Here is a 56835-nt window from a genome sequence, read left to right on the forward strand (position 1 = left end):
GGCCCGAGCCGGGCCCGCGCGTCACCGGGTCAGCCGTGGACCCAGCCGACCGTGCGCTCGCCACCCCGACGCTCCTTGCGGACCTGGAGGTGGTCCCAGGTCTCCACGTGCCCCACACCGGCCGTCGCCCGAACGCGCTCCAGGGCCTCCACCAGCTGGAAGCGGTCCGGCGCCGTGAGTGTCCCGATCACGTCGTAGCGACCGAACCCGCTGGCCAGAAACGAGATCCGCCCCATGTTGGCCATGGCCGTGCCCAACGCGTCGGCGTCCCCCCGACACCGCAGCCCGAAACCGAGCTGCTCGTTGGCGCCCACGGCCGACGGCTCCACCAGGGCGGTCACGTGGACCACCCCGGAGTTGAGCAGGCGCACCACCCGTGACCGGGCCGCCGCCTGCGACAACCCCACCTGCCGGGCCAGGTCGGCGTACGAGGCCCGACCGTCCTTGAGCAGTCTGCGAACCAGACGCCAGTCCAGCGCGTCCAACTCGATGTCGCGCAGTTCACGCACACTGCTGTGGGCGTCCTTGTACACGGCGTTGGCGCGGAAGACCTCCGCGCCCTCCACTCCCGGCAGTGAGCGCAGGTCGGCGAGCTCCTTGGTCAGGGCGGCGTCGTCGGCCACCCTGACCTGCGCGACGGCCGGGAACCTCCCGGCCGCCTGCGCCGCGAAGGTCACCGCCTCGCGTTCCCCCAGCGCCTCCAGCATCGGACCGACCGGTCCGCCGACGCTGAACGACACGTGACCGAGGACCTCCATGCCCACGACGCCGGCGTGCAACACCCCGACGATCCTGATCGCCCCTGACTGGACCAGCTGGCGCACTCTGGCGCGCACCGCCGTCCTGGACAGGCCCACCCCGTCCGCCAGGGCCTGGAACGTCGCTCTGCCGTCCCCCTGCAACGCCCGCATGAGCGCGGCGTCAACCGCATCGAGCACGATGGTTGCCTTTCGTTCCCATGACGCCGCCCTTACCCCCGGACGGCGCCCCCTCCTCCGGGCAGATCATCGCAGCTGCGGAGCCGCTTCACTACTGATCGCCAAAGAAATCGGTTGATTCACCACTTTGACCGGCCTGGGGGCGCCGACCAATGCCCCAACAGGCGCCTCTCGACCACATAACAGACTTGTATAGAACACCCCTTATGAGGTGGCCGCTGCGCACACAACACCGACAAAGCGCCACACTGATCACACAGGCCCGCGTGACGCCCACGACGGCGGTCGCGGCGCACCGCGAGGGGCCGCCCGGCGGCCCCTCCCCCGCACGCTCCCGGGAAGGGCACGACGACGGGAAGTGACGGCCACGGGCGGCGTGGCGCGAACAAACAGGAGTAGAGGACGGGGCGGCCCCGGTCGCCCCGCGGCTTGAGAGGACACCCTGGTGGCAGCGGAGGACGAGCGGCCGGACAAGGCGCCCGTGCGCCCGAGTACGGGAGGGGCGCTGCTGTGGACCGCCGCGTCGCTGCCCCTGCCCGGTGTGGCGCACCTGCGCATGAGGCGTCGGCTCGCCGGGGCCGTGATCCTCGGCTCCTACCTGTTGGGGGTCGCGGCCCTGGTGTTCTGTGCGTACTGGGTCGGCACCCACGAGTCGGGGGCCATGACCGTGCTGGCCGGGATGGCCGTGCAGGACCGTTGGCTGCTGGGCGTCATGGCCGCCGTGTTCGCGGTGGCGATGCTCTGGCTGACCGTGATCGTGCACTCGTGGACCATCACCCGGCCCGAGGGGGCGCGGTTCGGCACGCGCCTGCTCGGCGGCGCGGTCGTGCTGGTGCTGTGTCTGACCGTCGCCGTCCCGGCGGCCTGGGCACTGCACGGCGGGTACACGGCCTACGAGACGCTGGGGGAGGTCTTCGACGCCCCCGAGCGCGACGACCTCCCGCCGCACGACGCCGCGGACCCCTGGTACGGCGCGGAGCGGGTGAACGTTCTGCTCATCGGAGCGGACTCGGCCGACAACCGCTACGGGGTGCGCACCGACACCATGATGGTGGCGAGCCTGGACACCGCCACCGGCGACGCGGTCCTGGTGGGGCTGCCCCGCAACCTGGAGAACGTGCGCTTTCCCGAGGGGAGCTCCCTCGCCGAGCGCTACCCGGAACCGTACGGTTTCGACCTGCTGCTGAACGACGTGTACCAGACCGTCGCCGAGGAGCCCGACGAGCTGGCGCTCAACCCGATCGCCGCCGACCCCGCCGCCGACACACTCAAGAAGGTCATCGGGCACAACCTCGGCCTGGACGTCGAGTACTACGCCATGGTCGACATGATGGGTTTCCGCGACCTGATCGACGCCGTGGGCGGGGTTCGCGTGCGCATCGAGGAACCCATTCCGTACGGGGTGCACGGCGGGGTGCTGGAGCCCGGCGTGCGCCGTCTGGACGGCCACGAGGCGCTCTGGTACGGCCGTTCCCGGATCGGCTCGGACGACTACGGCCGGATGGGGCGCCAGGGCTGCCTGGTCAAGTACGTCGCCGAACAGGTCGACCCGGCCACGGTCCTGACCAGCTACCGCCGCCTGGCCGGAGCCACCAAGCGCACGCTCACCACCGACATCCCGCAGTCGAAGGTGCCCGCCTTCATCGAGCTGGCCGACGAGCTCACCGACCACGGTGACATGAGCGCGCTCCAGCTGTCGCCGCCGCAGGTGAGCACCGGCAACCCCGACTGGGACGAGATCAAGGTGCTGGTCGCCGAGGCCGTCGGGGCCGTCGACGACGAGGACGGCGTGCCGTCCGAGGACCCCTCCGCCTCCCCGGACGGGGACGCCCCCGAGGGCGTCGAGGACCCGACCCCCGAGGAGTGGGAGGAGTGGGAGGAGTGGGAGGAGGACGAGCGCACCGAGTGGCAGCGCTACACCGGTCTGGACGAGCCCGCGCCCGCCGACCCGGGCCGCCAGGTCGGCTCGGAGGCCACCGACCTGGGCGCCATCTGTCCCTGATCCCCGCCCCGGGGCCGGTCCTCCGGAACCCGGGTGGTGCGCGGCCGCTCCGACGTCGTCGGGGCGGCCGCTGTCGCGGGCTCGCGCGTGCCCCTGGGGGGTGACGGCAAACCCCGGCGACGCACGGTGACCGGTGTCGGACACTTGACCACGCACCGTTGTCAGCCCCGGGCCCGCGTGTGAACCTGGCGCGGTGACCACAGCTCAACTCTGGACCCTCGTCGCCCTGGGCGCCTTCCACGGGCTGCACCCGGGCATGGGGTGGCTGCTCGCCGTCGGCAGGGGTCTACAGGAGGGCGGGCGCCGTCAGGTGCTCACGGCCCTGCCCGCGATCGCGGCGGGGCACGCGGGGAGCGTCGCGGTGGCCGCGGTGGCGATCACCGTCACCGGTTCGGCGACCGCCTCGGTGCTCTTCCCCGTCATCGGAGGTGGCGTGATCGTGCTGGTGGGGTTGGTGGTCCTGCTGTCGCGCCACCGGTTCCACTGGCGCGACGTGCGCCTGTCGCTGTGGCAGCTGGCCGCCTGGTCCTTCCTGATGTCCTCGGCGCACGGCGCGGGGCTGATGCTCATGCCGGTGCTCGCCGGGCAGTTGCACCACACGCACGTGGAGGACGGCGGCCACGGGGCGCACGACACCGGTGGGGCGGTGGCTCCGGCGGCGGCTCCGGCCGGCGTCCCGGAAGCGGCGGCGTCCGCCGAGGGGGCGTGGAACCTGTGGGACGCCACCCTGCTCGGCCTGGCCGCCACCGGCGTGCACTCCCTGGCCATGCTCGCGGCGGCGGGCGTCGCGGCTCTGCTGGCCTACGACTTCCTCGGCGTGCACGCGCTGCGCTGGAAGGGCGTGACCATGGACCGGGTGTGGGCGCTGACCCTGCTGTTGGGCGGCGCGATGGTCCTGTGGTCGGTGTGGTGACGACGGACACCGCTGCCGCCTCCTGGGGTTGATCCCGGTCACTTCCGGGAATGAGAGCCACCCCCACCGCGTCCCATATACGCAGGAATACGTAGGTATGCCGGGCAGAACACGCACGCCTGGGGAGTCGCGGCGGCACGACCGCACCGCCCCCGGCCTGGAGGGGCGGAGTCCATGACCCACAGAGTTCCCGGGGCCGATCGGGTCCCCCGACGATGGCACGGGCTGATCCTGTCCGTGGCGATCCTGACCGTGCTGCTCGTGATCGCCATGGTGGGCGCGCGCTGGGTGACCCAGCACCACCAGCTCCTCCCCTCCACCTCGCCGTGGGGGCCGGAGTGCTCCGTCTGGACCGGGGACGAGAGGGTCGACCTGGACCGCGACCAGGCCAGGCGTGCGACCACGGCGGCCGCGGTGATCGCCCAGGGGGACGCCGCGCCCATCGAACGGCCCGACGTCGAGGACGTTCCGGACGCGGTGATGGACGCCCTGGTCAACGGCCCCGAGGACGACGCCGGGCCCGCGCTGAGCTGCCGCTACTCGGGCGAGGACGTCGAGTTCGAGGAGGAGCTGGGCTCCGGGCTGACCCCGCGCGCCAAGGCCCTCAAGAAGGGGATCGAGAACGACTTCGCCGACACCGAGATCGGCGGCTACGTCGCGGGCGGGTACGACACCGGGCACGGTGAGAAGTCGGCCCACTACGAGGGGCGCGCGCTCGACGTCTTCTACCGCCCGGTCAACGAGGACAACCGCCGCGAGGGGTGGCTGCTCGCGCACTGGCTGATCGCCCACGCCCCCGACTACCAGATCGACGTGATCATCTTCGACGACAAGATCTGGAGCACCCGGTACCCGACGATGGGATGGCGGCACTACGAGGCCGACCCCGACAACGAGATCCTGCGCCATCTCGACCACGTGCACGTGGACGTGTTGCGCGGCCCGGAGCCCGGCGACGGCTGAGCAGCGGGCCCGCGGGGGCGCCCCCGCGGTGCCACCCGTGCCGCCGCGCGGCACCGCCCGGGGGGACGCTCAGTCGTCCAGCCGGAACCCGACCTTGAGCCCCACCTGGAAGTGGGCGACCCCGCCGTCCTCGATCTGGCCCCGCACCTGGGTGACCTCGAACCAGTCGAGGCCGCGCAGCGTGGCCGAGGCCCGCTGGATGCCGTTGCGAATCGCCTGGTCGACACCCTCCGGCGAGGTGCCGACGATCTCCGTGACGCGGTAGGTGTGCCCGCTCATGGTCTCCCCCTGTGGGTCGGTGGTCGGGGCCGCGCGAACCCGGCCCCGTTCCCTGCCTCCCCTCAATCCCCCTTCGCCACACTGGCCTCCGGATTTCCTCCAGCGACCTTTCCCGAGAACGGATCAGAGTACTTTGCCGAAGGTTTCTGAGGACTTTGGTCCCGGTTGGGGTGCGTTTGGCCCGGGAGGAAGAGGTTCCGGCCAGGGAAAGGAGTCACCGAAGTGCCAGGGAAGGCGAGGAGAAGTACCAGACAGGCCCTGACCAGGGGCCGAGGACCCACCCTGGCGGGACTGTCCCGAGACAACGTCGTAACTCACTCTTGACGTACCCCGGGGGGCGTCGGTGTACATTGGGTCTAGCGCTTCGGTCCCCCGTCGAAGCGCGGGACGATGTTTCGAGCCCCCGTCGAAACATCGCGTGCGACGCCGGGTGGTTTGCCCCCGTAACCACCCGGCGTCGCCTTTTGTCCGCACCCGGTCGGCGTGAATACCCGTCCGTGGCCGGGGCTTGACCACCGAATCCGCTTTGTCGCCTGGGGACCAGCATTGGGTAATACCGCACCGGACACGCACTGCTCACGCAAGGGCTGCCGAGCCCGGGCCGACTGGGCCCTCGTGTGGAACAACCCCAAGCTGCACACCGCCGACCGCCGCAAGGTGTGGGCGGCCTGCGACGAGCACCGCGCCTACCTCGCCCACTTCCTGGGGCTGCGCGGGTTCCTTCGCGAGACGGTACCGATGGCCGCGTTCCTGGAGGGTGAGGCCGCCGACCAGGAAGGCGGAGGCGGCCCCGACTCCCACAGCTGACCCCTCACCGCACGGTGGCGGCCCAAGCCCCCAGCCGTACCTCCTCGTGGCGGCAGCGCTCCGCGACAGCCAACAGCTCGGGCCAGGGCCGGGCCCAGGCGCTGCCGTTCAGCGCGTTCCGGACCAGGGCCAGCCCGAGCAGTCCCGCCATCTGACCCACCCGACCGCCGTCGGCCTCGGCCTCGTCCAGGAGACGCCGCGCCACCTGGGCCACGGTCTCCCATCCGACTCCCGAACGTCCGTTACGACCGCACAGCGGCCGGACCATGGAGTCCCACCGGTCATCGTGGTACCCGGGGCGTCTGGCGAGCAGCCGCGCCAGCCGAAGCAGGTGGGTCACCAGCGGCTCCGCCTCGTCAGTGTCCTCGGCGGCCCTGACAGCAAGCCGCAGATCCACCTCGAGCAGGGGGAGCGCGATGTCGAGGAGTTCGGGGCGCGCGGTGAGCAGGTCCACGGCGCGGTCGACCTGGTCGCGCATCTCCGGGTCCCCCACCGGAGCGCGGAGGCGGGCCGACTGGAGAAGGCCCGTCACCCTGCACGCCCTGCGGTGCGCGTCCCTGACGCGCTCGAGGGCACGCGTCCCCGCGACCGGAAGCGGGTGCTCGGGACCGGGCACCTGGTCCACGAGGAGTTGGAGGACCCCGGCGAGGCGCCCTTGCCCCCTGCCTCGGGCGAGGGCCTGCCAGAGCGTGGCCAGCACGCGCTCACCCGGCTGATCCAGGTCGCAGACAGCCGCCATGACGTCGTCCAACGTTTCCGACCCCCATGCGGTCCACCACCCCCACCAGCCGCTCATCCGCCAGTGCGTTCGGCGGGGCTGCGGCAGGGCCGCGAGGGTGTCGGCCGCCGCACGCCGGACCTCCGGGGCCAGCTGTTCGGGGTTCACCCCCAGCAGGGCCACCTGAATCTCCTCCTCGGTGAAGTCCGGAACTCGTTCGGCCAGCCCGTCGAGGGCCCCCGGCGCGTCCGCGAGGCAGAGCAGGGCCGCCGCCACGGCCGCGAGCACGCCGCGGTGTTCGTCCGTTCGGCGCAGCACACGGACCAGGGCCGCCACCGCTCCCGGCGGACGGTGCCGGACCAGCAGCCGGGCGGCGGTCCGGCGGACGGTCACCTTCCCAGATCCCTCCAACACGCGGGACAGGAGCGGGCCGAGGACGGAGGGCCGGGCCCGCTCGGCGCAGCGGGACAGAGCCGGTCCGGCCGTCCTTGAGCGGGGCCCGCCCGCCTGTGCGGCGATCAGTTCGAGCGCGAGCTCGGGCTGGTCGCAACGGCCGAGCGCGGACAGGGCCGCATCCCGGAGCACGACCTCTCCGTCGTTCAGGAAGGGTGCCAGGTGCCGGTGTGCCCCGGGGAGGCCGCTGAGCGCTCGCAGGGCCGACTCGCGGTCGGCCGCGGCCAGGGCGGGTTCCGCCACGACGGCGAGCAGGTGTGCGAGGAGCCGGTCACGAGCGGCGGTCGGCCAGTCAAGGAACAGCGCGCGGTCGACGCGGGGCACCCACACCGCGGCGCCGTGGGCGCCCCCGCCCGGGACGGCCGCGGCGGACTCAAGGGCGCTCAGCGCCACCGAGGCCGGGTGCCGGCGGGTCAGCAGCTCCCACACACGGGGCAGGCACGCGGCGGCCGGGTCCTCCTCGAACAGGCTGAGCGCTCTGCGGTCGCGGTCGGGACCGGTGAGGTAAAGGGCGGCGGCGCGGATGGAGGTGGCGGAGCCGGGGTCGGGGTCGGGGTCGGCCAACACGGCGGCCCGCAGGTGGCCGTCGAGCACGGTACCGCGGCGTCCCCTGTGGCCGAGTTCGGCGGCCAGCGCGACGGCGGGCCCGTGGTCGCCCCGGCGGCGCGCTCGGGAGAGGTATCCGCTCAGCTGTTCGAGGAGGAGGTCCTCCGCTCCGGGCGGCAGGACCTGGTACAGGCGGGGTTCGGGTCCGTGGCGGTGGGGGCCGTGTTCCTGGGGGACCCACCAGGGCCTCCGACGCCTCCGGAACGCCCACCAGGGCGCGTTGTGCCGGGGCCGGTCGGGCTCGCCCAGCCCGTCGGCGCCGAACCGCTCGACCAGCCGCCGGTAGACCCTGGTCCCCCAGAGCACCGCCGGTTCGCCGACCCGGGTGTCCGGGTGGCGCAGGACGAGCGAAGCCAGGTGCCGGAGGACGTCGCGGGTGCCGGCCGAGGTGTCGCGGGCCCGCACCGTGTCCTCCACCAGGCGGTGCAGGGACGGCAGGCAGGGCACCAGCAGGCGGGGGTCGACCTCGCACAGGGCGAGCAGGAGGGCACGGCGGACGGAGTCGCGGTCCGCGCCGTGACGCTCCACCCGCTCCGCCAGGACCCGGGCCAGGAGTACCGGGTCGCCGGTACGCGCCGTGGCCTCGACGAGGCGGGCCAAGCCCCGGGCCCTGCGGTCGGGGTCGCCGCAGGAGGCGGCCTCCTCCAGCTGTTCGGCCGCCTCGGCGTAGGGCAGGTGCGCGATGGCGTCGAGGTCCTGGTCGGGGATGTGGGAACGGCTGTTGACGCGTTGGAAGACCGCCAGTTCGGTCAGGGCCTCGCGCGCCAGATCGGCCGCCCGGTCGCGGGGCAGCAGGCCCAGGAACGGCAGCAGTCCCTCGGGGGATCGGGGGCCGTTCCACTGTGCGATGGTCCGGTCCACAAGGGTGGCTGCCTCCTTCCTGGGCAGGGACCGGAGCACGCACCGGGCGGTGGCCGGGCGGGTGCGCATCGCCCGTATCAGCTCGCGGTCGGCCCGGCGGCCCCTGGAGACCTCAGGGTGGGGTGAGCGCCGATGGGCCGCGGCATCGCAGACCCGGACGGCGTGCGGGTAGCGGCGCATCTGGTCGGGACCGACGATCTCCGCCACCCGAGCGGGTCGCACCGGGTCCAGGGCCGTGAGGGCGCGTTGCCAGCGGTGCTGGACGAACAGGTCGGCGTCCGCGGCGCCGAAACGGTCAGCGATGTGGTCGGCGAGCGTGTCCGGGTGACGGCGGGCCAGTCGACGCCACGAGCGCACCGCGTGAACGAGCTCCGGTAGTCGGTGCCGCACCGTGTCGCGGGAGCAGGCGGGTAGCAGGGCGGCCGCCTCGGCGTCGCCGTGCACGGCCCGGACCTGCTCCAACAGGGTGTCGGCGAGTTCCGCGCGCCGCCCCTGGAAGAGGCTTCGGTACAGGGCGCGACGCAGACCGCCGGGGGCGTCGTCGAGGGCGGCCGATATCACCGGGTCCGGGAGGGGGAGCGTGCGGACGGCGCGCAGTGCGGCCCCGCGCAGCTCCATGTCGGGCCCGTTCAGGTATCCGGCGACGGCCTCGAGGTCCTTGGCGACGATCGCGGTGTGCAGGGCGTCGCGGTGGTGGCCGAGCGCGGACAGTTCGCGCTGAAGCGGTTCCGATCGTGGCGTGGAGGAGCGGAGTCGGGCGTACAGGGCCAGCTCGCGGGTGCGCGCGTGGTGACCCAGGCCCTCAAGGGAAGCGAGGAGTTCGGCGGCCGACCCGTTCGTCGGCGCGGTGGGGCTCAACGGCGCGGGCGGATTCCGCCCTTTCTGATCGTCATGGCGGCCATGATGGCTCAAGGCGGGCGCCGGGGCAAGTCCCGCAGGTCACGTGGCCCCGACCCACTCCGCCCCCTACTGCCGGGTCGATCAGCTGGGTCCCGGATGCCCCGGCGTCCGAGCGGCCCGGGCGCGTTCGAGCTCCTCGGGGGTGTCCACGTCGAACCCCTCCGGAGCGCCGGTGAGCGGTACCCGGACGGGGTCGAGGGGGCCGAGCAGGCCGTACAGCGACCGTCCGGCGTAGTCGGCCAGGGCCGCGCGCAGGGCGCGGGTGTCCCAGACCCCGGTGAGCCACTGCTCGCGGCCCCCGGTGTCCACGAACACCGCGCCGAGCGCCCCCTCAGCGCCCGAGGCCAACGCGTCACACAGGGCGCCAAGATGATGCGCGGCCAGGTAGGGGAGGTCGGCGGCGAGCAGCGCCACCCGCGGAGCCCGCACTGCGGGCAGCCCCGCCCGCAGGGCCGGGACCGGCCCGGCGCCCGGCGGGTCCTCACGGACGTAGCGGGCCCGCGGGCGCTCGCGCGGGGGGCCGACCACGGTCACGCGGGCGTGCGGCGCGTGGTCGCGTACGGCGCCGACCACGTGTTCGAGCAGGGTGCGCGCGCCGACGGTGAGGCCCGGTTTGTCGGCGCCGCCCATACGGGTCGCCGCTCCCCCGGCCAGCACCACGGCGTCGAGGTTGTCGGTCACCCTCCCAGCATGCCGCACGCGGCGGCCGCCGGGAGGGCGCGGCTCACCCCTTGACGCACACCACCTGCCGCAGGTGGGCGACGACCTCGACCAGGTCCGTCTGGGCCTCGATCACCGACTCCAGGTCCTTGTAGGCGGCGGGGATCTCGTCCACGACGCCGAGGTCCTTGCGGCACTCCACTCCCCTGGTCTGCTCGACCAGGTCGTCCCGGGTGAACGTCTTGCGGGCCTTGTTGCGGCTCATGCGGCGTCCGGCCCCGTGCGAGGCGGAGTTGAAGGAGGCCGGGTTGCCCAGGCCCTTCACGATGTAGGTACCGGTCGCCATGCTTCCGGGAATCACCCCGAAAGCACCCGCACTCGCACGGATCGCCCCCTTGCGGGTGACGAGCACGTCCACGCCGTCGTAGGTCTCCTCCGCCACGTAGTTGTGGTGGCAGGAGATGCGCTGCTCGAACGTGGTTCCGGGCACGCGTTCGGCCAGGACCTGGCAGGCCAGCGCCATCATGACGTCGCGGTTGCGGCGGGCGTAGTCCTGCGCCCAGAACAGGTCGCGCCGGTAGGCGTCCATCTCCGGGGTCCCGGACAGGAACACGGCGAGGTCGCGGTCGGGCAGGTCCTGGTTGTGCGGCAGCTCCCGGGCCCGCCCGATGTGGTGGTCGGCCAGTTCCTTGCCGATGTTGCGCGACCCCGAGTGCAGGACCATCCAGACGGTGCCCGCGTCGTCCAGGCACACCTCCAGGAAGTGGTTGCCGCCGCCCAGGGTGCCCATCTGGCGGCGGGCGCGCTCGTTGCGGGGGTGAACGGCAGGGGCCAGGTCGTCGAACCCGTTCCAGAAGCCGTCCCAGTCGGAACCGTTCAGGCCGGGCACCCGCGCGGGGTCGACGGGCTCGTCGTGGGAGTGGAACCCCACCGGGATCGCCGCCTCCAGGGCCGAACGCAGGGCTCCGAGGTCGTCGGGCAGCCGCTCCGCGGTGAGCCCGGTGCGCACGGCGGTCATGCCGCATCCGATGTCGACTCCCACGGCGGCGGGGCTGACGGCGTCGCGCATCGCGATCACCGAACCCACGGTGGCGCCCTTGCCGTAGTGGACATCGGGCATGACGGCCAGCCCGTGGGTCCAGGGCATGCGGGTGACGTTGCGCAGCTGGTCCATGGCGGCGGGCTCGACCTGCGCGGGGTCGGCCCACATGCGGATCGGCACCCGCTCGCCGGGGACTTCGGTGTAGGGCATGGGACACCTCCCGTTTCTCTCGTTCTCGCCCGGGGCACCGCGTGTGTCGTCGGTGCCCCGGATCATCAAGCCAGAGAGCGAAAGGGGACGGCAACCCCATTTCCGCGGAGACGTCCCCGGTGCCGCCGCCGTCCGTGGCGGCGGGCCGGGTCAGCCGCCGATGGCCGACATCGGGCGGGCTGGCTGGAGGAAACTCGGGTCGTTGATGCCGTGGCCGGGGAGCTTGGACCGAACGGCCGCCCTCCAGCGTTCGGCGATCTCGTCGTCGGTGGCACCTTCGCGCAGGGGCGTGCGCAGGTCGGACTCCTCGCGGGCGAAGAGGCAGTTGCGGATCTGACCGTCGGCGGTGAGCCGGACCCGGTCGCAGGCCCCGCAGAAGGGGCGGGTGACCGATCCGATCACGCCGACCGTGGCGGGGTCCCCGTTGGGGAAGGTCCGGCCGCGCAGGTGGAAGAGCTCGGCCGGAGCGCTGCCCCGGGTGTCGGAGTCGGCCGGGGCGAGGTCGAACTCGGTCTCCAGCAGGGCCAGGATCTCGTCGGCGGTGATCATGGTGTCCCGACGCCAGCCGTGCTGGGCGTCCAGCGGCATCTGTTCGATGAACCGCAGTTCGTACCCGTGCTCCACGCAGAAGCGAAGGAGGTCGGCGGCCTCGTGGTCGTTGACGTCGCGCATGAGCACGGCGTTGACCTTCACCGGCGTCAGACCGGCGTCGGCGGCGGCGGCCAGCCCGTCCAGGACGTCGGGCAGGCGGCGGCGCCGGGCCAGCTTCTCGAAGACGACGGGGTCGAGGGTGTCGAGGGAGACGTTGACCCGGTCCAGCCCCGCCTCGGCCAGGGCCGGTGCGGTGCGCGCGAGCCCGATACCGTTGGTGGTCAGGGCGGTGAGCGGCCGAGGGGTGAGGGCGGTGGTACCCGCCACGATGGACGCCAGCCCGCGCCGGAGCAGGGGCTCGCCCCCGGTGAAGCGGACCTCCTCGATACCGAGGCGGGTGGTGCCGACGCGGATCAGGCGCAGGAGTTCGTCGTCGGTGAGCAGCTCCGGTTTGGGGAGCCACTCCAGCCCTTCCGGCGGCATGCAGTAGGTACACCTGAGGTTGCACCGATCGGTGAGCGACACACGCAGGTCCGTCGCCACGCGGCCATAGGAGTCGGCCAGCACGAGCGTCATCCTCCTCTCTCCAGTCCGGGTTGCCTGTCGGGGAAGCAGGGGGCACACCCACGAGTGGGATACCCCCACACAAGCGTAGAAGATCCAGTTTCGCGGCGAGTCGCCTCAATCACACCATTTGGCATATTTCGTCGACTCGCACGAGAGCGGGCCGCCGCCCCTGGCCCATACCCCAAACACGCGCGGTGTCCCGGCGCCGACCACGCGCCCCGACACCGGGACGCCGATGATCTAGGGTGACCACTCCGGCGGCGACCACCCGATCGTCGCAGACGACCACGGCAACGAGGAGACAGGACACGGTGATCAGCACACGTGAGTGGGGGCTGGCCGGAGGACCCGACGGTTCGGAGAGGCTCGCGGCACGCGCCTGGGCCCCCACCGAAGGCGAACCGACCTGGCTGGCCGTGCTCGTCCACGGCTACGGCGAGCACCTGGGCCGCTACGAGCAGGTCGCCCGGGACCTGTGCGCGGCCGGAGCGGCGGTCTACGGCGCCGACCACCGGGGCCACGGCGGCTCCTCCGGCGAACGCGTCCTCATCGAGGACTTCTCGGGGGTCGTCGAGGACGTGCACCGGGTCGTCACCCAGGCCCGCACCGCCTACCGCAGCCTCCCCCTGGTGATGGTCGGCCACTCCATGGGCGGGCTGATCGCCACCCGCCACGCGCAGGTCCACCCCGGCGCCGTCCAGGCCCTGGCGCTGTCCGGTCCGGTCCTCGGGCGCTGGAGCGCCCTGGAGGAGCTCGCCGCCGCGGAGGTGATCCCGGATGCCCCCATCGACCCCGCCACCCTCTCGCGCGACCCCGGGGTCGGGGCGGCGTACGCGGCCGACGAGCTCGTCTGGCACGGCCCCTTCAAGCGCACCACCGTGAACGCCCTGACCACCGAACTGGAGCGGGGCAACGCCGCGGGGAGCCTCGGCTCCCTCCCCCTGCTCTGGGTGCACGGCCACGAGGACCGACTGGTGCCGCCGACCGACTCCAAGGTGGGGATCGAGGCGGTCGCGGGTGAGGACGTCACCGTACGAATCTTCCCCGGCGCGCGGCACGAGGTGTTCAACGAGACCAACCGCGACGAGGTGATCGCCGAAGTGGTCCGCTTCGCCCGGCGCTTCGCCGTCTGACGGCGCCCCCACCGGTCGGCCCCCGCCCGCGCGGCCCGGCCGACCGGCGGCGCCGGACACCGCGGCCGCGCCGGTCGGGTCAGACGTACAGCCGACCGCGCGGCTGCGAGGGGTGGGCCAGGGTCTCGGCGTAGGCCGCGGCCAGGCGTTCCACGGCGTCGGCCAACACGTCCGGCGGACGGGTGTAGGCCAGGCGGAGGTAGCGCTCCAACGTGCCGTCCACACCGAACACCGGCCCCGCCGCCGGGTGCACCCCGTGCCGGACGGCGGCCTCCGAGAGCGCCGTCGCCACCGGCTGCGGCATGGCGGCCCACAGCACCAGGCCGCCGCCGGGCACGCTGGGCCGCCACTCCGGCAGGCGCTCGCGCAGGCTGGCCAGGAGGGCGTCGCGGTTGCGGCGCAGTTGTCGGCTGCGTTCGGCCCGGATACGCAGCACGTCGGACATCAGGTGGGTCGCGGTGAGCTGGTCGTGCACCGACCCGGCCAGGTCGAAGCGCTGTCGGATCGCCATGACGCGGCTGACCATCGGCGGGGTCGCACGCACCCAGCCCACCCGCAGTCCTCCCCAGAACAGCTTCGCCACCGAACCCACCGTCAGCACGCGCCCGTCGGTGTCGTGCGCCGCCACCGGGGCGGGCAGGTCGCCGGAGTCGATGGCCAGTTCGGCCCCGGACTCGTCGATGATCAGATGGCTCCCGGCCCTGCGGGCCTCACGGACCAGGACCCGGCGTTCGTCGTCGTCCATGAGCGCGCCGGTCGGGTTGTGGAAGTCCGGGATCATGTAGGCCACCGAGGGCCTGCGCTGACGGAAGGCGTCCACCAGGTAGTCCATGTCCCACCCTTGCGGGGTCACCCCCGTGGTGCGGACGCGGGCGCCGTTGCGGCGGGCCGCGTCCAGCCCGTGCGGATAGGTGGGCGACTCCAATAGCACCTCGTCCCCCTCGTTGACCAGCAGGTCCATGGCCAGGGTGACGCCCTGCTGGGCGCCGCTGGTGACGAAGATCTGCTCGGGGGTGGTGGGCAGGCCCCGCTCCACGTACCGGCGGGCGATGGCGTGCCGCAGCTCCGGAAGCCCGTAGGGGTAGTAGCCGATCCCTCCCACGTGCGCGGCCAGCTGTTCGGAGGCGTGGAAGGCGGCCTCGCGCAGGCCGTCGACCGCCGGGGGCGCGGCCACCCCGAGGTCGATCTGTTCGGCTGCGGGGACGAACGGCGCGGGGCCCCGGGTTCCCGAGTCCGGCAGGACCGTCCAGCTCCCCGCGCCCTGCCTGCTGTCGAGGAAGCTGTTCTCCCGCAGCCAGGCGTAGGCCGCGGTGACGGTGTTACGGCTCACCCCCAGGGCCGCCGCCAGGTCGCGTTCGGCGGGCAACCGCGTGTGGGTGGGCACCCTGCCGTCCAGGACCAGCCCGCTCACGGCACGGGCGATCGCGAGGTAGTAGGGGCGTTCGACGGGGGCCTCGCCGATCAGCCGGGCGAGAAGCCGACCGTTGATCCTCCGGGTACCGCCGCCGGTACCGGGGTGGTCGGTGCGCTGCCTCGCCATGGGGTTCACCTCACCAGGGGAGAAATCGGGCCAGTTGCTGGGATTGGCTCTTCAATCCGCACCCCGCCTGGGCCACGATACCGATGTGGCCCCAACTCTGGATGGTCATCCAATCACCCCACGGATACGTCCCGGCGTGGCGCCGGTGCGCGCGAAAGAGGAGACCGGCCTTGCCCGAACGTCCCCGGAACCCCGTGTCCGCCCTGGCCGGACGTGTGCTGATCACCCCGGTCCTCCCGCGTCCCCGGCCGCGCCGCCTCACTCAGCTCTACCTCGGCCTGTACCTGTACGGCCTGAGCGGCGCCCTGCTCCTGCGCTCCGACCTCGGCGCGATGCCCTGGGACGTGCTGCACCAGGGACTGGCCCACCAGACCGGGCTGTCGATCGGTACCTGGAGTGTCATCGTCGGCGCCCTGCTCATGCTGCTGTGGATACCGCTCCGGCAGCGGGCCGGGCTCGGGACGCTGAGCAACGTGGTCGTGGTCGGCGTCTCCGTGGACGTGTCCCTGTGGCTGCTGCCCGCCACCGACGCGCTGCCGCTACGCGTCCTGATGCTCGCGGCCGGGGTCCTGGTCTGCGCCGTGGCCACCGGCCTGTACATCGGCGTGGGCCTGGGTCCGGGACCCCGTGACGGGCTGATGACCGGCCTGGCCGCGCGCGGGCTTTCGATCCGGTTCGCCCGCACCCTGATCGAGGTGACGGTGGCGGTGTCCGGGCTCCTCCTCGGCGGGACGGTCGGTGTGGGGACCCTGGTGTTCATGGTGACGATCGGACCGCTCGCGCAGGTGTTCCTGCCCCTGCTGCGTATGCCCGAGGAGACACCGGAAAGCCCCACTCTGTCGGGCCGATAGTCGTCCCGGCAGCGCGGGGTGGGGCCCGTGGGACGACCCCCACCCCGGACGAAGGTGAACAATCCCTGACATACCCAACGGATCTCCGAGAGCGCCCGTCCCAGCCGCTAGCCAGGGGCACCAGGGAGCGGGGAGGATGGGTACCGCGGTGACCGTAGGGGGACGGGTCCTTTCCACAACCTCCCTTTTCGCCCGCCCGAGCCTGGGCACATACCGGGGTACGAGACGGCGGGCGGTCCGGGGGGAAGCCATGACCCGAACGACGCCCCGACCCGTGACCGGGTCGGGCGGCAGGTCCCCGACGGAGTGCGCGCACGGGTGGGCGTACGAACGGGCGCGCGGAGGTCGTGTGTGCGGCGCACCACGCCGCCACGGCGCGACCCGCGCCACCGCACAGACGAAGACGACGTGTTGGGGGTGAGCCGCGTGCCCGGCTGGATTGAGGACTACGCAATGATCGGCGACATGCAGACCGCCGCGCTGGTCGGTCGGGACGGGTCCATCGACTGGGCGTGTCTTCCCGACTTCGACTCCTCGGCCTGCTTCTCCGCGATCCTGGGCGACGAACAGAACGGGCACTGGACACTGCGCCCCGCCGACGGGGCGCGGCGGGCCGACCGGCGCCACTACCGGGGCGAGACCCTGATCCTCGAACAGGAGTGGGACACCGATACCGGATCGGTCCGGGTCATCGACTTCATGCCGCCCCGGGGCGGGGCCCCGCACATCGTGCGGATCGTCGAGGGCCTGAGCGGCACCGTGCGCATGAGCACCACCATGCGCATCCGGTTCGACTACGGGCACGTGGTGCCGTGGATGCACCGCGCGGGCACCGAACTGGTCGCCATCGCCGGACCCGACGCGATCTGGCTGAGCGCCCCCGTCGCCCTCAAGGGGCACAACTTCACCCACGACACCACCTTCGACGTCACCGCCGGGCAGCGGGTGCCGTTCGTCATGACCTGGCACCCCTCCCAGGTGGAGGAGTCCGACCACCTGGACGCCGAGAAGGCGCTCTCGCGCACCGAACGGTTCTGGGAGAAGTGGGTGGACCAGTGCACCTACGACGGCCCCTACCGTGAGGCGGTGGTGCGCTCGCTCATCACCCTGAAGGGGCTCACCTACCGCCCCACCGGCGGGATCGTGGCCGCGCCGACCACCTCCCTGCCCGAGGAGATCGGCGGCGTCCGTAACTGGGACTACCGGTACTGCTGGCTGCGCGACGCCACCATCACCCTGGAGGCGCTGATCCGCTCCGGCTACACCGACGAGGCCATGGCCTGGCGCGAGTGGCTGGCACGCGCCGTCGCCGGGGAGCCCCAGCTGATGCAGATCATGTACGGCATCCGAGGGGAGCGCCGCCTCACCGAGTGGGAGGCCGAGTGGCTGCCCGGGTACGAGGACTCCGCCCCGGTCAGGATCGGCAACGCGGCCGTGGGCCAGTACCAGCTGGACGTGTACGGCGAGGTCATGGACGTCCTACACCTGGCCCGCCGCTCGGGCATCCAGGGCGGCGAACACCTGTGGGGGCTCCAGAGGTCGCTGGTCAACTACCTGGAGTGGTGCTGGGACGAACCCGACGAGGGCCTGTGGGAGGTGCGCGGCCCCCGGCAGCACTTCGTGCACTCCAAGGTCATGGCCTGGGTGGCGGCCGACCGCGCGGTGCGCAGCATCGAGGAATTCGGCACCGAGGGACCCGTGGAACGGTGGCGGGCGCTGCGCGACACCATCCACGCCGAGGTGTGCGAGTACGGCTACGACCCCCAGCGCAACACCTTCACCCAGTACTACGGCAGCAAGGAGCTGGACGCGGCCCTGCTGCTCATCCCCGAGGTCGGGTTCCTCCCCTACGACGACGCGCGCGTGGTCGGCACCATCGAGGCGGTCCGTGAGGACCTCATGGTGGACGGGTTCGTGCTGCGCTACCGCACCGACCTGGAGAACTCCGCCGACCAGCTCCCGGGTGACGAGGGCGCGTTCCTGGCGTGCAGCTTCTGGATGGCCAACGCGCTGCTGTCCATCGGCCGCCAGCAGGAGGCCAAGGAGCTGTTCGAACGGTTGTTGTCCCTGCGCAACGACGTCGGTCTGCTCGCGGAGGAGTGGGACCCGGGCGACGGCCGCCAGGTGGGCAACTTCCCCCAGGCCTTCAGCCACGTGCCGTTGGTGACCACGGCGCTCAACCTCGCCGACCGCCAGGGCGGCTGGCGCGCCGAGTAGCCCCACGCCCCCGCAGCCGTACGAACGCCCCCCTACTCCGGTACGGGGGCGTTCTCCGTCTCAGTCAACCCCCTGTCCGGATGCGGCCACTCCCAGTGGTACCTCGCACCGCACATCCCTGGTAGAAAACGACGTATCGTATACCTGCCTCCATTCACCACCAGCAGCCCGTGGACCACTACCCATCCCCTTCGTAGTACCATTCTCCCTCTCTTCCGACGCCCGCACACTACGCGAGAGCCAAAAAATCTATGGGAACTGGAAGTCTTCTCGGAGTTCTACGCGGCGCCATGGTCGCAGTCACGCTAACGCTCAGCTACGTCGCAAGTCGCTTCGGATACAAATCCCAGCAAACCAAAGAGGAACAGCTAGACCTAAAAGGCGAGTCGATTGATGGGGACATTGCACGAATGGAAAACGAACTAGGAGACCAGGTGGTCATCTACGACCAAGCCGCCAAACGAATGAGGACAAAACAGGCGGCGATCTCGGATCAAATTCAAGACTTCACACAGGCAGTATCCGATCTCAAAGATCTTACCGATCAATTCGACAAGGAGCCGGACCCGACCAGCGGACTAGGATCGAATTACCTAGAAAAATCAGGAGAGAAGAAAGCTGAATTGAAAGCAAAATCCGCAAAGAAGGGGACAAACAGATCCCCCTCTCCCCCGCAAGAGACAAGCAAAACGCAGGCATCACAGAAAGCTACCACCAGGCGAAAGAGTCAGACGCCAAAGAAACCCAGGACACCAAACCCAAGGATTCCCAAACAGGAACGCAGAGGAAAAGACAACAGCAATCCCGAAATGGAGCGGTAATCTCCACAATGGCAATCAACATATTCTTGCTGACTCTAGCGGCATCGGCGTTCATCCTTATCGCCCACGTGATCCACATAGCCAGGGCGCATCGGGCAAACATCACCGCCCCAGACTCAGACCACATCAATCAACTAGAGCAGGATATCTCAGAATTGCGCATCTCACGACGAATGACACTTGCGGCGGAGGGGGCGCTACGGGCTAGGGTACAGTCTCTAAAGGAATCCACCGAACAGATCGGAACTGCTGGATTCGAGCCATCCATAAATTATGCGAAAAACACATTCCTGCATTCCAGAACAAACTCAGAAGAGGCTGCAGACGCACTCGCGCGAAAAACACCAACCAACTAGCCTTCACTCCAATTTGAACACCGACGCCAGCTGAAGGAGGTCACCGTGGGAACAGTCGCATTGCTTGGCATCGCGGGTTCAGCCGTAGTCGCCACTTTGGTTGTGGCCTTTCCGGGCCGATTCGCTTTTCTCATGAATCGCCTGAAGACTTCCAATGACAAGAAATCAACAGAGAACGTTCAGAAATCTGAACACCGAAAACAAGAGAAGCTGATCAATGAGTGCCTGAACCATCTTAACAAGATTAGTGAGTACCGAAAGGAGTTCGGAGACGAAGCCCTCAAAACATCCATAGAAAACTTGAAGGAAATCAACAAAAACTTGTACAACCTTGATTCCTACAAAAGAAGGATCAACTACCGCCTCAAGGTCAGGGCAGAGCAGTTCCAGCCCTCCGTTGACGTCGGACTGCTCAGGAACACCGGAAACGGCACCTACAAAATTTTGGCCCTGCCTGGACTGAAGGCCTCGGAAAGAGAATCGGTCGAGCAGTTCATCGAGCGCAATAACTCCGTTTGTAAACATCTAGTTTTCAAGAAAAAAGAGACAGAGGGAAAAATCCCGGGAATCAAGGCCGTGAAAAAGGATCTAGAAAATACCGTAAAAGGTGGAGTCGAGCAACTTCTCGAATCCCATAAAGATATTGACGAAGGCCTGCGTGAAAGTCTTGCAGAGATCGTAGACTACCTGAAACGGAGTTCAGTAGATCTTACAGGCGAGGAGAGAGACCCCCCCCAACCTGAACTCACCAGCCCTCCTTCCCAGGAACCGACGCCCTTGGCAGAAGATATCTCCGGAAACACCACCCGAAAGAAAACATGGATTCTCACAGGGCGTAAGGACTCACCGACGCCCGAACCCGAACCGCGAATTCTCGAGAAGCAGCACTCAATCACGCGGGAAAGAATCCTCCAGGATCTTCTTGAACTCGCGCAAGAAGAACACGACAAGCTTTCCCCCAATACGACCACCATCGAGCATGGGAAGTGAAGATGGACACTCAAGCCATAGTGCTATTTCTCTTCATCGCTCTTGCTGTTCCAGCATACATTGCCCTCGGGCGGGCATCTCGCGTTTCTCGGTCGAGACTTCTTCATGTCAGCGACAAAATGGTCACCATCGGGCTTACGCGAGAACGGAAGGGACTTGAGTTGGATATCGCTCAAAGTTCTCTCCAGTCGCAACTATTCGCCATTCGAAACTGTGAGCAGCTCATTTTCGGCACGGTGCCGGACCAAGACCACCCGGAAGACCTCAGGGCAGTCGTCAACAACCAGAAGGCGAATCAACACCTCGAAAGCCTTATGGAGTATTCCAAAAGCGTAGAACTGAACACAAAGAAGCAGCTAGAACAGATAGAAACGAATTTTGAGGAGAAGCGCACCCGAATCCAATCGATGAATCAGCGATTCCGTTCAATGGATCGGTTCTTCACCGTCTCCACGACGCTCCTCAGATTCCTCCTGGTTGCCACAGCCCTTTACGCTGTGTTCGATCTGGCATTCGTTTAGCTCGTGTGATCGTTTCAGAAGGCCTGGACTGACGACGCTGGAAGCGGTCAGTCGGCGACGAGGGTGGGGTCGGCCCACACCGGCCGGACCTCGTCGTCCGAGCTGTCCACCTCCAGGCGCAGGCGCAGGGCGTCGGAGACGTCGACCTCGATCTCCATCGTCTCGCCCAGCCGCAGCGTCTCCTTGACCTCCGGCTCGCCGTCCACGAGCACGCTCAGGGTCACCGTGCCGCTGGAGCTCGAACGGTCGTCGACACCGATGGTCGCGGTGAAGAGGGTCCAGTCGCGACTCAGGTTGTACTCGGACCACCCCCGACACCTGGCGCAGGTGGTGGAGAGCAGGGCCCGCGAGTACACCTCCCCGTTCATCTCGGCCCGGCCCGCCGACGGCTCCCACCGGCCGTGCGAGACCTCCACCGGTTCCATCTGGGTGATCAGGACGGACGTCGGCTCGGGTTCTGAGGAAGCCTCCTCGCTCGGGGTCGGGGACGACGTGCCCGCCCCGACCGCCTCGGTGGGGTCGGGCTGTTCGGAGGGCGCGGGGGAAGCCTCGGTGGAGGTGTCGGCGAGCTGGGTGCCGTCCGGCTCCGCGTCACCAGTGAGGGAGGGCAGGACCCGGTCCATCACCACGTAGGTGCCCCCGGCCCCGACGACCATGAACAGGACCGCGAAGAGCGCCAACCCGACCAGCAGCGGTGTGCGTGACTTCCGTCGGGGCCTCTCGCTGGTACGCGCGGCGGGCGGCGGGGGCGGAGCGGCGGACGGCCCGGTCGCCTGGGGCCCGCCGTACCCCGGGGAGCCGTGGTGGGGCGTGGGCCGCGACACGGGATGACTCGTCGGACCGGTGTGGGGGAAACCGCCGGGGCCGCCGGGCCGGGCACCGCCGGTGGCGTCGCGCGGCTGGGGCGGCACCGGGGGGCCGCTGGGCTGGGACGGGGGCGGCACCGGGGGCAGCCGGGGACCGGGGACGTTCCCGCCCGTGTGCGCCGGGGCCACCGTGCCGGGTGGCGGATCGTCCCGCCGCTCCCCGGACCGGGCGGAGGGGACGCCCCGCATGCCGCCGACCGGACGTCGCGGTTCCGGCGCGGCCCGGTCCCCGTCGTCCTCGCTCCTGGCCGGAGGGATGTCGGGGCCGGATGCGCCGACCGGCGGCGGACCGGTGAAGCGGGCGCCCGACGGGGGGTCGGCTCCCTCCACTCCGGAGTCGTGCTCGGCGGGCACCTCGGGGGCTGTCCCGGGTGCGGGGCTCACCAGGCTGGCGGCACCGAGCGCGTCACCGGGGTCGCCAGGGTCACCGGGGTCGCCGAAACCGGCGGGGTCGGAGGTCGGAGCGGTCCACGGCACCGAGGAGGTCGCCAGGGAACGCAGGGCGCGGACCCAGTCGGAGGCCCCGGGGCGTTCGGCGGGGTCGACCGAGAACATGCGCATGACCAGCGCGCGCCGTGACTCCTCAGCCTCGACCACGAGCGGAAGCTCCGCGAGCCTGGCCCGCAGCTGCTCCGGGGCGGGCGGCGGGTCCTGGCCGGTGAGGGCGAAGTAGGCGATCGCCCCGAAGGCGTAGCGGTCGGTGGCGGGTGAGAACTCGCCGTCGAAGATCTCCGGGGCCGCGTACCCGGGGGTGAACCAGGGGCGCGCGGTCATGTGGCGTGCGGCGATCCGGCTCAGGCCGAAGTCCACCAGGGTGGCCTGGCCCTCCGAACTGACCATGATGTTGCCGGGTGAGAGGTCGCCGTGCACCACCACGCGTTTGGAGGGGGTCGCCCGACCGGAGTGGAGCACGTCCAGTACCTGGGCGATCTGTTCCAGACAGCGCATGACCTCGCGTCGGCCGCGCGGCCCCTCCACGACGTTCTCGGCCCGCCAGTCACGCAGGTCGAGTCCGTCGACGTAGTTCATCACCAGGTAGAGGGCACGCTCGTCGGCGGGGCACTCCCCCTCGACCGTCCCCGCCGCGGGGTGCTCGGGGGCGCCCTCGAAGTGCTCCCGCACGCCCACGACGCCGAGCCGGTTGATGAAGCGCAGCAGTTCGGCCTGTTCGCTCCAGCGGGCGCTGAGTTCGGCGAACTGCTCCTCGTTGGAGGTGACGTCGGAGTTGAGGACCTTCACCACGACGGGTTCGGTCTGCCCCGCCAGGCTGACCTGCGCCAGGTAGAGCGTTGCCTCGCCGCCGCGCCCCACGACACGGACCAGACGGTATTTGTCCGGTTGGGAGTCCGGACCTACGTAGAGATTCAGGCTCACGGCTCTGACACTCTTTCCACACGGGGGATCAGGGGGGATCGGGTTTCCGGGTGCCGTCGGCACAGCAACACAGTAGCTTCAACGGCTGTACCCTGACGCCCCGTACGGCCACGGGACCGCCGCGACGTCCGGTGGCGGCGCCGAGCACGGTCCGAAGGTGGGGTACGGGTGGCGGAGGACAGGGTTCTGAGCGGGCGGTACCGGCTCGTCTCGCTCCTGGGCAGTGGGGGGATGGGGGAGGTCTGGCGGGCCCGTGACGAGGTGCTGGACCGCCCGGTCGCCGTGAAGCTGATCCGGCCGGGCCGGGCCGACCCGGCCGGAACCGAGGCCCGGTTCCGGCGTGAGGCCCGGCTGACGGCGCGCCTGGCCGGTCACCCCCACATCGTCATCCTGTACGACTTCGGCCACGACTCCGATGACGCGCACGGGACGGACTCGATGTTCGCGGTGATGGAGCTGGTACGCGGCCGGTCCCTGAGCGCGCTGTCGAAGGAGAGGGGGCCGCTGCCGCTGGGCCACGCGGTCGCCCTGGTGTCGCAGGCGGCGGCGGGGCTGGGAGCGGCGCACGCGGCCGGAATCGTGCACCGCGACGTGAAGCCGGGGAACCTGATGGTGGTCGAGCGGGGCACCGGCGACGGCACCCTGAAGGTCCTGGACTTCGGGATCGCCGCGTTCACCGACGCCGACCGCAACGACCGCATCACCCGGACCGGGCAGGTGGTGGGCACTCCGCTGTACATGTCGCCGGAACAGGTGCGCGGTGACCGCGTGGACCGGCGGAGCGACCTGTACTCGTTGGGCGCCATCCTGTTCCTGCTGTTGACCGGGCGCCCGCCGTTCCGGCACCCCAACCCGCTGACGGTGCTGCGCATGCACCTGACCGACCCCGCCCCCACAGTCCGCGCCCTGCGGCCCGAGGTCCCGGACGAGCTGGCCCGGCTGGTCGCGGTGATGCTGGCCAAGAGCGCCGACGACCGGCCCGCGCACGCCGAGGACGTGCGGGAACGGCTGGCACCCTTTCTGCCCCCGCTGCGCCCGGCCCCGGCCCCGGGCCCGTCCGTCTCCCCCACCCTCCCGTACACCGAGGAGGCGCTTCCGCCGGGAACCGCCCCGCGGGAGGAGACCGACCCGGACCGGCTGCGCGCGAGGGCGGCGGCGGCCCGGGAGCGCGCGGCGGCCGGTGAGTTCGACCGGGCCGCACGGGAGCTCCGCGACCTGCTGCCCGCGTTGCACGCCGTGTTCGGCCCCGACCACCCCGACACCCTGCGGGCCCGCCGCCGCGAGGCGTACACGACGGGCAAGGGCGGGGACCACGAGCGGGCGGTGCGCGGTTTCGAGGCTCTGCTGCCCGACCTTCTCCGGCTGTACGGGCCGTGCCACCCGGAGAGCCTGGCCGCCCGCTACTACCTGGCGACGAACGCGGGCCGCGCCGGGAACCACGCGCTGGCCGCCCGGACCCACGCCGCCCTGGTTCCGGACCTGGCGGCGGCGCACGGGGCGGACGCGGAGAGGGTGCACACCACACGGCTGTACCTCGCCTTCGAACTGGGTGAGTCGGGCGACCCGTCCGGCGCCGTGCGGGAACTGGGCGAGCTGGTCCCCGACCTGGTCCGAGCACGTGGGGAAGGCGATCCGCTGACCCTGCGCGCCCTGCACTACCGGGCGGCCTACCTGGGGGCGGCCGGGCGTCCCGCGGAGGCCGTGCGCGGGTACGAGGACCTGGTAGCGCTGCACGCGCGCCTGCACGGGGAGGGCTCCGAACACACCCGCCTCGCCCGCGCCCGACTCGAGCGGTGGCGCGAGCGCGCCCGTCGCTGACCGCACCGGCGGAGCGGTCCCGAGTGCCGCGCGCTGGCCGGAAGCGGTCACGTGGGGTATCCACTCTGGCACTCGGAGGGCGAGGGCGGAACACTGTCCTCAGAACAGGTCCCCAGAACCATCACCGTCACCGGAGAGGGCCCCGTGCTCCAGGACTTCGCGGTCTACGCCATGGCGGCCTCCGTGGTCGTCATCTTGCTGAGCAACGCCGTGCACGGCTTTCTCCAGGGCCACGGTGAGAGGACTGAGGAGGACCAGAAGACGGCCCGACTGGATGTGATGGACGGCCCGGAAATCGGCGTCCGAAACTCCCTGACGCAGCTGTCCGCGACCTACGAGGAGATCGCGTTGGCGGCCTCGAGGCGGTCCGAACACGTCAGGAGCGCGATCGACTCCGTTGAGAGTGAGGTCGAGGTGTTGCGCAAGATGGACGACGCCTTCCCTGAGTCGAGTGCGGCGGAACGGGAGATCCTCGAGACGACCGCCAGGGCGCTGCGAGGTTCCCGGGAGCCGGGCGAGGGCCGGACGGAGGGTGAGCCGTGACCGCGTTCCTGGTCGTCACGGCCGTCCTGTTCGTCGGCGCCGCGGTCTTCAACGTGGTCGGCAGTGTCAGGCTGCACCTGTTGAAGCGGGAGAACGAGAAGCGTCAGCTGCGCCTCACCTCGCTGGAGAAGAGGAGCGCGCTGCACACCCTTCGCCGAGAGTCCCGGAGTCTGCTGTGGGACATCGAGCGCCGCCGTCAAACCATCGCCAAGAACGGACGCCGCGACGCGCGACGCGACGACCAGTCCGTGCGGTGGCTCTCTCACAGGCTCGGATCGGCCAGGCGGGACTTCGAGTACCGGCTCGCGACACTGAACGTGCGTTTCGAGCCCCTCCAGGTCGCCGGAAACGTGAGCAGGAGGGACGATGGAACCTACGAGGTCGTCTCACTGCCCGGACTCACCCAGGAGCAGGAGCACCGCGTCAGGTCGGTGATCGAGCGGGCCAACCGCTACGTCACGACGGCCCGGGAGTTGCTGCTCAACGCCGAGCGCAGGGGCCGTGAGCTGGAGCGGGCGCTGACCGAGGCCGAACACGCCGTGGGCGGTACCGGGGCGGAGGCACTCGAACGGGCCGGGGCTCCGGAGGACCGGTACCGGGACGTCCTGCGGGAGGTCGTGCGGGTCCACTCCGCGCCGCCACCGGCCACGCCGGGGCCCTCCTCGAACATGGAGGACCGGTGGGAGTCCTCCAGGAACGACCTCGTCGACCAAGCCGGGCAGACCCTCGACCACGGGTTCTCCGATTCCCCTGGAGTGCGGCAGTGACAGCTCCCGTCAGTTCGACGCTCCTCCTGGCCGCCCTGATGGTCGCGATGGTGCTGATCGTCGTCTCCGTGGTGCACGCGTTGAGGGTCGACGCCGCGGGCGTCGAATCACCCGAACTGGAGGACCTGGATTCGCTGGAGGGGGTCCTGGAGTCCCACCAGAAGCGCAGGGACGAGATCGCTCGGGCGGACACGGCACTGCGGCTCAGGATCACGTCGCTGAGCCGTGTGTCGTCACGACAGGAGTCCCCGGAGCGGACGGTCGCGGACGAGTACGCCGCGAGGGAACTCCTCGCCTCCAGGGCCCGCTCCGAGGAGACGCTCCCCTTCGGTTTTCGAGAGCTCTGACCCGAGGAAAGGCCTCCATGTCTCCCGAGAGCGCGGCCGCCGCTGTCTTGATCGTCGTCTCCCTTCCGGTGCTGGTGGCCCTGAAGGCCGTGCACCTCGTCTGCCAGCGGCGGGCGATCCACGCCACCGACCGCCTGGTGGTGACGACCCTGCTGCTGAAACGCAGTGAGGGCGAACTGGAGATCAGCCGCGCCTCGCTCCGGGAACGGCTGGCCGCCGTCCGCGACCACGAGCGGCACGTCCACGGTGCCATGCCCGCCGCCGACCACCCGGAACGGCTCGAGACCGTCGTCGGTCCGGCGGAGGCCCGTCGGCACCTGCGTGACCTCCGGGAGCGCGTTGACGATGCGGAGCGGCGGGCCGGGGAACAGCGGGTGGAGCTGAAACGGCATCTGGAGGCGAGGCGGGAGCGCCTCCACCGAGCCAACCGGCGGCTGCGGGCGGTCAGCCGAAGTGTGGCCGTGTCCGCCGCCCTCGTCCGGGCCCTTCTCGGCGTCGCCGTGCTCTACGCCCTCGCGGAACTCCTCCTCGACCTGTACGCGTGACCCCGGTACCGGGAGGTCTCCAACCGGTGTCGCTTCGGGGCGAAACCTCCGGAGCGGCCGTGGTTGTCCGCGGCTGGCGCTAGTGTTCTGGCCATGTCGAACAAGGACCTGAACGAGATCATGGACAGCGGCTGGGCGAAGGCGCTGGAGCCGGTCGCCCCCCAGATCGCCGCTATGGGTGACTTCCTCCGCCAGGAGGTCGCCGAGGGTCGCACCTACCTGCCCGCCGGGGACCACGTCCTGCGCGCCTTCCAGCAGCCCTTCGACGACGTGCGTGTGCTCATCGTGGGCCAGGACCCCTACCCCACCCCGGGCAACGCCGTCGGGCTGAGCTTCTCCGTCGCCCCGGAGGTGCGCCTGCCCGCCAGCCTGCGCAACATCTACAAGGAGATGGGCGAGGACCTGGGCACCCCCATGCCCTCCAACGGCGACCTCACCCCGTGGACCGAGCAGGGCGTCCTGCTGCTTAACAGGGTCCTGACCGTGGCTCCGGGCAACGCCGGTTCGCACCGGGGCAAGGGCTGGGAGGCCGTCACCGAGCAGGCCATCCGGGCCCTGGCCGAGCGCGGCAAGCCGCTCGTGGCCATTCTCTGGGGGCGTGACGCCCGCAACCTGCGGCCGATGATGCCGGGGGTCCCGTGCGTGGAGTCCGCGCACCCGAGCCCGCTCTCGGCCCGCAACGGGTTCTTCGGCTCCCGGCCGTTCAGCAGGACCAACCAGATGCTCACCGAACAGGGCGCCGAACCGGTGAACTGGCAGCTGCCGTAGGGCGTCCCACCCGTGGTGGGCCGCTCCCCCCTGGGCGCCCGCCCAACGAACAACCCCATACCCGCGACACCCCTTCTGACGTGCGGACTCGACGCCTCCCCCCGGTGTCGGGTCCGATCGCGTTCCCGCCCACAGGCACCCCCGGACGTGGAAGAGGCACACGATGGCCCGACGGCTCACCTACAGTGACGCGCTCACGATCCTCGGCGACGGCGACTCGGAGGTCCTCGACCTCGCGGAGAAGGTGGCCGACGGCGGCCTGGGACTGGTGGGCGTCCCCGACCTGTTCGGCCTGCGCGGCGCCCTGGTGGGCAGGGGCCGTCGGTTGTTGGAGGGGCTGGGCGGCCGAATGCGGGGGCGGAGCCGCCAGTCGCGGACCGAGAGGATACAGGCCGCGTACCAGGTCCTGGTGGTCACCTCGGCCTTCGAGGCGGCGGACGAGGCCTTCACCCGGATCGGGATGCCCTTCGGGCTGGACGACCTGGAGATCACCTCGCAGGAGCAGTTCGCCGTGCTGGGCGACGGTCTGGACGCGTTCCCGGGGTTGGGCACGGCGTTCCCGATCGCGTCCTCCCCCGAGGACCACGGCGCGTTCGTCCGCGACTTCGCGGCGGTCGACATCGCGCACTTCGTCTGTGGCCTGGCGGTGGCCGAACGCTACGGGATCACCACGCAGACCCATCCGCTGATGCGCAGGTTCACGGAGGCCATGGCCTTCCTGGCCCCCCGCCACCTCGACCAGAACGTCCGGCGGCTCGCGGCCGAGGTCCCCGAGTTCGGGATGTGGCTACACCTGGACGAGCACGCGCGGACCCGCCGCGAGATCGGCACCGGCCTCTCCGATCTGCGCGAACAGTTGGCCCGGATCGGTTCCGGGCGTCCGGTCACCCGCCGCAGGCGCGAGCTGACCGCGTCCTACCAGACCGTGCTGGACCGGCCGGTGCTGCGCTCGAACGACGTGCCGTCCGGTCTGTCGCTCCCCTCGCTGCGTACCGCCTACATCCCGCCGCGAGCACGGATCGCCCTGGCGCAGGAGTACGGCAACCCCAACCCGGCCAGCGACGCGTGGTGGGAGGACGTCCCCGTCCGGGACGACCTCCAAAGCGCCGTCGCCTCCCTGATCACCCACCCGCGGGCCGGGGCGTTCCCCACTGTGGTCCTCGGACACCCCGGGGCGGGCAAGTCCAAGTTCACCGAGATGCTCGCCGCCCAGCTGCCGCCGGAGGACTTCCTGCCCGTCCGGGTGGAGTTGCGATCGGTCAGCGCCAACGCGCCCCTGCACGTGCAGATCGAGGAGGGGCTGCGGGCCGAACTGCACACCCCGGTGTCCTGGCGGGAGATGGCCGACGACGCCGACGGCGCGCTGCCGGTGATCGTCCTGGACGGTTTCGACGAACTCCTCCAGGCGACCGGGGTCGACCGCTCCGACTACCTGGAACGGGTCCAGGAGTTCCAACAGAGGCAGGAGGCCCTGGGTCAGCCGGTGGCGGTGATCGTCACCAGCCGCACCCTGGTGGCCGACCGGGCGCGGTTTCCCGTGGGGACGACCGTCATCCGCCTGGAGCCCTTCGACGACGCCCGGATCGAACGGATGCTCGGGGTCTGGAACGACGCCAACGCCGACGCGCTCGCCTCGTCCGACCTGGAACCCCTGCCGCTGGAAACGGTGCTCCGCTACCGGGACCTGGCCGAACAGCCGCTGCTCCTGATCATGCTGCTGGTCTACGACGCCCACGACAACGCCCTGATGCACGCCTCGGAGGAACTCTCCCACGGGGAGCTGTACGAGCGGCTGCTCACCATGTTCGCCCGGCGAGAGGTCGACAAGCACCGGCCCCACCTGGGCGGGCGCGATCTCGAACGGGCGGTCGAGGACGAGCTGCGCAGGCTGGAGGTGACCGCGATGGCGATGTTCGCCCGGAGCCGCCAGAGCGTGCGCGCCGACGAACTGGACGAGGACCTGGCCGCCCTCATGCCGGAGTCGGCCCACCGCCCCGACCACCCCGATCTGCACGGCCGGATCGCCCCCGCCCACCAGGTTCTGGGCCGGTTCTTCTTCGTCCACGAGGCTCGGTCGAGGACCACGGACGGCACCAGCAGCGCCTTCGAGTTCCTGCACGCCACGTTCGGCGAGTACCTAGTGGCCCGCATGGTCGTCGCGGCCCTGGAGGAGCTGGTGGAGGACCGGTCCCGGGCGTCCCGGCGCCGGAGCCGTGTCGCGCACCTGGACGACGGCGAGCTGTACGCGCTGGCCTCCTTCGCCGCCTTCGCGGGCCGGGACCGGGTCGTGGGCTTCCTGGACGAACTCCTCACCCGGCGGATGGACGGGGAGCCGGGGCTGCGCGAGGAGGTCCAGGAACTGCTGGTGGAGCTGTTCCGGGAGGCTCCCTTCCCAGCGCCGAACCGATCGTTCGCGGGATACGAGCCGGCGCGGCTGCCCACCACCGGACGCGAGGCCCGGTACACGGCCAACCTGGTGACCGTGCTCGTGCTGGCGAGCGAGGAGCCGATCCCCCTGGAGCGCCTCTACCCCGACAACACCGACACCTGGCACTCCTGGCGGCACACGGTGTCGCTGTGGCGGGCGCTGCCCCCCTCCCAGTGGTTCGGCATCGTCGACCTCGTGCGCATGCGTCACCTCGGATACTGGGATCTGCGGCGGCCCCACAGCGTGCTCAGCCGTGACCACGGCGAACCGGTCAACCTCGGCGAGTGCGTGGGATTCGAACTGCGCGCCGACTCCCCCGGGAACCCCGCGACCTTCAACCCGTACGAGGTGGAGGTGCCGTACCGGACGGTGAGTTCCCGGCTGCTGCGGTCCACGGCGATCCGGGCCAACGGAACGGCCTCACGGCTCGCGCTGCTCCTGACCCCCTACATGCGCCACGTCTCCCACGACATCGGCACCTGGTTGGCGGACGAGGACGGGAAGGCCTGGGTGGAGACCCACGAGGTGTTGCGGCTGCGCCTGGAACCCCTCGACCAGCTCACCGAACACCAGTTGACGGAGCGGCTCCGGAGCTATGAGCGGCTCCTGGCCGGTCCCGTGCTCGGCGGGGTCGAACTCGTGACGCTCCGTCAGGCGATGGAGGACCTCGCGCTGTGGCCGTCGCACCTGGACCGGAGGACGATCCTGGAGAAGCAGGTGATGGACTTCCTCAACAGGTGTCGGGACATCGACGACCGGCTCCGAGCCTCGACCGGGTCCGTGGTCCTGCTGCTGGATCAGCTGCGCCCTCACATCGATCACTGGGACGCGGGCCTGCTCCTGCGTTGGAGGAGTCGTGTCCTTGGTTCACCGGCGGAGCGTCCGGCGGCCGACGCCGAGGACGAACGCCCGGCCCGCGTTCGCAGGGTCAGACGGTCCACCCCGCCCTTCGGCTCGGCCGGGCCGCCGCCGGACGGCCGCTCCTAGGGTGTGTTTTTTGGGTGCTTTCGCCTTCTGGCGGCGGAGCCGCCAGCTCCGCGAGCGGCCGCCAGGCCATCTCTCGCAAGACGATGAGCGAAGGTCAGCCCGGGTTTGGCTGTCCGAGCTCCATCGGCGCAGCGAGAGGCAGCCTGGCCACGCGAGCGCGGAATGATCTGAAAAACACGCCCTAGTCCGCCAGGGCCCGTTCGACCAGGGCCGGGAGTACGTCGCCGATGGGGTCGTGCAGGACCGCGCTGGCGTAGTCGTCGTAGGGCGTGGGCTCGGCGTTGACGATCACCAGCGAGGCCCGCGCCATCATGGCGACGTCGCACAGCCCGGCCACCGGGTGCACCGTGAGGGAGGTGCCCACGGCCACGAACACGTCGCACTCGCGGGCGGCCCGCGCGGCGCGTTCGAGGACCTCGGGGTCCAGGCGCTGGCCGAACGAGATGGTGTCGGTCTTCTGGATGCCCCCGCACACGACGCAGTGGGGGTCGGACTCCTCGTCCAGTCGGTCGAGCACCTCGGGGCTGGGGCTGAGCAGCCCGCAGGACATACAGGTCACCCGGAGCATGGTGCCGTGGACCTCGACGACCTCGTCCGCGGGGACCCCGGCCCGCTGGTGGAGACCGTCGATGTTCTGGGTGACGAGGGCGTGCAGGCGCCCGGAGGCGGCGAGGTCGGCCAGGGCCCTGTGGGCGGCGTTGGGCTCGGCGCGCCAGACCGGGTGGGCGCGGCGGGCCAGCCAGGTGCGGCGGCGCACGTCGACGTCGCCCATGTAGCTGTCGATGTCCGACATCGCCTCGGCGTCCGGGTCGGTGGTCCACAGCCCGTGCGGGCCGCGGAAGTCCGGGATACCGGAGTCCGTGGACACTCCGGCGCCGGTCAGGACGGTGATGCGTCGCGCGCGGGCGAGCAGCTCCGCCGCCCGTTCGTACCCCTCGGGGTCGTGGAACGGCGTGGTGTCGTCGGTCATCGAGGCCATACCCCATTCTTACAGCGTCTTTGCGGGGCTTTCCCCGGTCTTGGCGTAGCACGGCGCTTTCCGGACCGTTCCTGCCCTTAACCTCGGGGAACGTGTGGGGCGGGTGCCTCCAGGTACCGACCGATGCACACGAGGAGGGCAAAGGGTGCAAAAATACGACACAATCATGAAGCAGCCCTCCTACATCCTCGTGGTCAACGGGACCAAGGTCGAGCGCCCCGTGTTCGTGCTCGGAGCACCCCACTCCGGGGTCCCGGTGATCGCCCACGCCCTGGCCCGAGCCCCCGGCTTCCATCTCGGCGCCGGTTCCCCGGGCGTGCTCAACGCGGTCTACGCCGTGGCCAGACGCCCCTCCCTGGCCCAGGAGAAGGTGTCGGGCACCGCGACCCTGTTGCGCGAGGCCTACGCGGAGAGCTGGCAGCTCACTCCCCTGACCTGCCCCCGCTGCCCGGGGCCGGGCGCGGGGGTTCCCGCCAACGCCTCGGCCGAGCCCTGCGCGCACAGCGCCTCCGCGCTCCGCTACGGCGACGCCAGCCCCGATCTGCTGTACTCCGCGAACGCCCTGCACGCCGCCTTCCCCGACGCGCGCTTCGTGCAGATCATCCGGGACGGGCGGGACGTGGTCGCGGACATGATGGAGGACGAGCGGTCGCTGGCCTGGCTCAAACCCAGCTTCATGAAGCTGGACCACGAGTTCCCCAACCACTTCTTCGGTCTGGAGGAGGAGTCGGACCTGGGCGCGTTCACGGACGGTTCGGTGGCGACCAAGTGCGCGATGCGCTGGCGGGGCGCGGTGCGCATGTCCGCTCGGTTGCGCAAGGAGATCGGCCCCGACCAGCTGATGACCCTGCGCTACGAGGACGTGCACGGTCGGGAGGTGGAGACCGCCGAGCGGCTGCTCGGGTTCACCGGCGCCCGGGTCTCGGCCAGCGAACTGCTGGCCGACCGTTCCTGGGGCGTGGGCTCGTGGCGAGAGCGGTTGTCCCGCGACGACCACGGCGACGTGCACGGGGTGGCCCGCAACGAGCTCTCCCGCCTGGGCTACCTGTAGGGGGACGGGTTCACTCGGGCACCCCGTGGGCGGTGAGCAGGGCGTTCCCGGCCGCCCGGGCGGTCAGGGCGGCGTCGGCGGTCCCGGTGACGTTGCGCGCCACGACGGCTCCCTCGTGCAGCATGGCGAGGACCTCCCCCAGCTCCTCGGGCGCGGTGGCGCCGGCCTCACGGGCGAGCCCGGCGTAGAGGTCGCGCAGCCACCGCTTCTGTTCCTCGGCGACGGTGCGGCCGGGATGTCCGGGCTCCGACAGTTCCGCGTAGGCGTTGACCATGGCGCATCCGCGCTCGTTCTCCTCGCGCATCCACGCGTCCAGGGCCTCGAAGGTCGCGGCGACGCGTGCGCGCGGTGTGGCCCGCGGGTCGATCCGGGCGGCGAGGAAGTCGCGCCATCGGGCGTCGCGGGCCCTCAGGTAGGCGACGACCAGCCGCTGTTTGGAGCCGAACCGGTCGTAGATGGTCTTCTTGGTGACTCCGGCGCGTTCGGCGACCAGTTCCATGCCGACGGTGTTGATGCCCCGCGTGTAGAAGAGCTCGGAGGCGGTGTCCAGGACGCGGCGGGCGGCCGGGGTGAGCTGGGGTGACGTGGTGACGCTGGCCATGTTCGGATTTCCTTCCCCGTGACTACATTGTGAGTATACCGACCGGTGTGTTTACCTCTGCCCCATGGACGTCTCGACCCCGCACCAGAGCACCCGACCGGACCCGGCGAACCGCTCCCGCGCCGGCGCCGCGCTCCCCCTCCTGCTGGCCGCCGGGCTGGTGGTCATGTGGAGCTCGGGGTTCGTCGGCGCCGAGCTGGGAACCCGGCAGGCCCCGGCGACCACCCTGCTGGCCTGGCGCTTCCTGGTGGTGGGCGCGCTGCTGGTGGGGTGGTGCCTGTGGCGGGGGGCGCGCATGGCACCGCGCGACCTGGCCCTGCACGCGCTCCTGGGTCTGCTGGCCCAGGCCGGGTACCTGTACGGGGTGGTCGCCGCCGCCGAGGCGGGGGTGCCCGCGGGAACGAGTGCGCTGGTGGCCGCCCTCCAGCCGATGGTGGCCGCGGCGCTCGCGGTGCCGCTCCTCGGCGAGCGCGTCCGGGGGCGCCAGGTGCTCGGCCTGGTGGTGGGCCTGGCCGGAGTGGGCCTGGTGGTCGGCGCGGACCTGATCAGGGCCGGGGCCGCCCCGTGGTGGGCCTACGCGCTCCCGTTCGGAGCGATGCTGTCCCTGGTGGCCGCGACCCTGGTGGAACGGCGCTCGCGCCCGGGCGGGAGCCTGGTGGAGGCGCTGGCCGTGCAGTGCGCGGTGAGCGCGGTACTGTTCACCGGCCTCGCTGCCTCGACGGGGACACTGGCACCGCCGGCCACGCCGGGTTTTTGGGCCGCGGTGGCGTGGGTGGTCGTGCTGTCCACCCTCGGCGGGTACGGGCTGTACTGGGTCAACCTGGCCCGGACCAGTGTCGCCCGGGTGTCGGCGCTGCTCTACCTGACCCCGCCGACCACCCTGGTGTGGACCTGGCTGATGTTCGGCGACCCGGTGGGCCCGGGAGCGCTGGCCGGGATGGCCGTGTGCGTGGCCGCGGTGCTCCTGGTGCGCTCACCGGGACGGTGAGGGGGCGCTCCGGGCGGGGGACGGACACCGCCCGCCCGGGGCCCACGGGTCAGATCCGCGACTCCTCGGACCCCTCCTCGGGCTCCTCCGTGGCCGGATCGTCCACGAACGGGTCGTCGACCTCCTCCACGAGCTCGCGGGGTTCCCCCTCCGCGAGCTCCGCGTCGTCGCTGGCCTCCGGGATCACCGCCACGCACTCCAGCTCGACCTGGGCACGGTTCTCCAGCAGTTCCGTGACGCCGAGGACGGCCATCGGCGGGTAGTAGCGGCCCATGTGGCGGCGGTAGATCGAGCCGAGGGCCTTCAGGTTGACCCGGTAGACGCCCACCGACGTGGTGTAGACGCGCATGCTCACCACGTGCGCGGGCCGGGCCCCCGCCGCGCGCAGTGCCTCCACCACGTTGGCCAGGGCGTGGTCGAACTGCTGCACCAGCGATGCGCCGGTGAGCACTCCGTCGGAGCGCAGCGCGGTCTGGCCGCCCACGTAGACCGTGCGCCCCGGGTTCACCACCAGGGCGTGTGAGTAGCCCACGGGGTCGGGGAGGGAGAGCGGGTTGATGATCTCGTGCGGTGTCCGGTCCATCGGCGGACCCTCCGTCTCGCTCGGCGCGCACCCGGGACTCCCCCGGTGAGAGCGTCGTCCGACATGCGGCTACCATGGCCGCATGATCTCTTCCGTGCTGTCCGTGCTGGCCCTGACCGCCGTGGTCGGGCTGTTCCTCGCCATCTTCGTCGGCGGCGGCGTGTACGTCGCCCGCGTGCGCCGTGACGGCATCGACGCCACCCTCGCGGGGGCCCGCAGGCTCCGCGAGCTCCGCTAGGCGCCGCGCCGAACACGGCCCGACCGCGCCGTCGGCCGGGTCGGTGTCCGCCTCAGTCCGCGTCGAAGGTGTCCGGGTCGGGCCCGAAACGGTGGTCCTCGTTGAGGCCGTCGAGGCGTTCCATGTCCTCCTCCGACAGTTCGAAGTCGAAGACGTCGAAGTTGGAGCGGATGCGCTCCGGGGTCACCGACTTCGGGATGACCACGTTGCCCAGCTGCACGTGCCACCGCAGCAGGACCTGCGCCGGGGTGCGTCCGAGTTCCTCGGCGATCTCGGTGACGAGCGGGTGGCGCAGGAGCTCCCCCTGACCGAGCGGGCTCCAGGCCTCCGTGGCGATGTTGTGGTCGGCGTCGAAGCCGCGCAGCTCCCCCTGGGAGAGGAGCGGGTGCAGCTCGATCTGGTTGACCATGGGCGTGATCCCGCCCTCCTTCATAACCCTCTCCAGGTGCGGGCGCTGGAAGTTGCACACGCCGATGGCGCGGGCGCGCCCCTCCGCGTACAGGCGCTCCAGCGCCTTCCAGGTGGGCACGTAGAGGTCGCGTTCGGGCAGCGGCCAGTGGATGAGGTAGAGGTCCACCACCTCCACGCCGAGCTGGTCCGCGCTGGTGTCGAAGGCGCGCAGGGCCGCGTCGTAGCCCTGGTCGGAGTTGGCGAGCTTGGTGGTGACGAACACGTCCTCCCTCGGCAGTCCCGAGCGCCGCAGTGCCTCGCCCACCCCCCGCTCGTTGCCGTAGGCGGCGGCGGTGTCGATACTGCGGTAGCCCGCCGCGAGGGCGTGCGAGACCGCCTCGATCACGGCGTCGTCGGGCACCTGCCACACACCGAATCCCAGCTGCGGCATCCGTAGCCCGTTGTTCAGCGTGATGCCGGGAACCGTCATCGTCCTCATCCCCCGTTTCCCCGTCCGGTCAGGCCGTTCCCCCGACCCGACCGGTGTGAGCGGCGCACCCGGCACGCCGTCGCTCGGTGTTGGACACGCGTTCTCACCCGGGCTCGTGTGCGCATACTGCCATGTCAGCGCGGACCGACCTCTGAGGCTGCGCCGCGCATGTGCACGGTTTTTACCCGGATGGCCGGTCTCGGCCGCAGACGCGCGCGGGCGATAGGCTGCCCGCTCCGCCCCTCGGGCGGGGCTCCGCGCGCGGCGGTGCCGGGGGCGCCACGGCGCCGGTACGGACGGGGGAGGGCATGGGGCGCGACGAGCGCGCGCGGGTCAGCGTCGCACTGGAACGCGACCGGGCGGATCTGGTGGAGCGGATCGTCACCGAGGTGTACACCGAGGTGCCCGCCTACCGGGCGCTCCACGGCTCCCAACTCGCGGAGGTGCGGGCGATCACCGGATGGCTGGTCCGGCGTTCGCTGGAGCTGTGGGTGCGCGGGGAGCTCCGGCTGCCCCCGGAGGACGTGGAACGGCTGCGGGGGATCGGCCGGGCCCGGGCCGCCGACGGCCGTTCGATCGGGGCCGTGGTGCGCGCGCACCGGGTCGGGTCGGCCGCCGCGGTGCGGCTCCTGCGCGAACGGGCGGGCCACACCCTCGACGCCGCGGACGTGTTCGCCCTCAGCGAACTCTGGCTGACTTCCCTCGACCAGATCTCCGAGAGCCTGGAAACGGGCCACGCCGAGGCCGCCCAGCGCCTGGACGCGGACCGCGAACGGGCACGTCGGGCACTCCTGGACGACCTGCTGATCGGCCGCCAGGCTTCGCGGGGGGCCGTCCGCGACCGGGCGCGGACCCTGGGTCTGAGCCCGCCCGACCCGGCGGTGCTGGTGGTCGCCGAACCCGTGTCCGTCGCGGACGCCACCGTGGCGGTGGGTCTGGAGCTGCTGGCGCAGGCCTCGCCGGACGCCTCGGACCCCCTGGTGACCACGCGTTCGGGCCGGGTGGTGGTCCTGACCGCTCCCGAGGAGGCCGGGACGGTCACCGCCTCCCTGGTGGGCCGGGGATGGCGGGCCTGCGTCCTGGAGCCGCGCGGGCTCGCGGACCTGTCCGGCGCGTACCGCCTGGCGGACGGGGCCGTGGAGACCGCGCCCCCGCACGCCTTCGAGCCGGACGGTCTGCTGCTCGAGGCCGACGCCCACGTGCTGGCGCTGATCAACGGCGGCACCGTCACCCCCGCCACCGTACGCCGCGCGGTGCTGGGCCCCCTGCTGACCCACGAACACCGGCACCTGCTGGAGACGCTGCGCGCCTACTTCCACACGGGAGCGGCCACCACGGCGGCGGAGTCGCTGCACGTCCACGCCCAGACACTGCGCTACCGGCTGCGACGGGTCCGGGAACTGACCGGCCACGACCCGCACCGCCCCTGGCCCCGCTTCGTCCTGGAGACCGCCTGCGCCGTGGCCGACCGGACGGGTACTGAACGGGGCCCGGACGGGTAGGAAACGGGCGTGACACCCCCCGTTGAGAGGCCCGCCATGTCCCCCACACCTCCCGCCACGCACGGACCCGGGCTCGAGGCGGACCCGCACCCGGCCTACCGGTGGCTGCGCGAACACTCCCCCGTCCACCGCGTCGACCTGCCCGGCGGGGCGCGGGCCTGGCTGGTGACGCGGTACGGCGACGCGCGGGACGTGCTGGCCGACCCGAACATGCTCAAGGACCCGGCGCGCGCCGACCCCGTCTGGTACCGGGCGGGATTGGGGCTGCCCTTCGACCACCGGCCCAGTCTCGTGCGCAGCATGGTCAACGCGGACGGGCCCGACCACGCCCGGCTCCGCGGTGTGACCGCCGGGGCGTTCACCCCGCGCCGGGTCCGGGAATTGCAGGAGGGCGCGGAACGGATCACCGGCGAACTCCTCGACGCGGTGGAGAAGGAGCCCGCCCCGGACCTGGTGCGGGACCTGGCCTACCCGTTGCCCATCGCGATCATCTGCGACATCCTCGGGGTCCCCCGGGCGGACCGGCCGGAGTTCCACCGGCAGGCGGCCGTGATCGACTCCTCCTCCCCGGACGAGCTCGACGCGATCGGCGCCGCCACGGACTGGTTCGACGCCTATCTGGGAGAGCTGGTGGACGCGCGGCTGCGCTCGCCCTCAGACGACCTCCTGGGCGACCTGGTGGAGGCGCACCGCTCGGGCGGGCTCACCCGCGACGAGGTCACCTCGACGGCGTTCCTGCTGCTCGTGGCCGGGCACGAGACCACGGTCGCGCTGATCGGCACCATGTTCCTGCTCCTGCTGCGCCACCCGGAGGAGATGGCGCGCCTGCGGGAGGACCCCGAGCTGGTCGGACCCGCGATCGAGGAGTCCCTGCGGCTGGAGAGTCCGTTGCAGAACGCGACCTGGCGGTTCCCCGCCGTACCGACGACCGTGGGCGGGGTCCGGCTGGAGGCGGGCGAACCGGTCCTGGTGTCCCTCCTGTCCGCCGGACGCGACCCGGAGCGCTACGAGGACCCGGACTCCTTCGACCCCGGGCGCGGGGCCTCCCACCTGTCCTTCGGGCACGGCGCGCACTTCTGTCTGGGGGCGCGGCTGGCCCGGGTGCAGGCGCGGGTGGCCGTGACCGCCGTCCTGCGGCGGTTCCCCGGGCTGCGGCTCGCCGTGCGCGAGGACGAGCTGCGGTGGTGGCCCAGCATGATCATGCACGGGCTGTTCGCCCTCCCCGTCGCGTTCGACCGCACGGCCGCCTGAATCCTTGCCCCCGCATGGCGTGCGTTTTCTCTTCCGACAACGGTCGGTGACCAAGACTGGCTGGCGGGGCTCCCTGCCCCGAGCAGCACACCGACCCTGAGGGGGAGCGCAGTGACCACCGCCGATCAGAGTTCGAGCCAAACGCCCAAGCCGCGCAGCAGCCAGCCGTGGCTGCACCAGAGGGGCGAGGAGATCCAGAAGTTCGGGACGGTCCGGCAGCTCCCGGTCGGCCTGTCCTACGACACGCGCATGTACTCGTGCCAGCGGCTCAACCAGGTGCTGTGCGACCTGCGCATCCTGCACGACATGTACAAGAAGCACCACTGGCTGATGCGGGGTCACACCTTCTACCAGCTGCACCTGCTGATGGACAAGCACGCCGACGAGCAGACGGAGCTCATCGACACCGTCGCCGAGCGCGTGCAGACCCTGGGCGGGGTGGCGGTGGGCGACCCGAGACACGTCGCGGAGCTGACCCACATCCCCCGGCCGCCGAACGGTGTCGAGGAGGTCCCGGCGATGCTGTCCCGCCTCTTGGAGGCGCACGAGGCCATCCTGGAGGACGCCCACGACGCGGCCGCGCGCGTGCAGGAGATGGGGGACGACGGCACCAACGACGTCCTGGTCTCGGACGTGATCCGCACCAACGAACTCGAGGCCTGGTTCGTGGCCGAGCACCTCGTGGACACGCAGCTCGTCCACGCCTGACCGGGGGCGACCCGCGACGGAGGGGTCGGTACGAAATCGGTACGACCCGGGAGGAGTCGAACCGGAGTGAGGGGTAGGTACCGGGGTCGATCCGTGCCCCCGGCCTTTCCGGGGGCACCGGTGCCCGATACCGCCCCCGGAGGTACCCCGAGTGTCCGCTCCCATCGTCCTGCCCCAGGTCATCCGTGTGGGTGCGGGGGCCTCGGCCGAACTGGCCGGGACCCTGGACTCCCTCGGACTGTCCCGACCTCTCCTGGTCACCGACCCCTTCATAGCCCGACAGCCGTTCTTCCGGCAGCTCGTGGTCGGGCTGGAGGGGGCCGGCCTGTCCCCCGGCGTCTTCGCCGAGACCGTCCCCGACCCCACGACCACCGTGGTCGACGAGGGAGTGCGGGCCCTGAGGGAGGGCGGCTTCGACTCCCTGGTCGGGGTGGGCGGCGGCAGCCCCATCGACACCGCCAAGGCCGTGGCCCTGCTGGGCGCGCACGGCGGCCGGATGCGCGACTACCGGGCCCCCGCGGTGACGGACTCGCCCGCGCTGCCGGTGGTGGCGGTGCCCACCACCGCCGGTAGCGGTTCGGAGTGCACGCGCTACAGCATCATCACGGACGCGGAGTCCGGGGAGAAGATGCTGTGCGCGGGGCTGGCGATGCTTCCCAGAGCCGCCCTGGTGGACTTCGAGCTCACCCTGGACATGCCCCGGCGGCTGACCGCCGACACCGGGATCGACGCCCTCACCCACGCGATCGAGGCGTACGTGAGCGTCCGGGCCAACCCGGTCTCCGACGGCTTCGCGCGGGAGGCGATGCGGACGATCTTCACCCACCTGAGGGCGGTGTACGCCGACCCGCGCGACCGGTCGGCCCGCGAGGCGGTGATGGTGGGCGCCACCCAGGCGGGGATGGCCTTCTCCAACTCCAGCGTGGCCCTGGTGCACGGGATGAGCCGTCCGGTGGGAGCGCACTTCGGGGTGGCGCACGGGCTGTCCAACGCGATGCTGCTGCCCGCCGTCACGGAGTTCTCACTGCCCTCCGCGCCCGCCCGGTACGCCGACTGCGCCCGCGCCATGGGGCTGGCCGCCCCGGACAGCACCGACGGCGAGGCCACCGGCGCCCTCGTGTGGGAACTGAGACTTCTCAACCAGGAGCTGGAGGTACCGACCCCGCACGAGTACGGGATCGGGGCCGAGCGCTGGTGGGAGCTGGCGCCGCTGATGGCCGAGCAGGCGCTGGCCTCCGGTTCGCCCGGCAACAACCCGAGGGTGCCCGACGTCGAGGAGGTGGTCGAGCTGTACCACGCCGTGTACGCGTGACGGAAGCACCCCGAAATTCCTACTTCAACGGTAGGGTTTCGTCGTGATCCTGCTCCTCGCCGCCCTGGCCGGCCTGTGCGTGGCCGCCATGACCACGCCGGTCGGTGTCTCCGGTGCCGTTCTGCTCCTGCCCGTGCAGATCGGCGTACTCGGCCTGCACGGCCCGGCGGTCAGCGCCACCAACCTGCTCTACAACGTGGTGTCCACCCCGTTCGGGCTCGGCCGACTGGCCCGCTCCGCGCACGGTGCGGGGATCGGCCCCCTCGTCGCGGCCGGGGCAGCGGTGCCCTGCGCGGTCGCGGGGGCGGCCGTGCGCGTGACGTGGCTGGCCGACCCGGCGCTGTTCCGGGGTCTGCTCGCGGTGCTCATGCTCGGTATGGGCGCCCGCCTGCTCGTGACACGGGCCCGCCCGAGGCCCGGGCCCGGCACCGGCTCACCCGGGCACCGACACGGCGGCGGCCTCCCCCTGGCCGCGGCCGCCGGGACCTGTGCCCTGCTCGGCGCGGCCGTGGGGATCGGCGGTGGCTCCCTGCTCGCCCCGCTCCTGATCGTCGCGGGCGGGTGGGCCGCCTCCCGCGCGGCCGTGGCCGGGCTGACCACCACCCTGGTCACGTCCGTGGTGGGGCTGTGCGCCTACGCCGTCTTCGACCGGATCGGGTTCGGCGCCGCCCCCGCGGCTCCCGACTGGGGTGTGGGAGTCGCGATGGGGGCGGGCGGCGCCCTGGGCGCCCTCGTGGGCGCCGCACTGGGCCGCCGCCTCGGGGAGCGGCGGCTGCGGCTCCTGCTGGGTGTGCTGGTCACCGCCGCGGGAGCCGCCACCCTGGCCGGGCTGGCTACTGGGTGATGCCCCACCGGCGGCGCAGCGAACGGTCGGCCCAGCTGAAGAAGACGTCGATCATGATGCCGATGACCAGCACGATGATGATGTAGCTGAGCAGGCGCTCGGCGTCGTTGAGCTGGCGGGCCTGGCTCAGCGCCCAGCCGATCGAGTTCTGCTGGTTGATGATGACCAGCAGTTCGCCGGCCATCAGCGAGCGCCAGGCGAACGCCCACCCCTGTTTGAGCCCCGTGACGAACATCGGCAGTGCCGCCGGGATGACCAGCAGCGTGTAGCGCTGGACCCCGCGCAGCCCCATGACCTGGCCCGCCCGCAGGAGGGAGGGCGAGACGTAGTCGATGCCCGAGGTCAGGCCGCCCGCGATCGACGGGGCCGCCCCCAGGATGATCACGAACATGATCGCGGACTCACTGATGCCGTACAGCAGCATCGCGAACGGGAACCACACGATCGAGGGCATCGTCTGGAGGCCGGTGATCAGCGAGCCGATGGCCGCGCGCAGCGGCTTGAACTGCGACACCGCGAGTCCGACGACCACGCCCACGGCCAGGGCCAGCACGAACCCCACGAAGGCGCGGCGCATGGTGACCTGGACGGCGGTCCAGAACTCGGGGCTGGTGACCTCGTGGAACAGGGTGGGCAGCACCCGGTCGGGGCCGGGGAAGACGAACTCCGTCCGCCAGCCGGACCACACGACCGCCTGCCAGGCCGCGAGCACGATGACCACGGCCGCCAGCTTGGGCCAGGTGGCGGACCAGATCCCGCGCGCGACCTCGGCGGCCCCGCGTTCGCCGACTCCCCTCTGGGGCTGGAGTTCGAGGGCGTCGAGCCCCTGGACCTGGCGGTCCCGCACGTCGGTCTCAGGCATGGCGCGAAACCTCCTCACGCAGTCGGTCGGTGATGGCGGCGGCCTGTTCGGCGATGGGGACGGAGTCGATCCGCCGGGGCCGTTCGCCGTCCACCGTGAACTCCTCGATGACCCGCCCCGGTCGGCTGGACAGGAGCACCACCCGGTCGCCCAGGCGCACGGCCTCCCGCACGTTGTGGGTGACGAAGAGGACGGTCAGCGACCTCTCCTGCCAGATGCGCTCCAGCTCGTCGTGGAGGATGTCGCGGGTCATGGCGTCCAGTGCGCCGAAGGGCTCGTCCATGAGCAGCACGTCGGCGTCCTGGGCCAGGGCGCGGGCCAGGGCCACGCGCTGGCGCATGCCGCCGGAGAGCTCGTGGGGCCGCTTGCGTTCGAACCCGGTCAGGCGGACCAGGTCCAGGAGCTCGATCACCCGCCTGCGGCGTTCGGCCGCGGGAACCCTGTTCACCTTCATGGGAACCTCGATGTTGGCTCCCACGGTGAGCCACGGGAAGAGCGCGGCCTCCTGGAACATCATGGCGACGCGGTGGTCTCCGACGTCCACGGCGCCGGTGGTGGGCTGTTCCAGTCCGGCGACCAGTGAGAGCAGGGTGCTCTTGCCGCAGCCGGAGGCGCCGACGATGGCCAGGAACTCCCCGGTGCCGACGGTGATCGACATGCCGTCGATCGCGGTGACGGCGCCCCGGCCACGGCCGAAGACCTTGGAGACGGTGTCGATCTCCACGGCGTTCGTGCCGGTCCGGGGTTCGGTGATGGCGGTCATGGTGCGCTTACCCTTCCAGCCCGGCGACCGGCTCGTGCCCGGCCTCGGCCAGGACGTCGTTGAGTGGGTCGAGGGCGTAGATTCCGTTGAGGTCGACGGGGTCCAGCAGGCCGATGGCCTCGGCCTGTTCCGCCTGGACCAGGAGCGACGGCGCGACCGGGTCCACGGTGAACGTGACGTTCTCGAAGGCCGCGGTGGTCAGCTCGGGGTCGAGTTCGCCACCGGTGAGCTCATCCAGGTGGGTCCTGGAGGTCTCGGCGGCCTCCTCCGGATGGCCGTTGATCCAGTCGACGGACTCCACGTGCCCGCGCAACAGGTCGGCGACGGCCCGGGGGTTGTCCTCCAGGTAGGCGGTGCTGACGACGAGGAGCGTGGTGACGTACTGCCCGTCGGTCCTCGGCCACAGGTCGGGTTCGTCGACCAGCAGGTGGGCGTCGTCCTCGGCCAGGACCCGGCTCAGGTGGGGTTCGGGAATCCAGGCACCGTCGATCTCGCCGAGCCGGAACGCGTCGACCGTGTCGGGGTTGTCCTGCGGGATGATCGACAGGTCCCCGCCGCCCGCGGTGTCGACGTCCCAGCCCTGTTCCTGGGCGAACCAGCGCAGCGCCACGTCCTGGGTACCGCCGAGCATGGGTGTGGAGAAGGTGTGTCCGGGCAGGTCGTCGACGGTTTCGATCGTGTCGCGCACCACCAGGCCGGTGCCCTGGGTGGCGGCACCGGCGATCACGTGCAGGGCCTCGCCCTCGGACTGCGACCAGCCGTTGACGGCCGGGTTGGGGCCGAGGAACGCCGCGTCGACCTCTCCGGAGAAGACGGCGTTGACGGCGTCCGGCCCGTTCTGGAAGGTCTGGGTGGAGAGCTCGACGTCGCCCAGGGCTCCGTCGAGGATTCCGCGTTCGACGCCCACGAGGGCCGGGGCGTGGGTGATGTTCGGGAAGTAGCCCAGGGTCAGGGCGTCGGCGGCGGCACCCTCGGCGTCGCCCCCGCACGCGGTGGCGGCCAGCCCCACGGCCAGGGCGGCCGCGACGGCTCTCAGCGGGGTCGGGGAAACGCGCATCTCAGGGGTCCTTGTCGGGGTGTGGCGGAGGGACGGAAAAACTCTACTTAATGAGTAGGTTTTGTGAAAGCACCGGGGGCGGCGATCCGGGCACGGACCCCGTCGAATCCGCGCCCGGGACCTAGAGTCCGGCGACCTCCGTGTGCCCGTTCTCGGCGAGCAGCTTGTTGAGCGGCTCCAGGGCGTAGATGCCGTCCAGGTCCACGGGGTCGAGCAGCCCCACGGACTCCGCGTGCTCGGCTCCGCCCCGGAGCGAGGGGGCGACCGGGTCGACGGTGAAGACGGTGTTCCCGAAGGCCGAGGCGACCACCTCGGGGCTGGGGCCGCTACCGGAGACCGCGGACAGGTGGGCGATGGCGGCAGCCTGCGCCTCCTCGGGGTTGTCGTTGATCCAGTCGACGGTCTCGACGTGGCCGCGCAGGAGGTCCTCGACCACGTCGGGGTGGGCCTCCAGGAAGTCGGCGTTGACGATCAGGTGCGTCGTGACGAACTCGCCGCCGGTCTCCTCCCACAGGTCCGACTCGTCCACCAGCAGTTCGCCGTCGAGTTCCACCAGGAGTCGGCTCAGGTGCGGCTCGGGCACCCAGGCCCCGTCGATCTCGCCCAGCTCGAAGGCGTTGACGATGTCGGAGTTGTCCTGCGGGATGATCGAGAGGTCCCCGCCGCCCTCGGTGTCGACGTCCCAGCCCTGTTCCTGGGCGAACCAGCGCAACGCCACGTCCTGGGTGTTGGCCAGCTGGGGCGTGGACAGGGTGGTACCGGGCAGGTCGTCGACGGAGTCGATTCCGGGCCGCACCACCAGGCCCGCACCCCGTGAGGTGGACCCCGCGATGACCCGCAGGGCGGTGCCGTCCGACTGCGACCAGCCGTTGATGGCCGGGTTGGGGCCGATGAAGGTGGCGTCGACCTCCCCGGCGAACAGCGCGTTGATGGCGTCCGGGCCCGCGTTGAAGGTCTGGGTGGCCAGCTCTACGTCGCCCAGGGCCTCGGCGAAGGTGCCGTTCTCCACACCGACCAGGGCGGGAGCGTGGGTGATGTTCGGGAAGTAGCCCAGGGTGAGGGTGTCGACCCCGTCTCCCGTGTCACCACCCGACGCTCCGCAGGCGGTGGCGGTCATCCCGATCGCCAGTACCGTGGCGGCGACCGAAAGTACGGGCTTACGCAGGCTCATGGGGGCCTCTTTCGGGTGATCAGAGAGGAGAACGGGCCAAACTCTACTTAATAAGTAGGTTTTGTGGAACAGCAGGCAGGGCCGATTCCTGTGACCCGGCCCACTTTACCCACCGCTGACCACGGACGGTGACCCCACGAGCACGCGAAAGGGGCGGCGGAGCCGGAGGGCTCCACCGCCCCGAAGGGGTGGACGGGCGCCGGGCGGCGCGTCGGGCCGAGGCCCCGCGACCGCTACTCCGCGATGGCGCCGTCGGCGTCGACCGGCAGCACCACGCCCCGCCACGTCTCCTGGATGTACTCCAGGACGCGCTCGTCGTGCAGCAGCTCCGCCAGCAGCTGGACGCGCTCGTCGTCCGCGTTCTCGGCGAGGGCGACCAGGCCGTTGGCGTACTTCTCGACGTAGTCGTCGCCCTCGGGCTCCCAGGCCAGGACGTTGGCGGTCTCCGCGACCTCGGCCTCGATCGCGTAGTTGCCGTTGATGACGGCCGCGTCGACGTCGCCGACCGCGCGCGGGATCTGGGCGGCCTCGATCGGCGTGATCCTCAGGTTGCCCGGGTTGTCGGTGACGTCCTTCTCGGTCGCGGTCTCACCGGCGTCGGGGTCCACGGTGATCAGACCCTCGGCCTCCAGGATCGTCAGCGCCCGGTAGAGGTTGGCCGGGTCGTTCGGGACGGCGATCTCGGCACCGTCGGCCAGGTCGGCCGCGTCCTCCACCGCCTCGGAGTACAGACCCAGTCGCTCGATGTGCACGTCGGTGACGTAGGTGAGTTCCGCGTCGGGCCCGTTCTCGACCCACTCATTGAGGAACGCGCGGTGCTGGAAGTAGTTGGCGTCCAGGTCGCCCTCGACCAGCCCGGCGTTGGGCGTGTTGTAGTCGGCGATCTCCTCGATCTCCAACTCCAGCCCGGCCTCCTCGGCGAGGTTCTCGTCGATGAAGGAGAGGATGTCGCCGTGCGGCACCGGACTGACGCCGACCCGGAGCGGGCCCTTCCCGGACTCCCCCGCCTCCGCGGACCCGGAGGACTGCTCGCTGGGGGCCCCGCAGGCGGTGAGGGCCAGGGCCAGGGTGGCCGCGCCGATGAGGATCGGGGTCGAGCGCATGGTGCACTCCTTCGTGGTCGTGGGACGGAGGATGGCGGGGGGCGTCCGGCGTCGGTGGGCCCGGAGCCGGCGGGTGCCGGCGCCCTGGTGGGGCGCGGGCGTGTTGGTACCAGAGACTAGACCACCTTCTTGGTAGGAAATATCCGTTTCACACCAGGCCATCCGTGGCCTTTCCCACAGCGGCGAAAATTACCCACTAATCCGGTAGCTTTTGCCTGAAATCAGAAGCATGATGGACCCATGCTCAGCGCACACACCGCACCTCCCCGAGCCGCCGCCCGCCCCGCACCGACACGGAGCCACCCGGCCCTGGCCGCCGTCGCGCCCCCCGCCTCCTCCGGTCCGGAGGCGCCGGACGGCGACCACTCGCTCCTCGGGGTGCTCCCGCTACCCGAGAGCGGTCGGTACATGCTGGTGTACGGCGTCGTCGTCGACGAACCGCACCCCGGAGCGCCCCCGGCCCCCGAGACCGGCGCAGACCTCCTCCTGGACCGCGACTCCCGCCGGGTGTGGTCGCGGGGCGCCGAAGTCGAGCTGACCTTCCAGGAGTACGAGCTCCTGGAGTGCCTGACCGCCTCCCCCGGCCGCGCGGTCACCCGGGGCGAGCTCATGGAGCGGGTCTGGGGCACCAGCCGAGAGCTGCACTCCCGCACCATCGACGTGCACATCCACCGCCTGCGCCGCAAGCTCGGCCGGGCCGGGGGCCGCATCGCCACGGTGCGCAAGGTCGGCTACATCTACCACGGCCCCCCGACGTCGGTCCCCGAGCGGGGGGACTGACCCGGCGGTCCGCCGCGCGGGGTTCTCGGAGAACGCGCGGCGGACCGCACCGCACCCGTGTGCCGCGAGGGGCGCGGCGCTCCCTGGGGGGAGGCGCAGCGCCCCTCGCCCGTCACGGGCCGGGACGACCAGGCAGGACGACCGGCCGGGGCGTCAGAAGGAGAACCCCCGGAAGAGGAGGATCGCCAGCAACAGGCCGACCAGCAGGTTGAACACGGTCGCGGCACCGAAGACTCCGATCGGGCGCCACCCCGCCTCCCTCAGGGACGAGAGCCGGAACTCGAGTCCGATGCTGGTGAACGCTGCGATGAGGAACCAGTCCCGCAGCGCCTTGGCCGTGTCCAGGCCCGCCTGCGCGTCCTCGGACGCGTTACCCGCCCAGAGCGTGGCCACCACCGAGGCGACCAGGAAGCCCAGGACGAACTTGGGGAAGCGGTCCCACAGGGTGCGCACGCCGGGTCGGCCCTCGGCGGGCCCCGCGCCCTCGGGTGACACCCGGAAGGCGAAGTAGGCGGTGAGCAGCACCGCGACCACACCCATGAGGACGTTCTGGGTGGCCTTGACGATCGAGGCGATCTGGAGGGCGTCCTCTCCCACGATCGCCCCGGCGGCCGCGACCGCGGCCGTGGTGTCGATGTTGCCGCCGATCCAGGCCCCGGCCTGGGCGTCGCTGAGCCCGATCACCTCGACGAGCCACGGCAACAGGAAGATCGAGGGCACGGCGAAGAGGATGACCAGGCTCGCCGTGTAGGCCAGCTGCTCCTTCCTGGCCTGGACCGCGCCGGCGGCCGCGATGGCCGCGCTGACACCGCAGATGGAGACCGACGAGGCCAGGAGGGCCCGCAGGCGGTCGTCCAGCCCGAGCCTGCCGCCGAGCCACCAGGTGAACAGGAACACCGAGGTGACCAGCACCAGCGCCTGGAGGACGGCCGGTCCGGCCGCTCGCACGATGACGTCGAACAGGACCGTGGAGCCCAGGAGCACCAGGCCCGTCTTGATGAGGAACTCGGTCCTGAAGGCCGGGGACAGCCGGTCCAGGAGTCCGGTCAGGGACAGGACCAGGTTCCCCGCCAGTCCCAGGAGGATCGCGTAGACGGGGTACTCGACCGCGCTCGCGAACCCGGCCAGGGCGGTTCCCTGGGCGACCTCGGGAACCCAGGACTCCAGGAACCGTGTGGCGGCGGCCAGCGCCAGGAGGACGAGCAGGCCGAGGGCGGCCCACGCGCGCGGGACGGGCGGTGGGGCCGGGGGCGGCGTCCGGTCGGCGGGGTCGGCGCCGGGGGCGGCCTCCGGGCCGGTGGTGATCGGTTCGGTCGGCTCCGCCGCGTCACCGTCGCCGGGCGTGCGGGGGCCGGGGGTCGGAGCGGTCACGGGATCAACCCCTCGGGGATCGCGCCGAGCAGGCACAGCCCGAGCAGTACCAGACCGGTCAGGGTGGCGGCCCAGTCCTCGTTGATCCGGGGGCGGGACCGTGTGGGGGTGGCGGAGGGCGGGGGTGTCTCACTCATGGTGCTTCTCCTCCGGGCGCCGGGGGCGCCCTGGTCGGGGGGACGGAGCGGTGGGCCCTGCGGTGGACCGGTGCGACGGCGGCCCTTTCATATTAAACCTACTTATTTAGTATAGATCACGCGTACGGGGCGGCACCGACCCGAAGCGACCACAAAGGGCCGCCCCAGGGCCGATCAGGAGGCAGCGGAGGACGCCGCCCCGACCACCGGAAGTCCGGCCTCGCGCCAGGCGCGGAATCCACCCACCAGGTCGGTGGCACGCGCCAGGCCCAGCTCCTGGAGCTGGGCGGCGGCCAGGCTGGAGGCGTACCCCTCGTTGCAGAACAACACCACGCGCAGGTCGGGCGAGTCCGCCTCGGGCACCCGGTCCGGGCTGGTGGGGTCCAGTCGCCACTCCAGGACGTTGCGGTCGATCACCAGGGCACCGGGGATCTGCCCCTCCTCCACCCGGTTGGCGACCGGACGGGTGTCGACCAGGAGCGCACCCGCGCGCTGGGCGCGCAGGGCCTCGCCGGGGTCGAGCCGTTCCAGGAGGGCGCGCCTGCTGTTGAGCACCCGGTCGATGGCGCTCACCGCCCAGCCCTCCCCGAGGCGGGGACCGACGCCAGCGTGGGCACGTCGGGTTCGGGGTCGGTGGTCAGGACGCTGCCCGTGCGTCGCAGGGCGTCGTCTCCGGTGACCTCGTAGTAGTGCATCGCGGTGAGCGGGGGCGAGTAGGCGTGCACGCTCACGGCCGGGCGGTCCGAGGCGTTGACGACGTCGTGCACGTGGCCGAGCGGGAAGCGGCCGCCCCCGGATTCGGGGAGAGCCCGCTCGCGCAGGCCCGCGTGCCAGTAGCGCTCGACCAGTGTTCCGGTGACGACGGTCAGGGCGCCGAGGGAGCCCGCGTGGTCGTGCAGCCGGGTGGACTGGTCCGGAGTCCAGGAGATCAGCCAGACGTCGGTGTAGTCGTCGGCGTGGAGCCGGACCGACCAGCGGTTCTCGGCGTCGAAGCGGATCTCGTGAATCCCCTGCCGGACCTCCTCGGCGATCCTCGCGGTCAGCGCGGACAGGCGGTCCAGAGTGAGCGGGGTCGGCGCGGTGGTGCGCGTGGCGGCGTCGTCGGCGGTCATGGTCTTCGTGTCTCTCTTCGGGCGGCGGGCGTCAGTGGTCGGTCGGGAGAGGGGCGTCCTGACAGCGTTCGTCGAAGGTGTACGGCCGCCACCGGGGCCGGGGGCGTGGTGCTGTGCTGACTGCCATGACCGCAGTTAACCATATTCCCTACAGGTTTAGTCGGTAGTTGTGGATCGACACGCGCAACACCCGCCCCAGGGGCGCCATACGACCCCCAACCCCCTGACCAGCCAATACGACAAATCCCTACTTTATTGGTTGACAAAATCGGGTTACGGAGACCACAGTGGACACCACGCCGACCGGAATCGCGGAGCCGGTCGGCGTGGACCCGCCGAACCCTCGCGCCGTCCGGGCCACCCCGTCGGACGGACTCACGAGCGCGAGGCCGGTCCACGTTCCGGGCCGAGGGGGCTGCCATGCGCGGAGCCGCCCGAACCCTCGGCCCGGACACCCACAGGGGACCGGGCCTCACCGGGGCCGCCGCGCCACACCGACGATCGGCTCCTCACGGCCGAGCCGACCCACCCGTGCTTTGATTCCAGGTAATTCCAGTAGGCATTTCGGATTACCGGGCGTGTCGGTCGCGCCCCAGCTCAGGAGGTTCCCCTTGTCCGAGACCATCACCGGCACCGCCCCCGGCACGGTCCCCGGCACTCCCCTGGTCCCCGTCCTCGCCCACGCGGACGACGCCCTCCGCGCCGCCCGCTCCCTGGCGCCGTTGGTCGCGAGCGGAGCGGCCGCCCGCGACCGGGAGCGCCGTCTGCCCCACGAGGAGATCCACGCGGTCGCCCGCTCCGGGTTGCTGGGCGTCACCGTCCCCCGAGACCTCGGAGGGGCCGCCGTCGGCGCCGCCACCGTCGCCGAGGTCCTGCGCCTCCTCGGCTCCGCCGACCTCAGCCTGGCCCAGATCCTCCAGCCCCACTTCGCGTTCCTGAACGCCCTGCGGCTGCGCGGCGGCCCCCGGGCCGCGCACCGCGTGTACGCCGACGTCCTCGCGGGCTCCCTGGTGAGCAACGCCCAGGCCGAACGCTCCGGCACGACGGCGCACACCCACGCCACCCGGATCGAACGCGACGGCCCGGGGTACCGGATCGACGGCACCAAGTACTACGCCACCGGTTCGCTGTTCGCCGACTGGATCGCCGTCGTCGCCCCCGCCGACACCCCGGCCGGACCGCGCCCGCACCTGGCGTTCGTCCCCGCCGGACACCCCGGCGTCAGCGTCGAGGACGACTGGGCGGGCATGGGCCAGCGCACCACCGCCAGCGGCACCGTCCGCCTCACCGGGGTGGAGGTCGAACCCGACCTGGTGCTGGACCAGTACCGGACCTTCGAGGAACCCACCACCTACGGTGCCTTCGCCCAGCTCCTGCACGCCGCCGTCGACGTCGGCGCCGCGCGCGGAGCCCTGGAGGAGGCCGCCGAGTTCGTCCGCACCAAGAGCCGCCCCTGGTTCGAGAGCGGCACGGACACCGCCGCCGAGGACCCCCTGCTCGTCCACCGCTTCGGCGAGTTGGAACTCCTGGTCCGTTCGGCCGAGGCCCTGCTCGGCACCGCCTCCGCCAAGGTGGAGTCGGCCGACGCGGTCCTGGCCGGAGACACTCCCCGGGCCGGGGCCGAGGACGCCACCGCGGAGGCCTCGGTGGCCGTCGCCGCCGCCAAGGTGGTCGGCGGCCGGGCCGCCGTCGAGGTCTCCTCCGCCCTGTTCGAGGTGGCGGGCACCCGCGCCACGGCCGACGACGCCAACCTGCACCGGCACTGGCGCGACGCCCGAACCCACACCGTCCACGACCCGGTGCGCTGGAAGGTCCAGCACATCGGCGCGTACTCGCTCAACCGCCAGCGCCCTCCCCGGCACGGACAGATCTAGCACCCGGAGAACAAGGACTGACACCCCCATGCCCCTGACCTTCCACTGGTTCCCGCACACACGGGGAGACAGCGGAGGCGTCGTCGGAGGCGGCCACGGCGCGGACGTCGTGTCCTCCTCCGTCCGGCGCACCCGCGAACCCTCCCCGGAGCACCCCCGCCAGTCGGGCCACCCGCGCCTGGAGGAGGCGCACTGGTTCGGCGAGGGGGTGCCGCCCCTGCCACGCGAGCGCGGCCTGTGGCGCCACCCGGACGGGCCGGAGGGCACCGACGCCGCGTCCCGGCACGGGTCCCCTTCGCCGTGGCCGGACGCGCCGCCGGTCCCGTGGCCCCCTGAAGACCGTCCTCGTCCGATCCGGAGTCGTCATGAGCACCACCGTCCTCGTCGGGAACCCGCGCCCGGGTTCGCGCACCTCCACCGCCGCCGGGGCCGTGGCCCGCCACGCCGCGCGGGCCGCGGGTCTGCCGCCCCACGCCGAGGTGGTCGAGCTGGCGGACCTCGCACCGCTGCTGCTCAGCCCCGGCCCCACACTGGACGTGCGGTCCGCGCTGGACCGGGTGAGCGGCACCGACCTGCTGGTCGTGGCCAGCCCCACCCGCAAGGCCACCTACAGCGGCCTGCTGAAGGTGTTCCTCGACCTGCTGCCGCACCGCGGCCTGGCGGGGGTGACGGCCGTCCCGGTCCTGCTGACGGCCTCACCCGCGCACACGCTGGCCGTGGACGCGCACCTGCGTCCGCTGCTCCTGGAGCTCGGGGCCACGGTGCCCGCGCCCGGGCTGGCGCTGCTCCGGGACACCGTGCCCGAGGACCCGGGACACGCCCACCTGCTGGACCCGGTACTGGCCCCGTGGGCCGACGCGGCCGCCCGCGGTCTGCGCGCGGCCGTGCGTTCCGGCACCACCGTGTGACCGCAGCCGTCGAAGGGAGAGTCCGTTGGGTGTCACCGGGACCGAGGCGTCGCCGACCGGCGCGCGGATCGAGGCGGACCGGTTCCGTGCGACGATGCGCCACCACCCGGCCGGGGTCGTCGTCATCACCGCGGACGTCGGCGGCCGCCCCGTGGGGCTGACCGCGACGTCGTTCACGAGCGTGAGCCTGCACCCGCCGCTGGTGTCGTTCTACGTCGCCGACTCCTCCACCACGTGGCCCACACTGCGGCGCGCGGGGGTGTTCGGGGTGCAGCTCCTCGGCGCGGGCCAGGAGGACGTCGCGACGCGTTTCGCCAGCCGTGGCGCGGACCGTTTCGCCCCTCCCACCGTCTGGAGCCCGGGGCCGGACGGGGTACCGCTGTTGGACGGCGCGGTGGCGCACCTGGTGTGCGCCCGCCACGACGCGCGCATGGTCGGCGACCACTGGCTGGTCGTCGGCGAGGTGACGCACACCCTGGTCCTGGCGGACCCGCGCCCTCCGCTGCTGTACCACCGGGGCGGGTTCACCACGGTCGCCTCCCGCGAAGCGGAGCACCACCGGGAGCGGTAGGGGCCGCCGCTGTGCCCTCCCCAGGAGCCGGGGTCAGCGTTCGAACAGGGAGCGTACGCGGGCGGCGAACCGGGCCAGGGCGCGGAGCGGGCGGAGGGAGCGGGCGGCCGGGCGCAACCCGGGCCGCACCGTCACCGGGGCCGGGCCGATCAGGGGCGCGGTGACGGTCAACCCGCGCGGAGTACGGCGCAGGGCGGGGCGCCCGACCCCGGTGTCCAGCGCCACCCGGTGCAGGGGGGCGTGGTCAGCGCTCCGGACGAGGACGAGGGCGCCTTCCTCGTGGAGGACCCGGACCTGCCGGGGGTCCGTGCCCGGGGCCAGCTCCACCTCGACCACGAGGTGGCCCCCACTACGTCCGCTGTCCACCCGGACCACCGGTTCCGCGGCGAACTGGGCCCACAGGTGTTCGTCGATCCACTCGCCGGTACCCGCGAAGACATCCGTGCCACGCATCGGACCACTTCCCCTCGTCCTTGAGTTGTCTGCGCTCAAGTTTATTGATGCGCTCAGGCGGGGGCAAGAGGGATTCCACTCCGCTCCCACCACCGTGACGGGCGTCACCGCGATGCGAGAATGGGCTCCGCCGCGCTCGCCCCCACCCCGAAGGAGCCCCCATGGCCCTGGTCGCCGGAGTCGACAGCTCCACCCAGTCCTGCAAGGTCGTCGTCTGCGACACGGCCACCGGCGAGGTCGTGCGCGAGGGCCGCGCCCCGCACCCGGATGGCACCGAGACCGACCCCGCGCACTGGTGGTCGGCACTGGTCAGAGCGTCCTCCGGCCTCCTGGACGACGTGGCGGCGGTGTCGGTGGCGGGCCAGCAGCACGGCATGGTGGTGGTCGACGAACACGGCGACGTCGTCCGCCCCGCACTGCTGTGGAACGACTCGCGGTCCGCCGGCGCCGCCCGTGACCTCGTCGCCGAGCTCGGCGGCCCCGCGGCGTGGGCCGGTGCCGTGGGCAACGTACCGGTGGCCAGCCTCACCGTGAGCAAGCTCCGCTGGCTCGCCGAGCACGAACCCGCCAACACCGCCCAAGCGCACGGCGTCATGCTGCCCCACGACTGGCTCACCTGGCGGCTCGGCGGCGCTCGACACGCGCCCACCACCGACCGGGGCGACGCCTCCGGCACCGGCTACTGGTCGCCCGCGAGCGGCGCCTACCGCACCGACCTGCTGGCGCTGGCGCTGGGCCGCGAGATCGACGTGCCCCGTGTGGCGGCGCCCGCCGAGGCCGTGGGCCACACACCGGAGGGCACCGTCATCGCCCCCGGCACGGGCGACAACATGGGGGCGGCGCTCGGTCTGGGCCTGCGCCCCGGCGACGCCGTCCTCTCCCTCGGCACCAGCGGCACCGTGTTCGCCGTGCACGAGCGGGCCACCCACGACCCCGGCGGGGCCGTCTGCGGGTTCGCCGACGCCACCGGGCGCTACCTCCCCCTGGTCTGCACGCTGAACGCCGCCCGCGTACTCGTCGCCACCGCGACACTGCTCGGCACCGACGCGGACGGTCTGGACGCGCTCGCCCTGGCGGCCCGCCCCGGCGCGGACGGGCTGGTGCTCCTGCCCTACCTGGACGGAGAACGCACCCCGGAGCTGCCGCACGCGACGGGCTCCCTCCACGGCCTGCGCCGCGCCAACATGCGCCCGGAGAACATCGCGCGCGCCGCCGTGGAGGGCATGTTGTGCGGTCTCGCGGACGGGCTGGCCGCTCTCACGGCGAACGGGGTGGGGATCGAACGCGTCCTCCTGGTGGGCGGAGGCGCCGCCTCGGCCGCCGTCCGTGCCGTGGCCCCGTACCTGCTGGACGTCCCCGTCGAGGTACCCCCGGCGGCGGAGTACGTCGCGCGCGGCGCCGCCCGCCAGGCCGCCTGGGCCCTGTCCGGCGGAACCGAACCGCCCGAGTGGCCGCTCGGCGCCCCCGGGGCCGCGTCCTCCGGGACAGCGGGGGGACCGGCCGCCGACCCGGGTGTCGGAGCCCGGGTCCGGGAGGCCTACGCGGAGTACCGCGGCTCCCTCCACGGCGGCTGAGCCGGGCTCCTCGGTACCGGGACGCTGCGCCGTTCCCGGCGCTGCCCGTTGGCCGCAGCCCCCGGCTGTCCTAGCGTGGGGCGGGCAAGCGCACCCCTGGGACATATGGAAACGGTGGACATGAACGACTCCGCGAGGCGCCGGCTCGGCACCTCCGACCTTCGGGTCGGCTCCCTGAACCTGGGCGGCAACGTCTTCGGGTGGACCGCCGACGAGGCCACCTCCTTCGCTGTCCTGGACGCCTACCGTGCGGCGGGCGGGAACTTCCTCGACACCGCCGACTCCTACTCGGCCTGGGTCGACGGACACGGCGGAGGGGAGTCGGAGGGGGTGATCGGCCGGTGGCTGGCCAGCCGGGGCCGCGCCGACACCGTGATCGCGACCAAGGTCGGCGGACACCCGGAGTTCACCGGGCTGTCCGCCGCCAATGTCCGGGCCGCCTCGGCGGCCTCCCTGGAACGGCTCGGCGTGGAGGCCGTCGACCTCTACTACGCGCACTTCGAGGACCCCCACACCCCGGTGGAGGAGAGCGCGGAGGCCTTCTCCTCCCTGGTGGACGAGGGGCGCATCCGGTACGCGGGCCTGTCGAACCACTCCCCCGAACGGGTCCGCGCCTGGCTCGACGCCTGCGACCGGCACGGGTGGCACCGGCCGGTGTGCCTCCAGCTCCAGTACAACCTGGTGGAACGCGGGATCGAGCGCGACCTGGCGCCGTTGGCCCGCGAGGAGGGTCTGGCCCTGCTCCCCTACTTCGGCCTGGCCCGGGGTTTCCTCACCGGC

53 protein-coding genes (1 of these 53 only partly in view) are annotated in these 56835 nt (G+C 71.6%); 31 read left to right on the top strand and 22 right to left on the bottom strand.

The genetic code is table 11. The annotated features are described in order from the left end of the window. Window positions 1–29: 29 nt before the first annotated feature. On the bottom strand, window positions 30–938 hold the full coding sequence (locus tag ABZ635_RS05855) for an Lrp/AsnC family transcriptional regulator (protein WP_357759536.1): 909 nt from the start codon (window positions 936–938) through the stop codon (window positions 30–32). A gap of 445 nt (window positions 939–1383) precedes the next feature. Here ABZ635_RS05855 and ABZ635_RS05860 point away from each other — a divergent pair, with 445 nt between their 5' ends. From ABZ635_RS05860 to ABZ635_RS05870, 3 genes are all read left to right on the top strand, one after another. Then, window positions 1384–2940: an LCP family protein gene (locus ABZ635_RS05860; RefSeq protein ID WP_357759539.1), complete on the top strand. Its 1557-nt coding sequence runs from the start codon at window positions 1384–1386 to the stop codon at window positions 2938–2940. Between the two features lie 193 nt (window positions 2941–3133). Further along, window positions 3134–3853: a cell wall anchor protein gene (locus ABZ635_RS05865; RefSeq protein ID WP_357759541.1), complete on the top strand. Its 720-nt coding sequence runs from the start codon at window positions 3134–3136 to the stop codon at window positions 3851–3853. Window positions 3854–4027: 174 nt separating this feature from the next. Then, window positions 4028–4816, top strand: a complete 789-nt coding sequence (locus ABZ635_RS05870) for a hypothetical protein (protein ID WP_357759544.1) — start codon at window positions 4028–4030, stop codon at window positions 4814–4816. 69 nt (window positions 4817–4885) lie between these two features. Here ABZ635_RS05870 and ABZ635_RS05875 read toward each other — a convergent pair whose 3' ends face one another. Then, window positions 4886–5095 carry a dodecin gene (locus ABZ635_RS05875; RefSeq protein WP_357759547.1) on the bottom strand — a complete coding sequence of 70 codons (210 nt, stop codon included), beginning with the start codon at window positions 5093–5095 and terminating at the stop codon, window positions 4886–4888. Between the two features lie 546 nt (window positions 5096–5641). Between ABZ635_RS05875 and ABZ635_RS05880 the strand changes: the two genes are divergently transcribed. After that, window positions 5642–5902 (top strand): hypothetical protein, encoded by a 261-nt coding sequence (locus tag ABZ635_RS05880; RefSeq protein WP_357759550.1) that lies wholly within the window; start codon window positions 5642–5644, stop codon window positions 5900–5902. Between the two features lie 4 nt (window positions 5903–5906). Here the strand turns inward: ABZ635_RS05880 and ABZ635_RS05885 are convergent, their stop codons facing one another. The 4 genes from ABZ635_RS05885 to moaA all read right to left on the bottom strand — a co-directional run bounded on the left by ABZ635_RS05885 (window position 5907) and on the right by moaA (window position 12510). After that, window positions 5907–9398, bottom strand: a complete 3492-nt coding sequence (locus tag ABZ635_RS05885; RefSeq protein ID WP_357759553.1) for a hypothetical protein — start codon at window positions 9396–9398, stop codon at window positions 5907–5909. Window positions 9399–9521: 123 nt separating this feature from the next. Then, complete coding sequence (locus ABZ635_RS05890; protein WP_357759556.1) at window positions 9522–10121, bottom strand: molybdenum cofactor guanylyltransferase; 600 nt, start codon at window positions 10119–10121, stop codon at window positions 9522–9524. A 43-nt stretch (window positions 10122–10164) separates the two neighbouring features. Next, on the bottom strand, window positions 10165–11352 hold the full coding sequence (locus ABZ635_RS05895) for an RtcB family protein (RefSeq protein WP_357759559.1): 1188 nt from the start codon (window positions 11350–11352) through the stop codon (window positions 10165–10167). Window positions 11353–11502: 150 nt separating this feature from the next. Continuing rightward, the gene (gene moaA, locus ABZ635_RS05900) at window positions 11503–12510 is read right to left on the bottom strand and encodes a GTP 3',8-cyclase MoaA (RefSeq protein ID WP_357759936.1); all 1008 of its coding nucleotides are present in this window, start codon (window positions 12508–12510) and stop codon (window positions 11503–11505) included. Between the two features lie 311 nt (window positions 12511–12821). Between moaA and ABZ635_RS05905 the strand changes: the two genes are divergently transcribed. Then, window positions 12822–13643: a lysophospholipase gene (locus ABZ635_RS05905; protein ID WP_357759562.1), complete on the top strand. Its 822-nt coding sequence runs from the start codon at window positions 12822–12824 to the stop codon at window positions 13641–13643. Window positions 13644–13722: 79 nt separating this feature from the next. Here ABZ635_RS05905 and ABZ635_RS05910 read toward each other — a convergent pair whose 3' ends face one another. Continuing rightward, window positions 13723–15183, bottom strand: coding sequence for a PLP-dependent aminotransferase family protein (locus ABZ635_RS05910; RefSeq protein ID WP_357759565.1), 1461 nt, complete (start codon window positions 15181–15183; stop codon window positions 13723–13725). A gap of 170 nt (window positions 15184–15353) precedes the next feature. Between ABZ635_RS05910 and ABZ635_RS05915 the strand changes: the two genes are divergently transcribed. The 5 genes from ABZ635_RS05915 (at window position 15354) to ABZ635_RS05935 (ending at window position 20939) form a co-directional block, all read left to right on the top strand. Then, a complete protein-coding gene (locus ABZ635_RS05915) occupies window positions 15354–16034 on the top strand; it encodes a hypothetical protein (RefSeq protein ID WP_357759568.1) in 681 nt (226 codons plus the stop codon). Window positions 16035–16445: 411 nt separating this feature from the next. Then, window positions 16446–18251: a glycoside hydrolase family 15 protein gene (locus tag ABZ635_RS05920; protein WP_357759939.1), complete on the top strand. Its 1806-nt coding sequence runs from the start codon at window positions 16446–16448 to the stop codon at window positions 18249–18251. Between the two features lie 290 nt (window positions 18252–18541). After that, on the top strand, window positions 18542–19072 hold the full coding sequence (locus ABZ635_RS05925; RefSeq protein WP_357759571.1) for a hypothetical protein: 531 nt from the start codon (window positions 18542–18544) through the stop codon (window positions 19070–19072). Between the two features lie 401 nt (window positions 19073–19473). Beyond that, window positions 19474–20418, top strand: a complete 945-nt coding sequence (locus ABZ635_RS05930) for a hypothetical protein (protein ID WP_357759575.1) — start codon at window positions 19474–19476, stop codon at window positions 20416–20418. A 2-nt stretch (window positions 20419–20420) separates the two neighbouring features. Further along, a complete protein-coding gene (locus tag ABZ635_RS05935; RefSeq protein WP_357759577.1) occupies window positions 20421–20939 on the top strand; it encodes a hypothetical protein in 519 nt (172 codons plus the stop codon). Window positions 20940–20986: 47 nt separating this feature from the next. On the opposite strand, the gene ABZ635_RS05940 is transcribed toward ABZ635_RS05935, so the two are convergent. Beyond that, window positions 20987–23179 carry a protein kinase gene (locus ABZ635_RS05940; protein ID WP_357759579.1) on the bottom strand — a complete coding sequence of 731 codons (2193 nt, stop codon included), beginning with the start codon at window positions 23177–23179 and terminating at the stop codon, window positions 20987–20989. Between the two features lie 168 nt (window positions 23180–23347). Between ABZ635_RS05940 and ABZ635_RS05945 the strand changes: the two genes are divergently transcribed. The 7 genes from ABZ635_RS05945 to ABZ635_RS05975 all read left to right on the top strand — a co-directional run bounded on the left by ABZ635_RS05945 (window position 23348) and on the right by ABZ635_RS05975 (window position 31382). Next, window positions 23348–24997 carry a serine/threonine-protein kinase gene (locus ABZ635_RS05945; protein ID WP_357759582.1) on the top strand — a complete coding sequence of 550 codons (1650 nt, stop codon included), beginning with the start codon at window positions 23348–23350 and terminating at the stop codon, window positions 24995–24997. Between the two features lie 144 nt (window positions 24998–25141). Then, window positions 25142–25540: a hypothetical protein gene (locus ABZ635_RS05950; RefSeq protein ID WP_357759585.1), complete on the top strand. Its 399-nt coding sequence runs from the start codon at window positions 25142–25144 to the stop codon at window positions 25538–25540. Further along, the gene (locus tag ABZ635_RS05955; RefSeq protein WP_357759587.1) at window positions 25537–26307 is read left to right on the top strand and encodes a hypothetical protein; all 771 of its coding nucleotides are present in this window, start codon (window positions 25537–25539) and stop codon (window positions 26305–26307) included. The genes ABZ635_RS05950 and ABZ635_RS05955 overlap by 4 nt, the downstream gene beginning before the upstream one ends. Beyond that, window positions 26304–26654: a hypothetical protein gene (locus tag ABZ635_RS05960; RefSeq protein WP_357759590.1), complete on the top strand. Its 351-nt coding sequence runs from the start codon at window positions 26304–26306 to the stop codon at window positions 26652–26654. The genes ABZ635_RS05955 and ABZ635_RS05960 overlap by 4 nt, the downstream gene beginning before the upstream one ends. A 17-nt stretch (window positions 26655–26671) precedes the next feature. Beyond that, window positions 26672–27199, top strand: a complete 528-nt coding sequence (locus ABZ635_RS05965; protein ID WP_357759593.1) for a hypothetical protein — start codon at window positions 26672–26674, stop codon at window positions 27197–27199. Window positions 27200–27292: 93 nt separating this feature from the next. Next, window positions 27293–27967, top strand: coding sequence for a uracil-DNA glycosylase (locus tag ABZ635_RS05970; protein ID WP_357759596.1), 675 nt, complete (start codon window positions 27293–27295; stop codon window positions 27965–27967). A gap of 163 nt (window positions 27968–28130) precedes the next feature. Beyond that, window positions 28131–31382, top strand: coding sequence for a hypothetical protein (locus tag ABZ635_RS05975; protein ID WP_357759599.1), 3252 nt, complete (start codon window positions 28131–28133; stop codon window positions 31380–31382). Between the two features lie 181 nt (window positions 31383–31563). Here ABZ635_RS05975 and ABZ635_RS05980 read toward each other — a convergent pair whose 3' ends face one another. After that, window positions 31564–32361, bottom strand: coding sequence for a Sir2 family NAD-dependent protein deacetylase (locus tag ABZ635_RS05980; protein WP_357759602.1), 798 nt, complete (start codon window positions 32359–32361; stop codon window positions 31564–31566). Window positions 32362–32527: 166 nt separating this feature from the next. Between ABZ635_RS05980 and ABZ635_RS05985 the strand changes: the two genes are divergently transcribed. Further along, window positions 32528–33412 carry a sulfotransferase gene (locus tag ABZ635_RS05985; RefSeq protein ID WP_357759605.1) on the top strand — a complete coding sequence of 295 codons (885 nt, stop codon included), beginning with the start codon at window positions 32528–32530 and terminating at the stop codon, window positions 33410–33412. A 10-nt stretch (window positions 33413–33422) separates the two neighbouring features. Here ABZ635_RS05985 and ABZ635_RS05990 read toward each other — a convergent pair whose 3' ends face one another. Further along, a complete protein-coding gene (locus ABZ635_RS05990; RefSeq protein WP_357759608.1) occupies window positions 33423–34013 on the bottom strand; it encodes a helix-turn-helix domain-containing protein in 591 nt (196 codons plus the stop codon). 64 nt (window positions 34014–34077) lie between these two features. Here ABZ635_RS05990 and ABZ635_RS05995 point away from each other — a divergent pair, with 64 nt between their 5' ends. Further along, window positions 34078–35001 (top strand): DMT family transporter, encoded by a 924-nt coding sequence (locus tag ABZ635_RS05995; protein ID WP_357759610.1) that lies wholly within the window; start codon window positions 34078–34080, stop codon window positions 34999–35001. Between the two features lie 49 nt (window positions 35002–35050). Here ABZ635_RS05995 and ABZ635_RS06000 read toward each other — a convergent pair whose 3' ends face one another. Beyond that, complete coding sequence (locus ABZ635_RS06000) at window positions 35051–35584, bottom strand: RidA family protein (protein WP_357759614.1); 534 nt, start codon at window positions 35582–35584, stop codon at window positions 35051–35053. A gap of 82 nt (window positions 35585–35666) precedes the next feature. Between ABZ635_RS06000 and ABZ635_RS06005 the strand changes: the two genes are divergently transcribed. Beyond that, on the top strand, window positions 35667–35822 hold the full coding sequence (locus ABZ635_RS06005; RefSeq protein WP_352388736.1) for a hypothetical protein: 156 nt from the start codon (window positions 35667–35669) through the stop codon (window positions 35820–35822). 52 nt (window positions 35823–35874) lie between these two features. Here the strand turns inward: ABZ635_RS06005 and ABZ635_RS06010 are convergent, their stop codons facing one another. Continuing rightward, window positions 35875–36702: an aldo/keto reductase gene (locus ABZ635_RS06010; RefSeq protein WP_357759941.1), complete on the bottom strand. Its 828-nt coding sequence runs from the start codon at window positions 36700–36702 to the stop codon at window positions 35875–35877. A 308-nt stretch (window positions 36703–37010) separates the two neighbouring features. Here ABZ635_RS06010 and ABZ635_RS06015 point away from each other — a divergent pair, with 308 nt between their 5' ends. From ABZ635_RS06015 to ABZ635_RS06035, 5 genes are all read left to right on the top strand, one after another. Next, the gene (locus ABZ635_RS06015) at window positions 37011–38204 is read left to right on the top strand and encodes a helix-turn-helix domain-containing protein (protein ID WP_357759618.1); all 1194 of its coding nucleotides are present in this window, start codon (window positions 37011–37013) and stop codon (window positions 38202–38204) included. Window positions 38205–38240: 36 nt separating this feature from the next. Beyond that, entirely contained in the window at window positions 38241–39455 is a 1215-nt protein-coding gene (locus ABZ635_RS06020) for a cytochrome P450 (RefSeq protein ID WP_357759620.1), read from the top strand. A gap of 111 nt (window positions 39456–39566) precedes the next feature. Next, window positions 39567–40163: a DNA starvation/stationary phase protection protein gene (locus tag ABZ635_RS06025; RefSeq protein WP_357759623.1), complete on the top strand. Its 597-nt coding sequence runs from the start codon at window positions 39567–39569 to the stop codon at window positions 40161–40163. 151 nt (window positions 40164–40314) lie between these two features. Beyond that, window positions 40315–41475, top strand: coding sequence for an iron-containing alcohol dehydrogenase (locus tag ABZ635_RS06030; protein ID WP_357759626.1), 1161 nt, complete (start codon window positions 40315–40317; stop codon window positions 41473–41475). Between the two features lie 43 nt (window positions 41476–41518). Beyond that, window positions 41519–42319, top strand: coding sequence for a sulfite exporter TauE/SafE family protein (locus ABZ635_RS06035; protein ID WP_357759628.1), 801 nt, complete (start codon window positions 41519–41521; stop codon window positions 42317–42319). Here the strand turns inward: ABZ635_RS06035 and ABZ635_RS06040 are convergent. The 5 genes from ABZ635_RS06040 to ABZ635_RS06060 form a co-directional block, all read right to left on the bottom strand. Then, window positions 42309–43181, bottom strand: coding sequence for an ABC transporter permease (locus ABZ635_RS06040; RefSeq protein WP_357759631.1), 873 nt, complete (start codon window positions 43179–43181; stop codon window positions 42309–42311). The genes ABZ635_RS06035 and ABZ635_RS06040 overlap by 11 nt on opposite strands. After that, window positions 43174–43944 (bottom strand): ABC transporter ATP-binding protein, encoded by a 771-nt coding sequence (locus tag ABZ635_RS06045; protein WP_357759634.1) that lies wholly within the window; start codon window positions 43942–43944, stop codon window positions 43174–43176. The genes ABZ635_RS06040 and ABZ635_RS06045 overlap by 8 nt, the downstream gene beginning before the upstream one ends. Window positions 43945–43951: 7 nt before the next feature. Then, complete coding sequence (locus ABZ635_RS06050; protein WP_357759637.1) at window positions 43952–45001, bottom strand: ABC transporter substrate-binding protein; 1050 nt, start codon at window positions 44999–45001, stop codon at window positions 43952–43954. 121 nt (window positions 45002–45122) lie between these two features. Beyond that, the gene (locus ABZ635_RS06055; protein WP_357759640.1) at window positions 45123–46172 is read right to left on the bottom strand and encodes an ABC transporter substrate-binding protein; all 1050 of its coding nucleotides are present in this window, start codon (window positions 46170–46172) and stop codon (window positions 45123–45125) included. Window positions 46173–46405: 233 nt separating this feature from the next. Next, window positions 46406–47275: a MetQ/NlpA family ABC transporter substrate-binding protein gene (locus ABZ635_RS06060; RefSeq protein WP_357759643.1), complete on the bottom strand. Its 870-nt coding sequence runs from the start codon at window positions 47273–47275 to the stop codon at window positions 46406–46408. Between the two features lie 240 nt (window positions 47276–47515). Between ABZ635_RS06060 and ABZ635_RS06065 the strand changes: the two genes are divergently transcribed. Further along, window positions 47516–48055, top strand: a complete 540-nt coding sequence (locus ABZ635_RS06065) for a winged helix-turn-helix domain-containing protein (protein WP_357759646.1) — start codon at window positions 47516–47518, stop codon at window positions 48053–48055. A 153-nt stretch (window positions 48056–48208) separates the two neighbouring features. Here ABZ635_RS06065 and ABZ635_RS06070 read toward each other — a convergent pair whose 3' ends face one another. The 4 genes from ABZ635_RS06070 to ABZ635_RS06085 all read right to left on the bottom strand — a co-directional run bounded on the left by ABZ635_RS06070 (window position 48209) and on the right by ABZ635_RS06085 (window position 50675). Beyond that, window positions 48209–49426: a putative sulfate exporter family transporter gene (locus tag ABZ635_RS06070; protein WP_357759648.1), complete on the bottom strand. Its 1218-nt coding sequence runs from the start codon at window positions 49424–49426 to the stop codon at window positions 48209–48211. Further along, window positions 49423–49563 carry a hypothetical protein gene (locus ABZ635_RS06075; protein WP_357759651.1) on the bottom strand — a complete coding sequence of 47 codons (141 nt, stop codon included), beginning with the start codon at window positions 49561–49563 and terminating at the stop codon, window positions 49423–49425. Before ABZ635_RS06075 ends, ABZ635_RS06070 begins: the two co-directional genes overlap by 4 nt. 174 nt (window positions 49564–49737) lie before the next feature. Next, on the bottom strand, window positions 49738–50136 hold the full coding sequence (locus ABZ635_RS06080) for a rhodanese-like domain-containing protein (protein WP_357759656.1): 399 nt from the start codon (window positions 50134–50136) through the stop codon (window positions 49738–49740). After that, window positions 50133–50675 carry a cysteine dioxygenase family protein gene (locus ABZ635_RS06085; protein WP_357759658.1) on the bottom strand — a complete coding sequence of 181 codons (543 nt, stop codon included), beginning with the start codon at window positions 50673–50675 and terminating at the stop codon, window positions 50133–50135. The genes ABZ635_RS06080 and ABZ635_RS06085 overlap by 4 nt, the downstream gene beginning before the upstream one ends. Before the next feature lie 611 nt (window positions 50676–51286). Between ABZ635_RS06085 and ABZ635_RS06090 the strand changes: the two genes are divergently transcribed. The 3 genes from ABZ635_RS06090 (at window position 51287) to ABZ635_RS06100 (ending at window position 54028) form a co-directional block, all read left to right on the top strand. Then, on the top strand, window positions 51287–52549 hold the full coding sequence (locus tag ABZ635_RS06090) for an SfnB family sulfur acquisition oxidoreductase (RefSeq protein ID WP_357759661.1): 1263 nt from the start codon (window positions 51287–51289) through the stop codon (window positions 52547–52549). A gap of 365 nt (window positions 52550–52914) precedes the next feature. Beyond that, window positions 52915–53457: an NAD(P)H-dependent oxidoreductase gene (locus ABZ635_RS06095; protein WP_357759664.1), complete on the top strand. Its 543-nt coding sequence runs from the start codon at window positions 52915–52917 to the stop codon at window positions 53455–53457. A gap of 94 nt (window positions 53458–53551) precedes the next feature. Then, window positions 53552–54028 carry a flavin reductase family protein gene (locus ABZ635_RS06100; RefSeq protein WP_357759944.1) on the top strand — a complete coding sequence of 159 codons (477 nt, stop codon included), beginning with the start codon at window positions 53552–53554 and terminating at the stop codon, window positions 54026–54028. Between the two features lie 33 nt (window positions 54029–54061). Here ABZ635_RS06100 and ABZ635_RS06105 read toward each other — a convergent pair whose 3' ends face one another. After that, window positions 54062–54481: a hypothetical protein gene (locus tag ABZ635_RS06105; RefSeq protein WP_357759667.1), complete on the bottom strand. Its 420-nt coding sequence runs from the start codon at window positions 54479–54481 to the stop codon at window positions 54062–54064. A gap of 161 nt (window positions 54482–54642) precedes the next feature. On the opposite strand from ABZ635_RS06105, the gene xylB reads away from it, so the two are divergent. Both xylB and ABZ635_RS06115 read left to right on the top strand, forming a co-directional pair. Then, entirely contained in the window at window positions 54643–56055 is a 1413-nt protein-coding gene (gene xylB, locus ABZ635_RS06110; RefSeq protein ID WP_357759670.1) for a xylulokinase, read from the top strand. 120 nt (window positions 56056–56175) lie between these two features. Then, window positions 56176–56835, top strand: partial view of an aldo/keto reductase gene (locus ABZ635_RS06115; protein WP_357759672.1) — the 5' portion only. 288 nt of this gene lie beyond the right edge of the window; 660 of the gene's 948 nt are visible here — the first part of the coding sequence; it begins with the start codon at window positions 56176–56178; the stop codon falls past the right edge of the window.

Origin of the sequence: Nocardiopsis sp. NPDC007018 (assembly GCF_040635075.1) — a bacterium.
Classification (GTDB): Bacteria; Actinomycetota; Actinomycetes; order Streptosporangiales; family Streptosporangiaceae; genus Nocardiopsis.

Coding starts and splice junctions, on each gene's coding strand:
- ABZ635_RS05870 (WP_357759544.1), top strand. CDS start 4,028: ATGACCCACAGAGTTCCCGGGGCCGATCGGGTCCCCCGACGATGGCAC.
- ABZ635_RS05875 (WP_357759547.1), bottom strand. CDS start 5,095: ATGAGCGGGCACACCTACCGCGTCACGGAGATCGTCGGCACCTCGCCG.
- ABZ635_RS05895 (WP_357759559.1), bottom strand. CDS start 11,352: ATGCCCTACACCGAAGTCCCCGGCGAGCGGGTGCCGATCCGCATGTGG.
- ABZ635_RS05910 (WP_357759565.1), bottom strand. CDS start 15,183: ATGGCGAGGCAGCGCACCGACCACCCCGGTACCGGCGGCGGTACCCGG.
- ABZ635_RS05925 (WP_357759571.1), top strand. CDS start 18,542: ATGGTCGCAGTCACGCTAACGCTCAGCTACGTCGCAAGTCGCTTCGGA.
- ABZ635_RS05935 (WP_357759577.1), top strand. CDS start 20,421: ATGGACACTCAAGCCATAGTGCTATTTCTCTTCATCGCTCTTGCTGTT.
- ABZ635_RS05965 (WP_357759593.1), top strand. CDS start 26,672: ATGTCTCCCGAGAGCGCGGCCGCCGCTGTCTTGATCGTCGTCTCCCTT.
- ABZ635_RS05970 (WP_357759596.1), top strand. CDS start 27,293: ATGTCGAACAAGGACCTGAACGAGATCATGGACAGCGGCTGGGCGAAG.
- ABZ635_RS05975 (WP_357759599.1), top strand. CDS start 28,131: ATGGCCCGACGGCTCACCTACAGTGACGCGCTCACGATCCTCGGCGAC.
- ABZ635_RS05980 (WP_357759602.1), bottom strand. CDS start 32,361: ATGGCCTCGATGACCGACGACACCACGCCGTTCCACGACCCCGAGGGG.
- ABZ635_RS05985 (WP_357759605.1), top strand. CDS start 32,528: ATGAAGCAGCCCTCCTACATCCTCGTGGTCAACGGGACCAAGGTCGAG.
- ABZ635_RS05990 (WP_357759608.1), bottom strand. CDS start 34,013: ATGGCCAGCGTCACCACGTCACCCCAGCTCACCCCGGCCGCCCGCCGC.
- ABZ635_RS05995 (WP_357759610.1), top strand. CDS start 34,078: ATGGACGTCTCGACCCCGCACCAGAGCACCCGACCGGACCCGGCGAAC.
- ABZ635_RS06000 (WP_357759614.1), bottom strand. CDS start 35,584: ATGGACCGGACACCGCACGAGATCATCAACCCGCTCTCCCTCCCCGAC.
- ABZ635_RS06005 (WP_352388736.1), top strand. CDS start 35,667: ATGATCTCTTCCGTGCTGTCCGTGCTGGCCCTGACCGCCGTGGTCGGG.
- ABZ635_RS06010 (WP_357759941.1), bottom strand. CDS start 36,702: ATGACGGTTCCCGGCATCACGCTGAACAACGGGCTACGGATGCCGCAG.
- ABZ635_RS06015 (WP_357759618.1), top strand. CDS start 37,011: ATGGGGCGCGACGAGCGCGCGCGGGTCAGCGTCGCACTGGAACGCGAC.
- ABZ635_RS06020 (WP_357759620.1), top strand. CDS start 38,241: ATGTCCCCCACACCTCCCGCCACGCACGGACCCGGGCTCGAGGCGGAC.
- ABZ635_RS06040 (WP_357759631.1), bottom strand. CDS start 43,181: ATGCCTGAGACCGACGTGCGGGACCGCCAGGTCCAGGGGCTCGACGCC.
- ABZ635_RS06045 (WP_357759634.1), bottom strand. CDS start 43,944: ATGACCGCCATCACCGAACCCCGGACCGGCACGAACGCCGTGGAGATC.
- ABZ635_RS06050 (WP_357759637.1), bottom strand. CDS start 45,001: ATGCGCGTTTCCCCGACCCCGCTGAGAGCCGTCGCGGCCGCCCTGGCC.
- ABZ635_RS06055 (WP_357759640.1), bottom strand. CDS start 46,172: ATGAGCCTGCGTAAGCCCGTACTTTCGGTCGCCGCCACGGTACTGGCG.
- ABZ635_RS06060 (WP_357759643.1), bottom strand. CDS start 47,275: ATGCGCTCGACCCCGATCCTCATCGGCGCGGCCACCCTGGCCCTGGCC.
- ABZ635_RS06065 (WP_357759646.1), top strand. CDS start 47,516: ATGCTCAGCGCACACACCGCACCTCCCCGAGCCGCCGCCCGCCCCGCA.
- ABZ635_RS06075 (WP_357759651.1), bottom strand. CDS start 49,563: ATGAGTGAGACACCCCCGCCCTCCGCCACCCCCACACGGTCCCGCCCC.
- ABZ635_RS06085 (WP_357759658.1), bottom strand. CDS start 50,675: ATGACCGCCGACGACGCCGCCACGCGCACCACCGCGCCGACCCCGCTC.
- ABZ635_RS06095 (WP_357759664.1), top strand. CDS start 52,915: ATGAGCACCACCGTCCTCGTCGGGAACCCGCGCCCGGGTTCGCGCACC.
- ABZ635_RS06100 (WP_357759944.1), top strand. CDS start 53,552: ATGCGCCACCACCCGGCCGGGGTCGTCGTCATCACCGCGGACGTCGGC.
- ABZ635_RS06105 (WP_357759667.1), bottom strand. CDS start 54,481: ATGCGTGGCACGGATGTCTTCGCGGGTACCGGCGAGTGGATCGACGAA.
- xylB (WP_357759670.1), top strand. CDS start 54,643: ATGGCCCTGGTCGCCGGAGTCGACAGCTCCACCCAGTCCTGCAAGGTC.